The organism is Candidatus Skiveiella danica (assembly GCF_022705245.1).
In the GTDB taxonomy this organism is placed as follows: domain Bacteria; phylum Pseudomonadota; class Gammaproteobacteria; order Burkholderiales; family Burkholderiaceae_C; genus Skiveiella; species Skiveiella danica.
In genome coordinates this window covers 1-56,377 of sequence record NZ_JAKJEW010000002.1, presented here as the reverse complement: position 1 = coordinate 56,377, position 56,377 = coordinate 1, and the positions used below count along the sequence as shown (strand labels likewise).

At 64.7% G+C, this 56,377-nt stretch carries 51 protein-coding genes, 1 pseudogene and 1 riboswitch (1 of these 53 cut by a window edge); of the genes and pseudogenes, 16 read left to right on the top strand and 36 right to left on the bottom strand.

Annotated elements, in window-relative coordinates:
* Nucleotides 1–498, top strand: partial view of an MFS transporter gene (locus ACMUOY_RS01440; RefSeq protein WP_413890343.1) — the 3' end only. The gene continues 684 nt to the left of window position 1, outside the view; only the last 498 of its 1,182 coding nucleotides appear in the window; its start codon lies off the left edge, out of view; the stop codon is at nt 496–498.
* A 14-nt stretch (nt 499–512) separates the two neighbouring features.
* Nucleotides 513–635 carry a hypothetical protein gene (locus ACMUOY_RS01435; protein ID WP_413890341.1) on the top strand — a complete coding sequence of 41 codons (123 nt, stop codon included), beginning with the start codon at nt 513–515 and terminating at the stop codon, nt 633–635.
* A gap of 44 nt (nt 636–679) precedes the next feature.
* Here the strand turns inward: ACMUOY_RS01435 and ACMUOY_RS01430 are convergent, their stop codons facing one another.
* The 9 genes from ACMUOY_RS01430 to glgB all read right to left on the bottom strand — a co-directional run bounded on the left by ACMUOY_RS01430 (nt 680) and on the right by glgB (nt 17,247).
* Nucleotides 680–1,519, bottom strand: coding sequence for an alpha/beta hydrolase (locus ACMUOY_RS01430; protein ID WP_413890339.1), 840 nt, complete (start codon nt 1,517–1,519; stop codon nt 680–682).
* 31 nt (nt 1,520–1,550) lie between these two features.
* A complete protein-coding gene (locus ACMUOY_RS01425) occupies nt 1,551–3,053 on the bottom strand; it encodes a M20/M25/M40 family metallo-hydrolase (protein ID WP_413890337.1) in 1,503 nt (500 codons plus the stop codon).
* Nucleotides 3,054–3,168: 115 nt separating this feature from the next.
* Entirely contained in the window at nt 3,169–5,946 is a 2,778-nt protein-coding gene (locus ACMUOY_RS01420; protein ID WP_413890335.1) for a response regulator, read from the bottom strand.
* A gap of 43 nt (nt 5,947–5,989) precedes the next feature.
* Nucleotides 5,990–8,458 (bottom strand): glycogen/starch/alpha-glucan phosphorylase, encoded by a 2,469-nt coding sequence (locus ACMUOY_RS01415; protein ID WP_413890333.1) that lies wholly within the window; start codon nt 8,456–8,458, stop codon nt 5,990–5,992.
* 53 nt (nt 8,459–8,511) lie between these two features.
* The gene (glgA, locus tag ACMUOY_RS01410) at nt 8,512–10,005 is read right to left on the bottom strand and encodes a glycogen synthase GlgA (protein ID WP_413890331.1); all 1,494 of its coding nucleotides are present in this window, start codon (nt 10,003–10,005) and stop codon (nt 8,512–8,514) included.
* Nucleotides 10,002–11,303 (bottom strand): glucose-1-phosphate adenylyltransferase, encoded by a 1,302-nt coding sequence (gene glgC, locus ACMUOY_RS01405; protein ID WP_413890329.1) that lies wholly within the window; start codon nt 11,301–11,303, stop codon nt 10,002–10,004. Before glgC ends, glgA begins: the two co-directional genes overlap by 4 nt.
* 66 nt (nt 11,304–11,369) lie before the next feature.
* Nucleotides 11,370–12,878: a 4-alpha-glucanotransferase gene (gene malQ, locus ACMUOY_RS01400; protein ID WP_413890327.1), complete on the bottom strand. Its 1,509-nt coding sequence runs from the start codon at nt 12,876–12,878 to the stop codon at nt 11,370–11,372.
* The gene (gene glgX / locus ACMUOY_RS01395) at nt 12,875–15,067 is read right to left on the bottom strand and encodes a glycogen debranching protein GlgX (protein WP_413890325.1); all 2,193 of its coding nucleotides are present in this window, start codon (nt 15,065–15,067) and stop codon (nt 12,875–12,877) included. Before glgX ends, malQ begins: the two co-directional genes overlap by 4 nt.
* Nucleotides 15,064–17,247 carry a 1,4-alpha-glucan branching protein GlgB gene (gene glgB, locus ACMUOY_RS01390; RefSeq protein WP_413890323.1) on the bottom strand — a complete coding sequence of 728 codons (2,184 nt, stop codon included), beginning with the start codon at nt 17,245–17,247 and terminating at the stop codon, nt 15,064–15,066. The genes glgX and glgB overlap by 4 nt, the downstream gene beginning before the upstream one ends.
* Nucleotides 17,248–17,387: 140 nt before the next feature.
* Between glgB and ACMUOY_RS01385 the strand changes: the two genes are divergently transcribed.
* The 4 genes from ACMUOY_RS01385 (at nt 17,388) to ACMUOY_RS01370 (ending at nt 22,914) form a co-directional block, all read left to right on the top strand.
* On the top strand, nt 17,388–17,993 hold the full coding sequence (locus tag ACMUOY_RS01385; protein ID WP_413890321.1) for a hypothetical protein: 606 nt from the start codon (nt 17,388–17,390) through the stop codon (nt 17,991–17,993).
* Nucleotides 17,994–18,402: 409 nt separating this feature from the next.
* Nucleotides 18,403–20,133: an ammonia-forming cytochrome c nitrite reductase subunit c552 gene (locus tag ACMUOY_RS01380; RefSeq protein WP_413890319.1), complete on the top strand. Its 1,731-nt coding sequence runs from the start codon at nt 18,403–18,405 to the stop codon at nt 20,131–20,133.
* A 73-nt stretch (nt 20,134–20,206) separates the two neighbouring features.
* Nucleotides 20,207–22,141, top strand: a complete 1,935-nt coding sequence (locus tag ACMUOY_RS01375) for a heme lyase CcmF/NrfE family subunit (RefSeq protein ID WP_413890317.1) — start codon at nt 20,207–20,209, stop codon at nt 22,139–22,141.
* 14 nt (nt 22,142–22,155) lie between these two features.
* Nucleotides 22,156–22,914: a tetratricopeptide repeat protein gene (locus ACMUOY_RS01370; RefSeq protein ID WP_413890315.1), complete on the top strand. Its 759-nt coding sequence runs from the start codon at nt 22,156–22,158 to the stop codon at nt 22,912–22,914.
* Between the two features lie 24 nt (nt 22,915–22,938).
* On the opposite strand, the gene ACMUOY_RS01365 is transcribed toward ACMUOY_RS01370, so the two are convergent.
* The 4 genes from ACMUOY_RS01365 to ACMUOY_RS01350 all read right to left on the bottom strand — a co-directional run bounded on the left by ACMUOY_RS01365 (nt 22,939) and on the right by ACMUOY_RS01350 (nt 24,999).
* Entirely contained in the window at nt 22,939–23,604 is a 666-nt protein-coding gene (locus ACMUOY_RS01365; protein WP_413890313.1) for a c-type cytochrome, read from the bottom strand.
* Between the two features lie 9 nt (nt 23,605–23,613).
* On the bottom strand, nt 23,614–24,234 hold the full coding sequence (locus ACMUOY_RS01360; protein WP_413890311.1) for a c-type cytochrome: 621 nt from the start codon (nt 24,232–24,234) through the stop codon (nt 23,614–23,616).
* A 65-nt stretch (nt 24,235–24,299) separates the two neighbouring features.
* Nucleotides 24,300–24,827: a DsbE family thiol:disulfide interchange protein gene (locus tag ACMUOY_RS01355; protein ID WP_413890309.1), complete on the bottom strand. Its 528-nt coding sequence runs from the start codon at nt 24,825–24,827 to the stop codon at nt 24,300–24,302.
* 40 nt (nt 24,828–24,867) lie between these two features.
* Nucleotides 24,868–24,999: a hypothetical protein gene (locus tag ACMUOY_RS01350; protein WP_413890307.1), complete on the bottom strand. Its 132-nt coding sequence runs from the start codon at nt 24,997–24,999 to the stop codon at nt 24,868–24,870.
* A 22-nt stretch (nt 25,000–25,021) separates the two neighbouring features.
* Here ACMUOY_RS01350 and ACMUOY_RS01345 point away from each other — a divergent pair, with 22 nt between their 5' ends.
* A complete protein-coding gene (locus ACMUOY_RS01345) occupies nt 25,022–25,456 on the top strand; it encodes a hypothetical protein (protein ID WP_413890305.1) in 435 nt (144 codons plus the stop codon).
* Between the two features lie 39 nt (nt 25,457–25,495).
* On the opposite strand, the gene otnI is transcribed toward ACMUOY_RS01345, so the two are convergent.
* The 7 genes from otnI to chrA form a co-directional block, all read right to left on the bottom strand.
* Entirely contained in the window at nt 25,496–26,341 is an 846-nt protein-coding gene (gene otnI, locus ACMUOY_RS01340) for a hydroxypyruvate isomerase family protein (RefSeq protein WP_413890303.1), read from the bottom strand.
* A gap of 103 nt (nt 26,342–26,444) precedes the next feature.
* Nucleotides 26,445–27,119, bottom strand: a complete 675-nt coding sequence (locus ACMUOY_RS01335; protein WP_413890301.1) for an aldolase — start codon at nt 27,117–27,119, stop codon at nt 26,445–26,447.
* Nucleotides 27,116–28,378 carry a four-carbon acid sugar kinase family protein gene (otnK, locus tag ACMUOY_RS01330; RefSeq protein WP_413890299.1) on the bottom strand — a complete coding sequence of 421 codons (1,263 nt, stop codon included), beginning with the start codon at nt 28,376–28,378 and terminating at the stop codon, nt 27,116–27,118. The genes ACMUOY_RS01335 and otnK overlap by 4 nt, the downstream gene beginning before the upstream one ends.
* The gene (gene ltnD, locus ACMUOY_RS01325; protein WP_413890297.1) at nt 28,375–29,283 is read right to left on the bottom strand and encodes an L-threonate dehydrogenase; all 909 of its coding nucleotides are present in this window, start codon (nt 29,281–29,283) and stop codon (nt 28,375–28,377) included. Before ltnD ends, otnK begins: the two co-directional genes overlap by 4 nt.
* 12 nt (nt 29,284–29,295) lie before the next feature.
* Nucleotides 29,296–30,267: a tripartite tricarboxylate transporter substrate binding protein gene (locus tag ACMUOY_RS01320; RefSeq protein WP_413890295.1), complete on the bottom strand. Its 972-nt coding sequence runs from the start codon at nt 30,265–30,267 to the stop codon at nt 29,296–29,298.
* Nucleotides 30,268–30,417: 150 nt separating this feature from the next.
* Complete coding sequence (locus tag ACMUOY_RS01315) at nt 30,418–31,194, bottom strand: FadR/GntR family transcriptional regulator (RefSeq protein ID WP_413890293.1); 777 nt, start codon at nt 31,192–31,194, stop codon at nt 30,418–30,420.
* A 29-nt stretch (nt 31,195–31,223) separates the two neighbouring features.
* A complete protein-coding gene (gene chrA, locus ACMUOY_RS01310; protein ID WP_413890291.1) occupies nt 31,224–32,600 on the bottom strand; it encodes a chromate efflux transporter in 1,377 nt (458 codons plus the stop codon).
* A gap of 242 nt (nt 32,601–32,842) precedes the next feature.
* Here chrA and ACMUOY_RS01305 point away from each other — a divergent pair, with 242 nt between their 5' ends.
* Nucleotides 32,843–33,535 (top strand): transglutaminase-like domain-containing protein, encoded by a 693-nt coding sequence (locus ACMUOY_RS01305; RefSeq protein ID WP_413890289.1) that lies wholly within the window; start codon nt 32,843–32,845, stop codon nt 33,533–33,535.
* Between the two features lie 11 nt (nt 33,536–33,546).
* On the opposite strand, the gene metW is transcribed toward ACMUOY_RS01305, so the two are convergent.
* The 3 genes from metW to ACMUOY_RS01290 form a co-directional block, all read right to left on the bottom strand.
* Nucleotides 33,547–34,131 carry a methionine biosynthesis protein MetW gene (gene metW, locus ACMUOY_RS01300; RefSeq protein WP_413890287.1) on the bottom strand — a complete coding sequence of 195 codons (585 nt, stop codon included), beginning with the start codon at nt 34,129–34,131 and terminating at the stop codon, nt 33,547–33,549.
* A complete protein-coding gene (gene metX, locus ACMUOY_RS01295) occupies nt 34,128–35,270 on the bottom strand; it encodes a homoserine O-succinyltransferase MetX (protein ID WP_413890285.1) in 1,143 nt (380 codons plus the stop codon). Before metX ends, metW begins: the two co-directional genes overlap by 4 nt.
* A 185-nt stretch (nt 35,271–35,455) precedes the next feature.
* Complete coding sequence (locus ACMUOY_RS01290; RefSeq protein WP_413890283.1) at nt 35,456–36,022, bottom strand: TMEM165/GDT1 family protein; 567 nt, start codon at nt 36,020–36,022, stop codon at nt 35,456–35,458.
* Nucleotides 36,023–36,237, bottom strand: a riboswitch (yybP-ykoY riboswitch).
* 121 nt (nt 36,238–36,358) lie between these two features.
* Here ACMUOY_RS01290 and ACMUOY_RS01285 point away from each other — a divergent pair.
* The 3 genes from ACMUOY_RS01285 (at nt 36,359) to ACMUOY_RS01275 (ending at nt 38,999) form a co-directional block, all read left to right on the top strand.
* Nucleotides 36,359–37,561, top strand: coding sequence for an ammonium transporter (locus tag ACMUOY_RS01285; RefSeq protein WP_413890281.1), 1,203 nt, complete (start codon nt 36,359–36,361; stop codon nt 37,559–37,561).
* Between the two features lie 255 nt (nt 37,562–37,816).
* Nucleotides 37,817–38,215: an RNA recognition motif domain-containing protein gene (locus ACMUOY_RS01280; protein ID WP_413890279.1), complete on the top strand. Its 399-nt coding sequence runs from the start codon at nt 37,817–37,819 to the stop codon at nt 38,213–38,215.
* Nucleotides 38,216–38,498: 283 nt separating this feature from the next.
* The gene (locus ACMUOY_RS01275; protein ID WP_413890277.1) at nt 38,499–38,999 is read left to right on the top strand and encodes an RNA recognition motif domain-containing protein; all 501 of its coding nucleotides are present in this window, start codon (nt 38,499–38,501) and stop codon (nt 38,997–38,999) included.
* Between the two features lie 79 nt (nt 39,000–39,078).
* Here ACMUOY_RS01275 and ACMUOY_RS01270 read toward each other — a convergent pair whose 3' ends face one another.
* Genes ACMUOY_RS01270 through ACMUOY_RS01255 form a run of 4 tightly spaced genes read right to left on the bottom strand, consistent with a single transcriptional unit; the run spans nt 39,079 to nt 42,031 of the window.
* Entirely contained in the window at nt 39,079–39,870 is a 792-nt protein-coding gene (locus ACMUOY_RS01270) for an SDR family oxidoreductase (protein WP_413890275.1), read from the bottom strand.
* Nucleotides 39,871–40,476: an LPS export ABC transporter periplasmic protein LptC gene (gene lptC, locus ACMUOY_RS01265; RefSeq protein WP_413890273.1), complete on the bottom strand. Its 606-nt coding sequence runs from the start codon at nt 40,474–40,476 to the stop codon at nt 39,871–39,873.
* An 11-nt stretch (nt 40,477–40,487) separates the two neighbouring features.
* Nucleotides 40,488–41,051 carry a KdsC family phosphatase gene (locus tag ACMUOY_RS01260; protein ID WP_413890271.1) on the bottom strand — a complete coding sequence of 188 codons (564 nt, stop codon included), beginning with the start codon at nt 41,049–41,051 and terminating at the stop codon, nt 40,488–40,490.
* Nucleotides 41,052–41,053: 2 nt separating this feature from the next.
* Nucleotides 41,054–42,031 (bottom strand): KpsF/GutQ family sugar-phosphate isomerase, encoded by a 978-nt coding sequence (locus tag ACMUOY_RS01255; protein ID WP_413890269.1) that lies wholly within the window; start codon nt 42,029–42,031, stop codon nt 41,054–41,056.
* 88 nt (nt 42,032–42,119) lie between these two features.
* Between ACMUOY_RS01255 and ACMUOY_RS01250 the strand changes: the two genes are divergently transcribed.
* Nucleotides 42,120–44,105 carry a cation:proton antiporter gene (locus ACMUOY_RS01250; protein WP_413890267.1) on the top strand — a complete coding sequence of 662 codons (1,986 nt, stop codon included), beginning with the start codon at nt 42,120–42,122 and terminating at the stop codon, nt 44,103–44,105.
* Nucleotides 44,106–44,232: 127 nt separating this feature from the next.
* Nucleotides 44,233–44,523 (top strand): annotated as a pseudogene (locus tag ACMUOY_RS01245) (phosphoribosyltransferase family protein); the annotation flags it as partial.
* A gap of 37 nt (nt 44,524–44,560) precedes the next feature.
* Here the strand turns inward: ACMUOY_RS01245 and ACMUOY_RS01240 are convergent.
* The 7 genes from ACMUOY_RS01240 to sucC all read right to left on the bottom strand — a co-directional run bounded on the left by ACMUOY_RS01240 (nt 44,561) and on the right by sucC (nt 52,428).
* Nucleotides 44,561–45,352 carry a 3',5'-cyclic-nucleotide phosphodiesterase gene (locus tag ACMUOY_RS01240; RefSeq protein WP_413890645.1) on the bottom strand — a complete coding sequence of 264 codons (792 nt, stop codon included), beginning with the start codon at nt 45,350–45,352 and terminating at the stop codon, nt 44,561–44,563.
* A gap of 13 nt (nt 45,353–45,365) precedes the next feature.
* A complete protein-coding gene (locus ACMUOY_RS01235; RefSeq protein ID WP_413890265.1) occupies nt 45,366–47,654 on the bottom strand; it encodes a CHASE2 domain-containing protein in 2,289 nt (762 codons plus the stop codon).
* Between the two features lie 23 nt (nt 47,655–47,677).
* On the bottom strand, nt 47,678–48,325 hold the full coding sequence (locus ACMUOY_RS01230) for an FHA domain-containing protein (protein ID WP_413890263.1): 648 nt from the start codon (nt 48,323–48,325) through the stop codon (nt 47,678–47,680).
* 48 nt (nt 48,326–48,373) lie between these two features.
* On the bottom strand, nt 48,374–49,159 hold the full coding sequence (locus tag ACMUOY_RS01225; protein ID WP_413890261.1) for a Stp1/IreP family PP2C-type Ser/Thr phosphatase: 786 nt from the start codon (nt 49,157–49,159) through the stop codon (nt 48,374–48,376).
* A gap of 401 nt (nt 49,160–49,560) precedes the next feature.
* Nucleotides 49,561–50,238: a TerC family protein gene (locus ACMUOY_RS01220; protein WP_413890259.1), complete on the bottom strand. Its 678-nt coding sequence runs from the start codon at nt 50,236–50,238 to the stop codon at nt 49,561–49,563.
* 120 nt (nt 50,239–50,358) lie between these two features.
* A complete protein-coding gene (gene sucD, locus ACMUOY_RS01215) occupies nt 50,359–51,252 on the bottom strand; it encodes a succinate--CoA ligase subunit alpha (protein ID WP_413890257.1) in 894 nt (297 codons plus the stop codon).
* A 15-nt stretch (nt 51,253–51,267) separates the two neighbouring features.
* Entirely contained in the window at nt 51,268–52,428 is a 1,161-nt protein-coding gene (gene sucC / locus ACMUOY_RS01210; protein WP_413890255.1) for a succinate--CoA ligase subunit beta, read from the bottom strand.
* Between the two features lie 192 nt (nt 52,429–52,620).
* Here sucC and argC point away from each other — a divergent pair, with 192 nt between their 5' ends.
* The gene (gene argC / locus ACMUOY_RS01205; RefSeq protein WP_413890253.1) at nt 52,621–53,544 is read left to right on the top strand and encodes an N-acetyl-gamma-glutamyl-phosphate reductase; all 924 of its coding nucleotides are present in this window, start codon (nt 52,621–52,623) and stop codon (nt 53,542–53,544) included.
* Between the two features lie 150 nt (nt 53,545–53,694).
* Here the strand turns inward: argC and recX are convergent, their stop codons facing one another.
* A complete protein-coding gene (gene recX / locus ACMUOY_RS01200; protein WP_413890251.1) occupies nt 53,695–54,150 on the bottom strand; it encodes a regulatory protein RecX in 456 nt (151 codons plus the stop codon).
* A gap of 90 nt (nt 54,151–54,240) precedes the next feature.
* Nucleotides 54,241–55,302: a recombinase RecA gene (gene recA / locus ACMUOY_RS01195; protein ID WP_413890249.1), complete on the bottom strand. Its 1,062-nt coding sequence runs from the start codon at nt 55,300–55,302 to the stop codon at nt 54,241–54,243.
* 141 nt (nt 55,303–55,443) lie between these two features.
* On the opposite strand from recA, the gene ACMUOY_RS01190 reads away from it, so the two are divergent.
* A complete protein-coding gene (locus ACMUOY_RS01190) occupies nt 55,444–55,917 on the top strand; it encodes a MarR family winged helix-turn-helix transcriptional regulator (protein WP_413890247.1) in 474 nt (157 codons plus the stop codon).
* Nucleotides 55,918–56,017: 100 nt separating this feature from the next.
* On the top strand, nt 56,018–56,377 hold a 360-nt coding region (locus tag ACMUOY_RS01185; RefSeq protein ID WP_413890245.1), incomplete at its 3' end, for a response regulator.

Genomic DNA, 56,377 nt, shown 5'->3' with positions numbered 1-56,377 from the left:
ACGCCGCTGGCGATGCAGGTCTGCGGCTTCCCTTTTGCCGACGCCGCGCTGGTGCTGGAGTGGCACGTGATCGGCATGTTCGCACCCGGCTTCTTTACGGGCCACCTGATCCGCCGGTTCGGCACGCTGCCCGTCATGGGCGTCGGCGTGGCGCTGAACCTGGCCTGCATCGGGGTGGCGCTGTCGGGTGTGGAACTGCACCAGTTCATTGCTGCGCTGTTCTTGTTGGGGGTGGGCTGGAACTTCCTGTTCACCGGCAGCACCACGCTGTCGCTGCGCGCCTACAGACCTGAGGAAAAAGACCGCGCGCAGGCCGCTATCAATTTCTGCGTGTTCGGCACCATGGCCTTCACCTCGTTTGCCTCGGGCGCGCTGGTCACAACGCAGGGCTGGGCGCTGCTCAATCTCGGCTCGCTGCTGCCCGTGGCCCTCACCGGCGTCGCGTTGGTATGGCTTGCGCTCATGCAGCGGGCCACCCAGAATGGGCAGACTTCTTAACCAAGGGAACTCTCATGGGCTTGCTGGATTCGGTGTTGGGCTCGGTCTTGAATGCACAACAGGGCGAAGCGCCCGAGGGGGGCTTCGGCAATGCCGGTGACCTGTTCGGCATGCTGGGCGGGATGCTTCAAAAATAGTAGCTAAATATGACCAGTTGACGCTGGGGTGATGCCGATTTACATCAAAAACGGGCGTCGAGCCAGCCTTTGAGCCGCTCGAACACGGCTTCGCGGTCGACCTCATTGAAGATCTCGTGATAGAGGCCCTCGAAGCAGTGCGCGCTCACCACGCCAGGCGGCGCGGCGGCAGCAAACGCGCGGCTGCCTTCGGGGTTCACCAGATGGTCGGCGCCCGCGTAGAGCAGCAGCGTGGGCACCCGCCACTGCGGGGCGCTGGCCAGCACGGCCGGACCCGCGTCGGCGATGAAGCGCGCGAGGCGGGCGCTGATGCGGTCATGCACCATCGGGTCGTCGCGGTAGGCCTGCACCACACCCGCATCGTGGGACAGGTACTGGGCGTTGAGTCCGTTGCCGACGCGCAGGTCGGGCGCCAGTCGCGGCAGCACACTGACCAGCAGCTTCTGGAAGGCGTTCATCCCCGCGTCGAGCGCCGGTGACGACAGCACCAGCCCATCGACCTGGCGCAGGTTCAACGACACCAGCCGGGCCGCGACCAGTCCGCCCAGGCTGTGGCCCATCAGGACCAGGGGCAGGCGCGGGTCCATGCGCCGGCGCGAGGTGTCCAGCAGCTCGGCCAGGTTGTCCAGCAGGAAGGTGTCGCTTGGCAGCGCACCGGGCTTGCCGTCGGATTCACCGTGGCCGTGCTGGTCGTAGCTGCGCACCGCAAAGCCCCAGCTGTTGAGGCGTTCGGCGACGTGGTCGTAGCGCCCGGCATGTTCACCCAGGCCGTGCACGATGACCACCAGGCCGCGCGAGGGTGCGCCCGACGGCAGCGGCCAGTCCACTACGGCCAGGTTGCTGCCGTCGTGGGCCGTGAAGGAGCGCAGGGTGGAGTCCGGCATGGGCGGGCGTGCGTGCGAAACAGAGGCTGTCTCAGGGCATCCGCGCCAGGACCTGGGCCACGGCAGTGGTGAGCTTGCGCGCGTAGGGCACGTGCAGGAACTCATTGGGACCGTGCGCGTTGCTGCGCGGGCCGAGCACGCCGCAGACCATCATCTGCGCCTTGGGGAAACCCTCGCTGAGCATGTTCATCAACGGAATCGTGCCGCCCTGTCCGATGTAGCCACAGGGTGCCCCGAAATGGGCCTGACTGGCCTCGTTCAGGGCGGTCTCGAACCACGGCGTGGCCGCCGGCGCATTCCAGCCGGTGGCGCCGCCACCGCTGTCGAACGTGACTTTCGCCTGGTAGGGCGCGTTGTCTTCCAGCAGCGCCTTCAGCTCCTGCACGGCCGCCGCAGCGTCCACCAGCGGGGGCAGGCGCAGGCTCAGCTTGAAGGCTGTCCAGGGGCGCAGTACGTTGCCGGCATCCTGGATGGACGGGAATCCTTCCGCGCCGGTGACCGAGAGCGTGGGCAGCCAGGTGCGGTTGAGCAGAGCCTGCAGCGGGTCGGTGGTGGTGGGCAGCGCAAACGTCGTGGAGCCGCCGCAGTCGTAATGGGCCCAGGGGAAGCGCTTGTAGACCTCCTCGCCGAGGATGGCCGCCGTGGCCTGCGCCTGGGCCAGCCGATTGGCAGGCACTTCGCAGTGAAAACTGGCGGGCAGCAGGCGGCCGGTGGCGCTGTCTTCCAGCCGGTCCAGCACCTGGCGCATGATGCGAAAGCTCGAGGGAACCAGGCCCGAGGCGTCGCCCGAATGGATGCCCTCGGTGAGGATTTCCACCTTGAGGGTGCCGCTGGCCATGCCGCGCAGGCTGGTGGTCAGCCAGAGCTGGTCGTAGTTGCCGGCGCCCGAGTCCAGGCAGACCACGAGGCCGACGTCGCCCAGGCGGTTGTTGCCTGGTGCGCGAAGTGCGTCGATGTAGGGCAGCAGGTCGTACGAACCCGACTCTTCGCAGGTCTCGATCAGCCCGACGATGCGCGGGTGGGGAACATCCTGCGCCTTGAGGGCTTGTACGGCGGCAATGGCGGCGTAGACCGCGTAGCCGTCATCGGCGCCGCCGCGGCCATAGAGCCGGCCGTCTTCATATTTGGGCGTCCAGGGGCCGAGATCGTTGCGCCAGCCATTGAACTCGGGCTGTTTGTCCAGATGGCCGTACATCAGGGCGGTCTGGTCGGATCCCGGCTTGGTGCCGGCGATCTCGAAGAACAGCACTGGTGTGCGCGGTGAGCCGTCCGGTTTCTGCAGGCGCACGATTTCCAGCTGCAGCCCTGGCACCTTTTGGGCCAGCACCCAGTCGGCCGCTTGGCGCACCACGGTCTCGATGTGGCCATGGGCCACCCAGTCCGGGTCGAAGGAGGGTGATTTCGCCGGGATGGCGATGTAGTCGGTCAGCCGGCGGACGATGTCCCCGTCCCATTGGGCACTGATCCCGGCCAGGGCGCGGCCGGTGTCAAGAAGGGCAGAAGCGGGGATTTCGCGGTGGATGGGTGCATTCATGGTCGTTGGGGCCGCCGGGCGAAAGTGTTGCGATACTCAAGGCAGCACTTTACGCCCTCGGCGCTGCACGCGCCAGCGTCCGGTCATCCTGCTGCCTGGTGGCGCCCCGGCTGCCTCAGTCCGATCCGGCGCGCCGTAGCGTGAGGGCCGCGTGGGCACGCTCCAGGGCCTTTGCGATGGCCGCCGCACGGGCCGGTTTGCTGAGGTAGTCGTCCATGCCGGCGGCCAGGCAGGTGCTTTGGTCGCCCTCCATGGCGTTGGCGGTCATGGCGATGATCCAGGGGCGGCGCACCTGCGGAACCTGCGCAACGATCTGCCGGGTGGCATCCAGGCCGTCCATGACCGGCATCTGCACGTCCATCAGCACGACATCCAGGGCAAGCGCTTGCGCCGCGCCCATGACACGGTCAAGGGCCTGCCGGCCGTCGGTGGCGATCTCGATGTCGTATCCCAGGCCGCTCAGGATCAGCGAAGTCACGCGCAGGTTGACGGCATTGTCCTCGGCCAGCAGGATGCGCAGCGGCAGGCTTTGGGCCATTGGCGGCTGTGCTGGTGCCCGGATTGCGGGTGCGTGGGCGGGGGGGCCAGGTGGCCGCATCGTCGCTTCCAGGGCGTCCTGCAGCTGCCGGTAGCGCAGGGGCTTGCGGAGTGCCCGGTCCAGCTCCAGACGGCGGATCCGGGGGTCGTCGATGGACTCGGTGGTCAGGGCCAGCAAGGGAAGGCGGTGGGTCGGATATTGCTGGCGCATGGCTGCCAGAAGGGCGCAGCCGCTGCGGCCGTCGTCATCACGCCACTGCAGGTCGATGACTGCCGCATCCACGGGCTCGCGCGCCTGCAGGCGGGCCATGGCCTCGCCCCATGAAGCGGTGGCCAGTACCTGCATGCCCCAGCGCCGGGTCTGGCGCTCAAGGAAGTGCCGGGCATTGCCTTCGTCGGCCACCAGCAGCAATCGGCGCGCAGCCAGCGCGGCGGCGGTGCCGGACGCATCGTCGGCGCTGGCCGGCTCCGCAGCCCGGCACGGCAACTCGAAATGGAAACTGGAGCCGGCGCCGGGACTCGACTCGACCCAGATTCGCCCGTTCATCAGGGTCAGCAGGCGCCGGCAGATGGCCAGGCCCAGGCCGGTGCCGCCGAACTGGCGCGTCGTCGAGGCATCCACCTGGCTGAACGACTTGAACAGCCGGTCCAGCCGGTCGACGGCAATGCCGATGCCGGTGTCGCGGACCGAACCGAGCAACAGGGGCACGCCATCGCCACCCTGGCGCCAGCCAAGATGGACGCAGACTTCGCCGCGGGCGGTGAACTTCACCGCGTTGCTGATCAGGTTGACGAAAATCTGACGCAACCGGGTGGCGTCGCCGAGAATGGTGCGCGGGACCGCGTCATCGATCCAGTACAGGAGGTCCAGACCCTTGTCGCGTGCGGCACCGCAATTGACGTCCAGCGCGCCTTCGAGGCATTCCACCAGGTCCATCGGCAGGCACTCGAGTTCGAGGTGACCCGACTCGATCCTTGAAAAATCCAGGATGCCATTGATCAGCGCCAGCAAGGTCTCGCCGCTGGTGCGGATGATCTCGGCAAACTCCTGCTGCTGCGCCGTCAGCGGCGTCTGCAGCAGCAGGTCGCTCATGCCGATCACCGCGTTCATGGGGGTTCGGATCTCATGGCTCATGTTGGCCAGGAAATCAGCCTTGGCCCGGTTGCCGGCGTCGGCCGCATCGCGAGCGGCGATCAGTTCGGCCTCAACCCGCTTGCGCGCCGTGATGTCGCGCGCAATGCCGAGCAGGCCGGTACAGTGTCCCGCCTCGTCGCGCATGGCCACTTTGACGAGTTCGAAATACTGGACGGTGCCCGTCTCCCGGTCGACCAGTCGGTCCTCGTAGACCATGGGTGCAAGGGAGGCCATGGCCTGCAGATCCGCCTCGCGGTAATCGTTTCCGTAGCGGTCGCCGAACAGATGCTGCGCGGTCCTGCCGACGATCTGTTGCTGGGTGAGGCCGTGCTGGCGCTGGTGGGCGGGATTGCTCAGCAGGTACACGCCATCAACGTCCTTGAGCCAGATGCGGTCGGGAATGTTGTCGACCAGGGCGCCCAGCATGGCCTTCTGGCGCGCCAGGGCCTCCTGTGTCTGCACGTAGTCGGTGACATCGGTGTAAGTGCGCACCGAGCCGCCATCAGGCAGGGCGCGACTGAGGATCTCCAGGGTCCGGCCCTGGCGCGTTCGCCGGATGTAGCTGCTGGTGGGCGCATGGTGGGCGGTGACGGGATCGCGGGCCTGAATGATCCGCGCCAGAAACTCGCGGTCTTGGGCGGAATGCAGCAACTCGAGCTTGTCGCCAAAATCGCCGCGCGCCTGTTGCCACAAGACCAGTTCATGGGCCGTGGGCTGTCGCGCCATCAGCTCGGGCGGCAGGTCCAGCAGGCGAAGGGCCTGTTCGTTGTGAAAGATGCAGCGGCCTTCGGCATCGAAGCGCATGATGCCCTGGCCGATGTTCTTCAGCGTGATCGCCAGCGAATCCGCCGCCCGACGGCTCTCGGTGATGTCTTCGACCGTGCCTTCGTAGAACATCGGTTCGCCGTCGGCGCCGGGGACCAGGCGGGCGTGTTCACGGACCCAGATGCGCTCGCGGGTCTTGTAGCGGAAGACCTCGGAGACGAAATCCTGCACCTCACCGTTGGCTTCCAGCAGCGCACGGAACTGCTCACGGCGGCCCGGCTGCACATACCACCGCCCGCCGATATCGTCGACGGCGGCCAGCATCTCCGCCTCGGATTCGAAGCCGTTGATGCGCACCAGCGCCGGATTGGCGCGCACCTGGCGCCCCTGCAGGCTGCTGCGGTAGGCGCCGAGCGGCAACCAGTCAAAAAGCGTGGCGAAATCGTTGTGCGGCATGCAGGCGCCCATCGTAGTGCAGGTGCGGCAGCCCGCGCAATGATCAGGTGGCGGGCTGGTTCCCGAACAGGGGTTGCACCCCCCAGATCTCGTCGGCGTATTCGCGGATGGTGCGGTCCGACGAGAACGAGCCCATCGCCGCGATGTTGAGGATCGTCTGGCGCGCCCATTCGGACGGACGGCGGTAAAGGTCGTCCACGCGACGCTGCGTCCGGATGTAGTCGTCGTAGTCAGCCAGCAGCTGGTAGTAGTCCGATTCCAGAAGGGCCGCCGTGACGTCCTGGTAGCGCTGGGGCTCCTCGGGCGAAAACGCGCCGTCGGCGATGCGGTCGATGGCGGTCTTCAACTCGTAGTTGTTGTCGTAGTAGCGGCGTGGCTGGTAGCCGTGGGCCCGCAGTTCGGCCACCTGGTCGGTGCGATTGCCGAAGATGAAGATGTTGTCCAGACCGACGTGCTCGGCAATCTCGATGTTGGCGCCGTCCCAGGTTCCGATGGTCAGTGCGCCATTGAGGGCGAACTTCATGTTGCCGGTGCCCGAGGCCTCGGTGCCGGCGGTGGAGATCTGCTCCGACAGATCCGCGGCCGGGATGATGAGCTCGGCCAGCGTGACGCGGTAGTTCGGCAGGAACACGACCTTGAGCCTGTTGCCGACGACCGGGTCCGTATTGACCACGCCGGCGACGTCGTTGATCAGGCGGATCACCTGCTTGGCCATGCGGTAGGCCGAGGCTGCCTTGCCCGCGAAGATCACCGTGCGTGGCACCCAGTTGGCCTGCGGGTTCGCCAGGATCTGGTGGTAGCGTGTGACCACATGCAGCACATTGAGAAGCTGGCGCTTGTACTCGTGCATGCGCTTGACCTGCACGTCGAACAGGCTGTCCGGATCGACCCGAATCGCGAGTTCACGCAAGATGTAATCGGCCAGGCGGCGCTTGTTCTGCTGCTTGGCCAGGCGCACGGCATTGTTGAATGCGGGTTCGTTGGCCAGTTCACGCAGCCCGACCAGCTCGTCCAGGTGGCGTCGCCAGTTCGGGCCGATGCGGTCGTCGATCAACTTGGACAGGGGCCGGTTGGCCTGGGCCAGCCATCGCCGCGGGGTGATGCCATTGGTCTTGTTGCAAAAGCGCTCGGGAAACAGGCGCGCAAAATCCGAGAAGATGGTCTGGCTCATCAGCTCGCTATGCAGGGCCGATACGCCGTTGACCTTGTGGCTCGCCAGGACGCACAGGTACGCCATGCGCACGCGGCGTGGTCCGTGTTCGTCAATCAGCGAGACGCGGCGCAGCAGGTCAGGCTCGCCCGGATGGCTCTCGTGCAGGCCGGCCAGGAAACGCGCATTGAGGTCAAAGATGATGCGCAGGTGCCTCGGAAGCAGCCGGCCCAGCAGGTCCACCGGCCAGGTCTCCAGCGCCTCCTGCATCAGAGTGTGGTTGGTGTAGCTGAAGATACGGCTGCATTGCGACCAGGCGCTGTCCCAGTCCATGCGGTGCTCGTCGATCAGCAGCCGCATGAGTTCGGGCACGGCCAGTGCGGGATGCGTGTCGTTCAGGTGGATCGCCACCTTGTCGGCCAGGATGTCGAGGCTGCCGTGGTCTCTCAGGAAACGTCGCATGAGATCCTGCAGCGAGGCGCTGACGAAGAAGAACTCCTGACGCAGGCGCAATTCGCGCCCGTGATCGGTGCTGTCATCGGGGTACAGCACCCGGGAGACGTTCTCCGACTCGTTCTTTGCCTCCACCGCACCGATGTAGTCGCCCTTGTTGAAGGCTGCGAGGTTGATGGCGCTGGTGGCCCTGGCGGACCACAGGCGCAAGGTGGTGACCGAGGTCAGCTGGTAACCCGGAACCCCGTTGTCGTAGGCCGTGGCCACGACGTCATCGGTGTCCACCCACCGGACCCTGCCGGCCTCGGTCGTCAGGCGCCCGCCGAAACGCACCGTGTAGCTCAGCTCCGGGCGCATGAATTCCCAAGGATTGCCGTTGATCAGCCAGCCGTCGGGCTCCTCGACCTGGCGCCCGTCGACGATGCGCTGCGCGAACATGCCGTAGTCGTACCGGATGCCGTAGCCCATGCCCGGCAGGCCGAGCGTGGCGATCGAGTCCAGGAAGCAGGCGGCCAGACGACCCAGCCCGCCGTTGCCCAGGCCGGGGTCGGCTTCCATGTCCAGCAGCCCGTCGAAGTCGGCGCCCAGTTGCGCGCAGGCGATCTTGGTGTCGTCGTAGATGCCGATGGCCATCAGCGCATTGGTCAGCATGCGGCCGGTCAGAAACTCCATGGAGAGGTAGTAGACGCGCTTGGCGTCCTGCTCCTGGGCGGTGTTCACGGACTCGCGCCAGCTGTCCATGATGCGGTCGCGCACCGCATACAGGATGGCAAACAGCCAGTCGCGGGACGTTGCCGCGCGCACGTCCTTGCCGATGGCATACACCAGGCGGTTGGCGATCGAGCGGCGCAACGCGTCGACGGTGTTGGTGGGCTGGTCGAAATAGAAGGAGGGCTGGACGCTGGACATGGGCTTTCCTGGGGAACGGCTGGAAACGTGTTCTCGATCGGGCGGGTCAGCCTTCATGCACGACCCGTGCCGGGTAGCGGACGCAGGCGGCGGTACAGGCCCAGATAGGCCTGCGCCGCATCGCGCCAGTTGAAGCGCAGCCGCATGGCGTGGGTCTGCACTGCGGCCCAGTCCACCGGCCGGCGGTACAGGTCGAAGGCCCGGCGGATGGCTCCACGCAGGCCGTCCGGGCTGAAATCGTGAAAGACGAAGCCGCAGGCCGTCTGCGCCGCCAGTGCCTGCGCCGAGGCGTCAATGACCGTGTCCGCCAGGCCGCCCACGCCATGGACCAGGGGCAATGCACCATAACGCAGCGCGTACAGCTGCGTCAGCCCGCAAGGCTCGAATCGCGAGGGCACCAGCACCACGTCGGCGCCCGCGAAGATGCGGTGCGCCAGCGCCTCGTCGTAGCCCCGCCGCAGCACGGCCTGCCCCGGATGGCGCGCCACGGCCGCGGCGACGGCCGCCTCGATGCCGGCATCGCCGCTGCCCAGCACGACCAGCTGACCGCCGGTGGCCACCAGTTCGTCGAGCACTGCGGGAAGCAGGTGCAGGCCCTTTTGCTCACTCAGGCGGGTGACGGCGCCGAACAGCAGCGCATCGGGACGCTCGGCCAGACCCAGCAAGCGTTGCAGGTCCCGCTTGGCCAACGCCTTGCCGGCCAGCCGGTCATGGTCATACGCGGCAGGGGTGAGCGGGTCGGATGCCGGATTCCAGACCGCATAGTCGACTCCGTTGAGGATGCCGGTGAGCTGGTCGGCGCGGTAGCGCAGCACTCCATCGAGGCCGCAACCCTGCTCGGGGGTCATGATTTCGCGCGCGTAACGCGGACTCACGGTGGTGATGGCGTCGGCAAACTGCAGTCCGGCTTTCATGAACGAGACGTGGCCGTGGGACTCGACGCCGTCGAAGCGGAACAACGAGGGCGCCAAGCCCAGGGGCGCCATCGTGTCCGGTCCGAACAAGCCCTGATAGGCCAGGTTGTGCACGGTGAACACAGTGGCCGGCCGCGGGCCGGATCCGGCCAGCTGCTGCAGGTAGAGCGGAGCCAGGCCGGCGTGCCAATCGTGGGCATGGACCACGTCGGGGCGCCAGGACGGATCGCCCCCACACCCGAGCCCAGCGGCGGCCCAGGCGAGCAAGGCAAAGCGCTGGGCGTTGTCCGGCCAGTCGTTTCCCTGCGCGTCCAGATAGGGACCACCGTCGCGGTGATACAAGGCGGGTGCATCCAGCAAGTAGGCGGGTTGCCCGGTCATGGACAGCCTCCCCGGAAGCAGCGTGGGTGCCGGTTTCAGGGTCCGGACAATTTCGGGACCACCCGTTGCGGACAGTTTCAGGCGGGGGCCCTCGGCCACGAATCCGGCCGCAATCGGGGCGAATCCCGGCAACAGCAGGCGCACGTCGCAGCCCAGATCGCGCAGCGCTGCCGAAAGCGCGGCACTCACGTCGGCCAGTCCGCCGGTCTTGAGCAGCGGGTAGACCTCGGTGCAGACGTAAAGAACGTTCACCCACGGCCCCCGGCAGGTTTTCCCTCCGGTGCCAGGCGCTCCAGCATCTCGCGGGTCACCAGCACGACGCCCTGTTCGGTGCGGAAAAAGCGGCGCGCATCGTCGGCCGCATCGAATCCGATCGACATGCCTTCAGGAATGCGGCAGCCTTTGTCGATGACGACCTTGCGCAAGCGGCAGTGCCGGCCCACATCGACCTCCGGCAGCAGCACCGCCTCCTCGACATGGCAATAGGAATGCAGCCGCACCTTTGAAAACAGCACGGAGCGGCGGGCGTACGCGCCCGAGATGATGCAGCCGCCGGACACCAGCGAGTCGACCACCATGCCGCGGCGGCCTTCGTCGTCGAACACGAACTTGGCCGGGGGGAGCTGTTCCTGGTGGGTCCAGATCGGCCACTGGCGGTCGTACATGTCCAGATCGGGGGTGATACTGGTCAGGTCCAGGTTGGCGGACCAGTAGGCATCGATGGTGCCGACGTCGCGCCAGTAAGCCGGTGCCTCAGGGCTGCTCTTCACGCAAGACAATCCGAAGGGGTGCGCCACCGCCTCGCCGCGCGCCACGATCGCAGGGATCAGGTCCTTGCCGAAGTCGCGGCTGGAACTTTGTGCCACGGCGTCGGCCTTCAGCGCCTCATAGAGGTAGTCGGCATTGAAGACGTAGACGCCCATGCTGGCGAGCGCATGACTGGCCCGGCCAGGCATCGGTGCGGGGTTCGCCGGTTTCTCATCAAATCGCACGATGCGCCGCTGCGGGTCGATTGCCATCACACCGAAGGCGCTCGCCTCGGCCAGCGGCACTTCGATGCAGGCCACGGTGCACGGCGCACCCTGCGCCACGTGGTCTGCGATCAGGTTGGCGTAGTCCATCTTGTAGATATGGTCGCCGGCCAGCACCAGGATGTATTCGGGGCGTTCTGCCATCAGGATGTCGAGGTTCTGGAAGACCGCGTCGGCCGTCCCCTGGTACCACGAGGTCTCGTCGATGCGTTGCTGCGCGGGCAGCAGATCGATGTACTCGTTGAACTCGCTTCGCAGGAACGACCAGCCGCGTTGAAGGTGACGCAACAGGCTGTGCGACTTGTATTGGGTGACCACGCTGACACGGCGCACGCCGGAGTTCAGGCAGTTGGACAGCGCGAAGTCGACGATACGGAACTTGCCGCCGAAGTAGACCGCCGGCTTGGCGCGGCGGTCTGTCAGGGCGTGCAGGCGCGAGCCGCGACCGCCCGCGAGCACCAGGCCAAGGGTGCGTCGGGCGAGCTGGTGGGGTTCGTTCTGGTGTTGGTTCGGTTTCATGCAGGGCCTCCTTGATCGACGGATTGTGGGTTGCGAGTGCTTGTCATGCGGGATCGGCTGGGGACTTCAGGCGCGTCCGTGGGCGCGGACCATCGATGAAAGCCGGCGGGCCGGCTCGTCGCTGACGTCGGCCCAGGCAAAGCGCCAGGACCAGCATCCCTCGGGCTGGCCGGGCGTGTTCATCCGGTGTTGTCCGTCCAGTCCCAGCACGTCCTGGAACGGAACAACCAGCGTGTTCGCCACGGACTGTGAGAGCGACTGGATCATTGCCCAGTGGATCTCGGAGTCCGTCACCGGGCCGAGGTACTGTCGCGCAGCCTGGCGCTCGTTCTCGCTCGCGTTGGCCCACCAGCCCACCGTGGTGTTGTTGTCATGCGTCCCGGTGTAGGCCACGGTGCAGCGCCCGAAGTTGTGGGGCAGGTAGGGATTGCGGGCATTGTCACCAAAAGCGAACTGCATCACGCGCATGCCGGGGAAACCGCACGCGCGGCGCAGGCGTGTCACGTCCTCGGTGATGATGCCGAGGTCCTCGGCAATGATGGGCAGGGTCCCCAGCTCTTCCCGAATCGACTGGAAGAACGCCCGACCCGGGCCGGGGCACCAGTGCCCCCCCTGGGCCGTCGGTTCGTTGGCCGGGATCTCCCAATTGGCTTCGAAGCCGCGGAAATGGTCGAGGCGCGCCACGTCAACCAGGGTCAGCAGATGGGCCATGCGCTGCTTCCACCAGCGGTAGTTGTCGAGCGCCATGCGGTCCCAGCGGTACAACGGGTTCCCCCAGCGCTGGCCGGTGGCGCTGAAGTAGTCGGGCGGCACCCCGGCGACGACGTCAGGCAAACCCTGAGCATCAAGCAGAAACTGGTCGGCGTGGGCCCAGACGTCAGCACTCTGGTGCGCCACGAAGATCGGAACATCCCCCACAATGTGGATGCCGCGCGAGTGGGCCTCCTCGCGCAGGCGCTGCCATTGCACATGAAAGCGCCACTGTACGAAGTGCCAGAAGCCGAGTTCCCCCACCGTTTCGTCCCGCACGGATTGCAGGGCGCGCGGATCGCGGTGCGCCAGCGCGGGTGGCCAATCGGGCCAGTCCGGGCCGTGGCGGGCCTGCAGCACCATGAACAGGGCGTAGTCGTCCAGCCATTCGGCGTGGTGATGGGTGAAATCGGCCAAGGCCGCCTTCTCTGGCTCACCGGCATGCTCGGAAAAACTCTGCCAGGCCGCACGAAGCGCGCGCAGCCGGTAGGGAATCACGCGGGCGAAGTCGCAGTGGCGGGTGTCGAAACCGGCGTCTGGCAGGGGCGCCAGCCAACCGCAAGTCACCAGGTCGTCCAGGTCCACCAGCCAGGGGCTGCCGGCAAAAGCCGAAGGGCTCTGGTAGGGCGAATGACCGGCGCCGGGGGGCGTCAGGGGCAGGATCTGCCACAGCGACTGGCCCGCCAGCGCCAGCCAGTCCAGGAAATGCAGGGCAGCGATGCCCATGTCGCCGCTGCCATGGCGCCCCGGCAGGCTGGTCAGGTGCAGCAGAACGCCACTGGTGCGGCGCGCCAGCAGCGGGTGGCCTGGGGCCGCGGGCGTCATTGAGGTATCTCCAAGGTGGCTGGCTCTTGCGGGACCATGGGTTGGACCAATACCACGACGCTAGGCGGCGCAACCCGCAAGGAAGCGGACACGGTGGCAACCGGCGGACCGCCCGGCCGCGCGACCTGCCCGCTGCCCGTCTCCAGCATCACGTTCCAGGTCCCTTGTGGCAGTTGCACCACGACCTCGGCCTCGCCCGCCAGCAGGATCAGCATGAGTCGCTCGCGCGGCGGTTTGCCGCCTTCGCCCACGGTGATGACGCAGCACAGCAAGCGGCCGTCTGGCAGCTCCCAGGCGTTGGTGTCGGGGCGCAGGCCGTCGGCCGTGCGCCAGACAATGTCAGGCCATCCCTCGCCGGCATGCTTTTCGCCGCGGAACCATTGCGGGTGGCGCAGGCCAGGGTAGCGCTGCCGCAGGTGCACCAGCGCAGCCGTGAAAGCGGTCAGCGCCTCGTCGGCGGCGTTCCAGTCCAGCCATGTCACCGGGTTGTCCTGGCAATAGGCGTTGTTGTTGCCCTGCTGGCTATGCGCCAGCTCGTCGCCCGCCAGCAACTGCGGCGTGCCTTGCGCGCACAGCAGCGTGGCCAGCAGGGCGCGGCGCCATTGGGCGCGCCGGCGCGCGATGGCGGGATCGCCACAGGGGCCCTCGTGGCCGGCGTTCGCGCTCAGGTTGTGGTTGTGGCCGTCGCGGTTGTCTTCGCCATTCGCCTGGTTGTGCTTGTTCACATAAGCGGTCAGGTCGGCCAGCGTGAACCCGTCGTGCGCGGTCACCATGTTGATGCTGGCCAGCGGGCTGCGTCCGCTGGCCTGAAACAGGTCGCTGGAGCCCGCCAGGCGTCGCGCGATCTGCCCGCGAGTGCAAGGGTGCCCGAGCCACCAGGCGCGCATGGTGTCGCGGAACTGGTCGTTCCATTCCTGCCAGCGCGCGCCGAAGCGACCGGTCTGATAGCCGCCGGGTCCGATGTCCCAGGGCTCGGCAATGAGTTTGACCCGCGCCAGTACCGGATCCTGGGCCATCGCCGTGAACAAGGTTGCCCTCGGGTTGAAGTGCTGGCCCTGTGCCGGTTCGCGCCCCAGCGCGGTGGCCAGATCGAAGCGGAAGCCATCCACGCCGTAGGCCTGCACCCACCAGCGCAGGCTGTCCATGATCATCTGCACGACGTTGGGGTTTCCCATGTTGAAGGTGTTGCCGCAGCCGCTCGGATTGAGGTGGCGGCCGTGCTCGTCCAGGGCGTACCAGGCCGCGTTGTCCAGCCCTCGCCACGACAGGGTCGGTCCCAGCGCATTGCCCTCTGCCGTGTGGTTGTAGACCACATCGAGGATCACTTCGATCCCGTTGCGGTGCAAGGTGTCCACCATGGCGCGGAACTCCGCGCGGACCGCGGCGTCGTCGGCCCCCAGTTCGTGCACCGGCACCGTGGCATAGCGCGGGTCCGGCACGAAGAAGGCCAGCGTGTTGTAGCCCCAGTGGTTGGTCATGCCGCGCTCGATGAGATGGTGCTCGTCCACGTGCAGCTGCACGGGCAGCAGGCACAGCGCGGTCAACCCAAGGCGCTGGTAATGCGCCAGCATCGCCGGGCTGGCCAGGCCCGCGTAAGTGCCCCGCAGCGCAGCCGGCACGCCGGGATGCAGCGCGGTCAGCGCCTTCACATGGGCCTCATAGAGGACCGTTCGGGCCAATGGCGTGTCGGGCCCGGGCATGATGGCCGCGCCGCGGCGCAGTTCTTCTTGGACATCGACCACGCGGCAGCGCGGCATGCGCTCGGCATTGTCGTAGGCGCAAGCCTGGTCCGGCGCACTGGCGCGATGGCCGATCTCGTTCGCCAGCCGTTCCAGGGGCCCGGACAGGGAGCGCGTCCAGGGATCGATCAGCAAGCGCTGCGGATTGAAACGATGCCCGGCGTCGGGCTGCCACGGTCCGTGGGCGCGCAGGCCGTATCGTTGTCCGGCGCCAAGGCCCGGCACAAATCCGTGCCAGATGCCCTCCGTGCAGCTCGGCAGGCGGATGCGGTCGGTTTCATGGCGGCCGGTCTCATCGTAGAGACACAGCTCCACTGCGGTGGCATGGCGCGCTGCGACCGCGATATTGATGCCCGCACGGCCACCGAACAGCGCCGGAACGACACCCATGGGCCAAGGCCGGCCGGGCTCGCACACCGGGGCCGTGGGCCTGTCGCCGCCCAGGGTCATGTTGGCGCCTCCGCCGCGAGCCAGATCACGCTCAGGGGCGGCAGGTGAAGGCTCAGCGAACAGGGCTGACCATGCATCGGAATCGCCTCGGCCAGGACCCGGCCGTGGTTGCCGGCATTGGTGCCCCCGTAGTGACCCGAGTCAGTGTTCAGGCATTCACGCCAGGCACCTGCGTGCGGGACGCCGATGCGGTAGCCGTCGCGCGGCACCGGTGTGAGATTGCAGACGACGGCCACGGCGTCACGGGGGCCGTGGCCGTAGCGCACAAAGCTGAAGACGGAGTTGTCACGGTCATCGGCGCTGATCCACTGGAAACCGCCAGGGTCTGCGTCGCGCGCATGCAGGGCCGGGTGCGTGCGGTAGCCATGGTTGAGGTCGCGCACCAGGCGCTGCACGCCGGCGTGGGCCGGGTCCTGAAGCAGGCCCCAATCGAGCTCGCCATCGTGGTTCCATTCGCAAGGCGTGGCCAGCTCGCACCCCATGAACATCAGCTTCTTGCCGGGGAAGGCCCACATCAGCGCATACAGCGCGCGCAGATGAGCGCGCTTCTGCCAGGGGTCGCCCGCCATCTTGCCCAGCAGCGAACCCTTGCCGTGCACCACCTCGTCGTGGGAGAGCGGCAGCACGAAATGCTCGCTGTAGGCGTACATCATGGCGAAGGTGATGCGGTCGTGGTGCCAGCGTCGGTACATCGGATCCAGCGCGAAGTAGGCCAGCGTGTCGTTCATCCAGCCCATGTTCCACTTGTAGTCAAAGCCCAGGCCGCCGTGCCCGGTGTCCCCGGTGACGCGCGGAAACGCGGTGGACTCCTCGGCCAGCGTCAACACGCCCGGTGCTTCGCGGTGCACGATGTCGTTGGCCTGCTTCAGGAAGTCGATGGCCTCGTAGTTCTCCCGGCCGCCGTCGCGGTTGGGCACCCATTCGCCGGCCGGGCGGCTGTAGTCGCGGTACAGCATGGACGCTACCGCGTCCACCCGCAGGCCGTCCACGCCGTACTGCTCGACCCAGTACAGGGCGCTGCCGACGAGAAAGTTGCGCACCTCGTTGCGGCCGAAGTTGTAGATCAGCGTGTTCCAGTCGCGATGGAATCCCTCGCGCGGGTCGGCATGCTCGTACAGCGCTGTGCCGTCGAAGTTCGCCAGCGCGTGCGGGTCGGCCGGGAAATGGCCGGGCACCCAGTCCAGGATCACTTTCAGGCCGGCGCCGTGGGCGGCCCCGATGAAACGGCGCAGCGCCTCGGGTGACCCGTAGCGCGCGGTGGGCGCGTACATGCCGGTGGGCTGGTAGCCCCAGGAGCCATAAAACGGGTGTTCGCTGACCGGCAGCAGCTCGATGTGGGTGAAGCCCAGATCGGCGGCGTACGGCACCAGAGTGGATGCCAGATAGTCCCAGTCCGGCATCTGGCCTGCGGGTCGGCGCCAGGAGCCCGCATGCACCTCGTAGATCGCGATCGGCGCTGCATCGCTACGGGGCCTGTCGGCAGCGGTGCGCTGCGTCGGCGTGGGCTCGCTGCAGACCACAGCGGCGTTGCCGGGCGGCCCCTCGCTGCGACGCGCGTAAGGGTCTGCCTTGAGCATGTGCTGTCCGTGGGCGTCGATGACCTCGAACTTGTACAGCGCCCCGGGCGCCACGTCCGGAAGGAAGATTTCCCACACGCCGCATTCCACCCGCCAGCGCATCGGGTGTCGCCGGCCGTCCCAGCCATTGAAGTCGCCCACCACCGACACCCGCTGGGCATGCGGCGCCCAGACGGCAAAAGCCGTCCCGTCCGTCCCGTCCAGGGTGGTGGGATGCGCCCCGAGCTTCTGCCAGGGGCGCAGGTGCTGCCCTTCGGCCAGCAGCCACACATCCAGATCGCCCAGCCAGGGACCGAACCGGTACGGGTCTTCCAGTGTGTAGTGTTGTTGGCCGAACGCCACGGCCAGCCGGTACCGGGGGCGGGTGGCGCTGGCGAGGCGGCCGATGAACAGGCCTGTTCCGTCGGGGTCGGTCAACTCGACCCGCACCGCGCCGTCCGCATCGGCCAGCGCGGTCACCATGGTTGCGCCCGGCAGAAAGGCTCGGATGACCCAGTCGCCGGCGGCCCCATCCTGGTGTGGCCCGAGGTGGCTGAAGGGGTCACGGCAGCGCCCTTCCTGCAGGGCTTGCGCCAGGTTGCGTTCCGGAGAGGGAGAGGGCATGGATTCGGAAGGAGGATCGGACAGTGGCGTCAGACACATTTTGGCATTCTCGACGCGCTGCATCCGATTTGTGGCGGCACGGCGACTCCCGGGCGCCGGCCCCTACACTGCTGCCTGTTCCAACCACCCTGGGCTGCGCCATGGAAATGCTTGTGCTGGTGATGATGATTGGCCTGGGCGCCTTCTGGCTGAAATCCAGGGATCAGGCCCGGCGAGTCGCGCTGCTGGGGCGCCACTTGATGCAGTTCCAGATTGAAAAGCTGATGGAAAACCTGACCCAGGGCTACCTGCGCGCGCTGGGCGAGAGCGACCCCGAGCGACAGGCGCCCATCTGGGCCATGCTGAATGCCCAGGAGCGCGACCTGGTGGAACAGTTCAGCCGTTTTGCGACGGCGTTCGCCACGGTTGGCGAGGCGGATGCCCGCGTCAGCACACTGCCCGTGGCGCTCCCCTATGCCAGCCAGCTGTTGCCGAAAGCGACCTTCGATATGCGCCAGGCGCTGGCTGTCCACGCACGTGGCATTGCAGAGGCCGGGGAGAACAGCCGTGGCCTGACGCCCAGGGACAAGGCGTACACCCTGTCGGCCGAGCTGTTCCTGATGCAGCACACCTGCCACTGGTATTGCCGTTCCCGGGCCGTCGCCTCGGCGCGCTTGCTGGCGCGGCACCAGACGTCGTACGCACAGGTGCTGGCAGCTGTAGCGCCGTCGACGCGCCAGGCCTACGAGGCCGTGATCGCGGCTTGACTGAAGTGGCGAGCCGTCGGAGGGTCGGTTGGGGGCATTCAGGCGTCAATTGGTGATGAAAATGCCGTAATCCCGGCGTCAAAAGGTCGTAAGACGCTATGAAAACAGGACTCTTCGCGCCTGTTGCTTGCGAACCCGGTGAATCCCTGCGCCAACTGTTCAGCGCGTCGCGCGGCTCCTGCGCGGGGCGCATCCAGCACGGTCTGCATGGTTGATCCAGATCAAACCCCGTCGATTTTCCGGCGAAAGGTGAATCCCGTTGAGTTTTCCCCCTTTTGGTGCATCGCGATGCGACATAGACTCGCCGGCGTGGATTTCCCCACGATGTTCCGGGAGCATGGAAATGGGTGCAAAGAAGTGGTTGAGAGGGTTGGTTGCGCTGTGTGCGACAGCCGTTCTTGGCGTGGCGATGGCGCAAACCAAAGGGCCGGATCCGGCCTATGCCAAGCAACAGGATGCCACGCTGCAGCAGATGAAGGGCAATCTGGCGAAGTCGGCCGAGTCCAAGATCAAGTTCGTTGACGTCACCACCTGCTACAGCTGCCACAAGGACATCAAGGAATTCCACCTCAACAGCAAGCACTCCAATGTGAACTGTGCCTATTGCCACACCGGGGCGGAGAACCACCTCGCGAAGAACGGCAAGGCCGACGGCATCAACCAGTCCATCGGCACCCGCACCGACCATGCCGCCTGCGCGACCTGCCACCAGGAACAGTTCAACTCCTTCGCGACGGTCAACCATGAGTCCGGCGCCAAAATCGAGAAGGCCACCGCCCGCGGCGTGTCGCCGCTGTTCGACAAGCTGATGGCGCCGCACGGTTTCACCCGTGAGCACAACGAGCCGCGTAGCCATGTCTTCATGAATCTGGACCACCTGATCGTCGACCGCTCCTACGGTGGCCGCTTCCAGCTCAAGGACTGGACTTACATCACCGATTCCAAGGCGGTGCTGACCAACATGTGGGAACTCGTGCTGAAGGATGCCGATCCGGCCAACAGCGACCAGAAGATCTTCCTGCCCGGAACCGCCACCGCCGCGAACCCGGTGTGCATGAACTGCAAGTCCTTCGACAACATCCTGAAGTGGAAGTACATGGGCGATCCGGATCCGCGTGCCAAGTGGAGCCGTGTGTCCAAACCGGTCGAATTTGCCCGCGACGTCAACCATGCGCTGAACTGCTACATGTGCCACGACCCGCACTCGTCGGCGCCACGCGTCGTGCGTGACGCGCTGATCCAGGCGGTGGTGGATCGCGGCGAAGGCACCTATCCGTATGACAAGGCCAAGAGCGAAAAGAACCCGATGAAGAAGGTGACGTTCCGCGACGGGTTCCGTGCCATCGGCCTGCTGTCCAAGCCTGACTCGGTGCTCATGTGCGCCCAGTGCCATGTGGAATACAACTGCAACCCTGGCTTCGAGCCGGGCGCGGGCCCCAACGGCACGGACAAACCGGTGACCATGGCCGACCAGCGCACCAACCTGTTCCAGTGGTCCAACGTGTTCGACTACAACAAGAAGATGGTCGACAAGTTCGGCAACTTCAAGGACTTCCGGCATTCGGTGAGCGGCGCGGCACTGTCCAAGATCCAGCATCCGGAGACCGAAACCTTCTGGATGTCGAAACACGAGCGCGAAGGCGTGCAGTGCAAGGACTGCCACATGGGCAAGGTGGACAAGGGCGGCAAGACCTTCACCAACCACCAGCAGAAGTCGCCGCGCTTCATGCTCAAGGAAACCTGCGTGAAGTGCCACGGCGAGATGACCGAGCAGGACGCCAAGTACCAGATCGATTCGATTCAGAACTACACCCGCGGCAAGATCGCCAAGGCCGAGTTCTGGCTTGCCCAGCTGATCGATACCTTTGCACGGGCCCGCGCGGTGGGCGTTGCGCCTGAGGCGATCAAGGCGGCGCAGAAGCACCATGACGACGCGCAAACGCAATGGGAATGGTGGACCGCCGAGAACTCGGTCGGGTTCCATAATCCGGCAGCTGCCCGCAAGTCCCTGACCCAGTCCGTCGCCGAATCGCAGGCCGGGATCAAGGTGCTCACCGACGCGATGGCCGCCAAGACGGCCGTGCCTGTAGCGGCAGCGGCTCCGGCGGCGCCACCAGGGCCTGCAACGGCCACGAAGTAGTCATTGCGCCAGATTACGATCACCGGGGCGCGGAATTCCGCGCCCCTTTTTTCTTGTTCATCTTCCTGAAGACATGATTCCAGAACTGGGCCATGTGGCCCTGATCGTTGCCCTGCAACTTGCGCTGGCCCAGGGCATCCTCGGGCTGGCCGGGGCCTCCCGTGCCCATGGAGGCTGGATGGCGATGGCGCGTGGTGCCGTTGTCGGGCAGTTGCTGTTGGTTCTTGCAGGCTTCCTGGCGTTGATCTGGTCCTTTCTGGTCAATGATTTTTCCGTGATGAACGTGGCCGATCATTCCTCGCGTCAGCTGCCGATCGAGTACCGGTTTTCCGCAGCCTGGGGCTCGCACGAGGGCTCGTTCCTCCTGTGGACCACGCTGATGGCCGGCTGGACGCTGGCCGTCGTGCTGTTCAGTCGTCGCCTGCCGGCCGACCTGGTGGCGCGCGTCGTCGGCGTCATGGGGCTGCTCAGCTTCTGCTTTCTTGCCTACCTCCTGTTCACGTCCAACCCCTTCATGCGCCTTCATCCGCCGCCGGCCAACGGGCGCGACCTGAACCCGCTGCTGCAGGACCCCGGGATGATCTTTCACCCGCCGCTGCTCTACATGGGCTATGTCGGGTTCTCGGTGGCGTTCGCGTTCGCCATCGCGGCGCTGATTTCGGGCCGGCTCGACGCGGTCTGGGCGCGCTGGGTGCGGCCCTGGACGTTGGTGGCCTGGTCGTTCCTGACGTTGGGCATCATGATCGGTTCGTGGTGGGCGTACTATGAACTCGGCTGGGGTGGATGGTGGTTCTGGGATCCGTCTGAAAACGCATCCCTGATGCCGTGGCTCGCGGGCACGGCGCTGGTGCATTCGCTGGTGGTCACCGAGCGACGCGGGGCCTTGAAGGTCTGGACGGTGTTCCTCTCGCTCGGGGCGTTTTCGCTGTCCCTGGTGGGCACGTTTCTCGTGCGTTCGGGCGTGCTGTCTTCGGTGCACGCATTCGCCCAGGATCCGCTGCGGGGCCTGTTCATCCTGATCTTCCTGGCGATCGTCATCGGCGGCTCGCTGGCGCTGTTTGCACGGCGGGCGAGTGTGGTGAAGGCCGCTGGCGAAGGCGGCGCAACCCCGGGCGACTTCCAGCCGGTGTCGCGCGAAACGGCCATCCTGACCGGCAACGTGCTGCTGCTGGTGGCGCTGGCCACTGTCTTGCTGGGCACCCTGTATCCGCTGGTGCTCGACGCGTTCGATCTCGGCAAGGTTTCTGTCGGCCCGCCGTACTTCAATGCCGTCTTCGTGCCTTTGATGGTTCCGGTGCTGCTGTTGCTGGGTGTGGCGCCGCGCTTGCGCTGGCGCGAAACCCGCATGGCCGACGTCGTGCGCGCCTTGCGCTGGCCGGCGGTGGCGGCGTTGCTGGTTGCGGGTCTCCTGCCTTTCGCTTTCGGCGCCTTCAAGTGGCAGGCGTCACTGGGTCTGGGTCTGGGGGCCTGGATGATTCTGGCGACCCTTGGCGGCCTCGTGGCGCGCGCTCGCGAAGCTGGTTTCCTGTCTCTCAGCGCGATCGGCATGGGCTTTGCGCACGCGGGCCTGGCCGTCGGCGTTGTGGGCATCGGACTGGTGTCGGCGTATCAAAGCGAAAGCACCGTCTCGATGCGCCAGGGCGACCGCGCGTCCCTGGGGGGTTACGAATTCATCTTCGAGGGCGCGACCGAAGTTCCCGCCTCGAACTACTCCGCCATGCGCGGCACGCTGCAACTCCGTCGCGATGGCAAGGCGATGGCGACCTTGCTGCCTGAAAAGCGCATGTACCGCACAACCCGGACCACCATGACCGAGGCAGCGATCCGTTACGGCTTTCTCGGCGATGTCTACGTGGCGCTCGGCGAACCCCTGCCCGGTGGCGCCTGGAGCGTGCAGTTGTACATCAAGCCCTTCGTCGGCTGGCTGTGGGCCGGCGCATTGTTCATGTTCCTCGGCGGCTGGCTGGCTGCGCTGGGACTGCGTCGACAGGGGGAGATGAAAGCATGAATCTCTGGCTCGGTGTGGGCGCGCTGATTTCGGTCGCGCTGGTTTTCCTGCTCGTGCCCCTGTGGCGCACCCGTCTTGCCCCGCGCATCGCCGTGTCAAGCGTTGCGGCCGGGGAAAAGGCCGGTTCGATGCCTGACCCAGGGTTGGCGCGCGCGGGGCGGCGCTGGATGACCCTCGCATTGCTGGGCGTGATGCCGGCGCTGACCGCCGGGCTTTACCTGTATCTGGGCGCGCCGACTATTCTTCAGGAGCAGGCGCTGACGCAGGCCCATGCCGCCTACGATACCGATGCAATGGTCAAGGCGCTGGAAGGCAAGCTGAAGGCCAAACCCGACGATGCCGAGGGCTGGTATGCCCTGGGGCGCGCATATATTGCCCTGCAGCGCCTGGACGAAGCTGAGCTTGCCTTGGCCAAGGCGGCCCAGCTGGCGCCCAAGGAGGCCCGGATGCTGTCGCAGCAGGCCGAAGCCATCGCGCTCAAGGCCGGCCGTCTGGACGGCCGGCCGATGGAGCTCGTCGCGCAGGCGCTGGAGCTGGATTACGAGGATGAGAAGGCGCTGGAACTCGCGGGCCTGGCGGCCTATCAGCAGGAGAAGTGGGCCGAGTCGCTGCACTTCTGGCGGCGGTTGATGAAGAAGTTGCCCAAGAACAGCGAGTTCTACGAAGAAATCGCCCGGGCCGTGAAGATCGCCGAAGGCAAGGCGATGGAGGCGTCCGGTCTTGGCGAGCGCGCCAGGCTGGCCCTGCCCGAGAAATCGCAAACCCCCCACTGACCCGCCGCGCCTGGACGGCTCTGGCTAGCGGCCGCCGACGGGAAGGCGCGAGATGTAGTCCGAAACGGCCACGGTGTCCTCGTCGGAATATTTTCCGATGGCCAGCACCATGTCCGGGTGGGCGTTGTGCCGTTTGCCGTCGCGGATCAGGCTGCCTTCGCGCAGCAAGTAGGCGTAGTGCTGGCCGGAAATCCGGGGGAAGAACTGGTCCGCCTTGCCCTCGCCCTGCTTCCCGTGGCAGACCTGGCAATCACGTTCGTAGAGTTGACGGCCACGTGCCAGATCGGTGCCCGGCCCCTGTCCCTGGGTGGGCGGAACGGGCAGTGACTGCAGGTAAGCGGCGATGTCGGCGATGTCCTGGACCGACAACGCCTGGTGGTCGGCAAACGGCAGCATTTTCAGATTGCTGCGCCGGCCCGAGCGCACATCGGCCATCTGTTTGACCAGCACGTTGGTGTGCTGACCCGCGAGACGCGGATAGCTGCCATCGGCGCGGCCCAGGGCGCCGGCGCGGTGGCAGCCCTGGCAAATCTCGAAAGCCGCCGCCCCACGGGCAATGTCCCCCTTGAGGCTGAGGGCCGCGGTCTTCTCCGCATAGGGCGCGTTCCACGGCTCCGGCGGCGTGCCGGCCAGCGCCAGCGAACCGCCCAGCGCCGCGAGCAGGAATCCCAGCAAGTGTCGAGACAACATGTTTACCTCTCAAAGCCCCGCGATGTATTCGGCCAGCGCCCGGGCTTCATCGATGCTCAGGCGCTTGCCGACGGTGGTCATCAGGGGGTCGGTGGCGCGACGCCCGCTCTTGTAGTCGGCGAGTTGCTTGAGGACATAGGCCTGGTGCTGTCCCGCCAGACGGGGAAAGCGCGCGTTGCCCTGGCCATCGGACTGATGGCACCCGGCGCAGGCGGGCACGCCGCTGTCGGTGTTGCCATCCTCGAAAAGCGCGCGACCCTTGGCGGCCAGTTGCGGATCCCGCACGGTGCCCGGCGTGGGTTTCTGGGAACCATAGTAGGTCGCCAGCTTCGCGAAATCGCCGGAATCGAGGCTGGCGATGATGGCCGACATGGTGTCGTCGCGGCGCTTGCCTTCGGCGAAGGCCTTGAGCTGGCGCATCAGGTATTCCTGGTCCATGCCAGCCAGCTTGGGATTGGCGGGCTCGGTGCTGTTGCCGTCCACCCCGTGGCAGGCCGCGCAGACCGTCCTGGCGATCTCGCGGGCATCGGCTGCATGAAGCGATGCGGGCAGCAGAAAGGCCAGCGCCATCGAAACGCCGGTCAAGATGCGTCGGCACGGCATCGAAGAAACGGGGGGCAGGCGGTGCATGGGGGCGGGCGGGTCAAAACTGGATTTTGCTCCAGAACAGTGCGTGCGAAACCAGCCCGAATGGGTCAAGGGTTCAGGCTCCTGATCAGCGGCAGCAGGGTCTTTTCCAGCACTTCGGCGGTGACCGGCCCGTTCTGCTTGAAGCGGATCCGGCCGGTCTTGTCGATCAGATAGGTTTCGGGAACCCCATAGACGCCGTAGTCGATGCCGATGCGGCCATCGCCATCAAAGGCGGACAACTGATAGGGATTGCCAAAGCGCGCCAGCCAGAGCAGGCCATCGTCGCGCTTGTCCTTGTAGTTCAGCCCGATGATCGGCACGGCTGCGTCCGTCCTGGAATAGGCAACCAGCACCGGATGCTCTTCCCGGCAGGCCACGCACCAGGAGGCCCAGACGTTGAGCAGCCAGACCTTGCCGGCCATTTCGCTGGGCGAAAAGCGCTGGTCGGGATCGTGCAACAGCGGAGCGTTGAAGGCCGGGGCGGCCTTGTCGACGAGCGGTGAGGGCAACTCGCGCGGGTTGAGGGTCAGGCCAACGGCGAACACCGCCAGCAGGGCGACGAAGGCAGCCAGCGGAAGGAGGAACTTGTTCATGTGGTGAACGGGAACGATGCGGATGCAGAGCTTGTGCCCCTCAGGCTTTCGCGCGCTTGGGCTGCAGCGCGGCCCGATCGACAAGGGCATCGAAGCATACCCCCATGCGCAGCGCATCGTCGAAGGGCCGTTTGCCCGACGCGGCCGGACTGACGGTGCTGCGGCGGCTCATGGACAATACAGGGATGAAGACCTTGTTCAGACCCGCCCCCCTTCTCCCTGCCTTTATCGGCCTTGCCTTGCTGACGTGCGTCGGCCTGGCCTCGGCGCAGGACAGCCGGGGTGCCGGCGTGCCCTCGGTCGTGCGAAACGCGCCCGTGGCGCTGGACGTGCTGCGGGGGCGCTGGGTGCGCCCGGACGGCGGCTACGGCGTGGTGATTCGCAGCGTCGGCGCCGATGGCCAGCTGGAAGCCATGTACTTCAATCCCAAGGGGCTGCCTTTTTCCAAGGCCCAGGCCTCGCGCGACGGCCAGACGTTGCGGGTGTTCCTGGAGCTGCAGGCCGGCGGCTACAACGGGTCGACCTACGAGCTCAGCTACGACCCGGCCACCGACCGCCTCAAGGGCGTGTATTTCCAGGCCGTCGCCAAGCAGCGCTACGAGATCTATTTCGAGCGTCAGAAGCCCTGATCCCGGTCAGCGGCGCGGCGGGTCCCGTCCATCGGGCGATCAATCGCGTGCCCGAAACGCGCCAAACCAGCCCAGTCCGGCGGACGTCCCGCCCGGCTGGCCGCCGCGCTTCGGCTTGTACTCGCAGCCGATCCAGCCGTCCCAGCCGCATTGCGCGGCCACCTCGTCGATGACCTTGAACAGGTAGGGGTAGTTGAGCTCGCCGATGTCGGGCTCATGGCGCTCGGGCACGCCGGCGATCTGGAAGTGGCCGACGCGGCCCGTGGGCAGGTACTGGCGGATCTTCATGGCCACGTCGCCTTCGACGATCTGGCAGTGGTACAGGTCCATCTGCACCTTGAGGTTGGCCGCGCCGACCTCGGCGACGAGGGCATGGGCCTGATCCTGCCGGTTCAGGAAGAAGCCGGGGATGTCGCGGGTGTTGATGGGTTCGATCAGAACGTCGCGGCCGTATTTCGCCGCCTCGCCGGCGGCCCAGCGCAGGTTGGCGATGTAGGTGGGTGACACGGCATCGCGCGTCAGGCCCTGCGGCACGAGGCCGGCCATCAGGTGGATGCGCGGGCAGTCCAGCGCCTGAGCGTAGTCCAGCGCCAGCGCCACACCGGCACGAAATTCATCCTCGCGCCCCGGGATGCAGGTGATGCCTTTGTCGCCGCCGTTCCAGGCCCGGTCGATGGAGGCCGCGTCGGTGCCGCCGGGCGGCGCGTTGAACAGCACCTGCTGCAGGTTGTTGGCCTGCAGGCGTTCGACGAGTTCCTCCTTGGCAAACGCGTAGGGAAACAGGTACTCCACGGCGGTGAAACCGTCTTTCGCCGCCGCCTCGAACCGGTCGAGGAAGGGCAGATCGGGGTACATCATGGACAGGTTGGCGGCAAAACGGGGCATGGGCACTTTCGGTTGTCTCACAAAACAATAGCAGGCAATGACCAAAGCACGCTGGGCTGGTGCTGTTTTTCCTCTGAATTGAGGTTGTTCGGCCTCAGGTGGCCTACCAGCGGGCGCCAAAGGTCTGGCGCAGGTCGTTGATCTGGCTTTCGGTCAGCGGCTCGGGCGGCGTGGGGCTCAGATGCACCAGCTTCGCCGTCTCCTCCAGCTCTTCCAGCGTGGCCATGGCGGCAGCCGGGCTGTCGTGCCAGACGTTGGGCCCCAGACGGCTGAGCATGACCGCGCGGATCGGCGTGCCTTGTTGGCCATAGCGCGTGATGGTCTGCGCCACAAGGTCGGCCGCCAACGGGTCGCCGGGACGATGGTAGGGAACGAGCGGCACGTGGCCGACCTTCATCACGAAGCAGGGCGTGGCGGCGGGCAGCAGTTCGGCCCCGGCGTCGTCCACGTCGGGGCGCAGGGTCAGCGCGACGCAGTGCGAGCTGTGGGTGTGGATGACGCAGCGGGTGGAGGGGTCGAACGCGGTGGCTGCCGCATAGATCTGGCGGTGCAGCGCGAGGGTCTTGCTGGCCTGGTCGCCGCCGGTTTGCTGGGCGCTGGCGTCGAGGCGGGCCAGGCGCGCGGGGTCGAGAAAGCCCAGGCAGGCGTCGGTCGGCGTGATCAGGAAGCCATCGTCGAGCCGCACGCTGATGTTGCCGGCCGTGGCGTGCACGTAGCCGCGATCGAACAGGCTCTTCCCGACGCGGCAGATGGCTTCTCGGGCTTGCGATTCGGTCATGCGAGCACTGTAAAGGCTTTGGTGAAGAAGTCGTCGGTGCCGAAGTTGCCGGACTTGAGGGTGAGGTGCAGGCCTGCGCCTGCAGTGACGGCATGACACCACGGCACGCCAGGGTCGATCTGCGGTCCGATCTGCATCTGGGTGATGCACAGCGCCTGCACGCAGGCCCCGGAGGTTTCGCCGCCAGCCACGATGAGCTGGCGCACCCCGCGCTCGACCAGGCCGCGCGCAATCGTGGCGATGCAGCGCTCGACCATTTCGCCGGCCGCCTCCACGCCGAGCTGCGCCTGCACCGATTTCACCGCGCCGGGTTCGGCCGTCGAATAGACCAGCACCGGTCCGCTGGCCAGCAAGGGCGCGGCCCAGGCCAGCGCCGCGGCAGCAACGTCGTCGCCGGCCGCCAGCCGCAGCGGATCGACCTCGAAGGCGGGGCGACCTGCGGCGATGAAGTGCGCGACCTGCTTGTTGGTCGCCACCGAGCAGCTGCCCGACACCACCGCTTGCAGCCCGGTGGCGGGCGGCAGCCGGCTGGCCTGCGGCGAAGGCGCCAGGCCGAAATTGGCCGGAAGCCCGATCGCCACACCCGAGCCGGCGGTGATCAGCGGCATGGCCTTGAGCGCCGGCCCCAGGCGCAGCAGGTCGTCGTTCGACACCGCATCGACGATGGCCACGCCAATGCCCTGCGCGCGCAACGCGTCGATGCGCGCGCGGATGGCCGCCTCGCCCTGCGCCACGGCCTTGTGGTCGATCAGTCCGACCTTGCGGCGCGTCTGTGCCTGCATCACGCGCACCAGATTCGGATCTGTCATCGGCGTGAGCGGGTGGTTCTGCATGCCGGATTCGTTCAGCAGCACCTCGCCGACGAAAAGATGGCCCTTGAAGACGGTGCGCCCGTTGTCGGGGAAGGCCGACGTGGCAATCGTGAAGTCGGTCTTCAGTGCGTCCATCAGCGCCTCGGTCACCGGGCCGATGTTGCCCTGCGCCGTGCTGTCGAAGGTGGAGCAGTACTTGAAGTAGATCTGCTGCGCGCCCTGCGCTTGCAGCCAGGCCAGGGCGTCGAGCGACTGGGCGACGGCGTCCGACGGCGCGACCGTGCGCGATTTCAGCGCGACGACGACCGCATCCACTTCGGCATCCAGGGGGCCGTCGGGAACACCGATGGTCTGCACCACGCGCATGCCGGCGCGCACCAGGTTGTTGGCCAGGTCGGTGGCGCCGGTGAAGTCGTCCGCAATACAACCGAGGTAGATTGGTTTCATGGTTTTCTGGGCAGTTCAATGCCGGGGAAGATCTTGATCACCGCGCTGTCGTCCTCTTGCGCAAAACCCGCCGTGGACGCCTGCATGAACATCTGGTGCGCGGTGCTGGACAGTGGCAGCGGGAATTTGCTGGCGCGGGCCATGTCGAGCACGATGCCAAGGTCCTTCACGAAGATGTCCACGGCCGACAGCGGCGTGTAGTCGGCCGCCAGCACATGCGCCATGCGGTTCTCGAACATCCAGCTGTTGCCGGCGCTGTGGGTGATGACCTCGTACAGCGCCGCCGGATCCACGCCTTCGCGCAGGCCCAGCGCCATGGCCTCAGCGGCCGCCGCAATGTGCACGCCCGCCAGCAACTGGTTGATGACCTTGACCTTGCTGCCCGCGCCGGCGCTGTCGTCGAGCTTGTAGACCTTGGCGGCCATGGCGTTCAGCAACGGCTCTGCTTTGGCGTAAGCGGCGGGGCTGCCGGCGGTCATCATCGTCATCTCGCCGCTGGCCGCGCGGGCGGCGCCGCCGGAGATGGGCGCGTCGATGTAGAGCAGGCCCAGCTCGGCCAGTCGCTTTTCCATGGCCACAGACCAGTTCGGGTCCACCGTGGAGCACATCACGAAGACGCTGCCGGGCGTCATCGCGCCCGCGCAGCCGGTGCCGTCGCCGCCCGGGCCGAACAGCACCGATTCGGTCTGCGCGGCGTTGACGACCACCGACACGACCACGTCGCAGGCGGCGCCCAGCTCGGGCAGTGAGGCGCAGGCCACGCCACCGTCTCTGGCGAAGGCCTGCGCGGCCTCGGTGCGCACATCGAAGACATGCGGCGGGTGCCCGGCGCGGCGCAGCGATTGCGCCATGCCTTTGCCCATCGCCCCCAGACCGATCAGGCCGACACGCGTCACTGTGTTCATGCTGTTCTCCGTTCAGCCCAGGGTGATTTTTGCGAACTCGGCGACGCGTTTCCACTTGATCGCATCGGCCGCCATGAAGGCGCTCATCTGGGCCGCGCCCAGAAAGCCCACTTCGGCGCCCCGTGATTCCATGGTCCGGGCGATCTCGGGGTCGCGCGAGAGCCGGTCCAGCGCCTGCTCGATGCGAGCCAGCACCGCAGCCGGCGTGCCGCTCGGTGCGGCCACGCCGTACCAGGCGCTGACGTCGAAATCGGCCAGCCCGGCTTCGATCAGCGTGGGCACGCCCGGTAGCGCCTTGCTGCGCTGGCGCGTGGTCACGGCCAGGGCCTTCACGCCGCCGCCCTGGATCTGGCCCAGCACCGAGGGCAGGTTCTCGAACATCATGTCCACCTCGCCCGCCATAAGGCCGGTAACAGCCTGTGCGGCGCCGCGGTAGGGAATGTGGGTGATGAAGGTTCCGGTGGTGGTCTTGAATAGTTCGGCGCTCAGGTGCAGCGAGGTGCCGTTGCCGTTGGAGGCGTAGTTCAGCTGGCCGGGCGTCTTTTTGGCGCGGGCGATGAGCTCAACCACGGTGTTGATGCCGCTCTTCGGATTGACCAGCAGCACGTTGGGCACGCGGCCGATCAGGCCGATGGGCACGATCTGCTCGGGCCTGTAGGGCAGGGTGGCATAGAGCGCGGGGCTGATGGTCAGCGGCGGCGAGGCCATCAGCAGGGTGTAGCCGTCGGGCGTGGCGCGGGCCACTTCAGCCGCGCCGAGGTTGCCGCCCGCGCCGGGCTTGTTGTCGATCACCACCGGCTGGCCCAGCTCCTGCGCCAAGCGCGGACCGATCAGCCGGGCCATGGTGTCGACCAGCCCGCCGGGCGGGAAGGGCACCACCAGACGGATCGGCCGGGCCGGCCATGCCTGGGCCCCCGCCATCAGGGGGAGGGCCAGCAGGGCTGCGCCACTGCCCTTGAGGATCTGGCGACGTTGAAGTTTCATGTTGCTCAGCGGGGTGGGGAGGGGAGGGGCGGTGTGTGATCAGAGGGCCGTCTGATTGGTCTGGTTATCATACAAATTGTGGTGCAGTGCAGTATCGGGTTTACCCGCGGCTGTGGTGATTGAACGATCGGGCTGGCGAAGGCCCGAGACTCAGTCCTTGCTTGCCAGGCCGCGAACCAGGGGCTGTGCCAACTGGACACCGGCCTGTTGCCAGAAGGACGGGTCAGCTTGTTCAATGCGCTGGATGGCGTTGTCCATGTGCCGCGACGCTGCCAGGCGCGCCACCGCCGGATCGCCGGCTTCAATGGCTCGGGCGATCATTTCGTGCTCGTCCTGAACCTGTCTTGCGAAATCGGCACGTCGTGCTTCATTGGCGCGGGTGACCCGTGTTGCGCCACGCAGGAACTGGCCCAGGTACTCCAGGGTGCCGATCAGGAACGGGTTGCGAGCAGCCTCGGCGATGGCACGATGAAACTGGATGTCCTCGTCCACGCCGTCGCCGCCGGCCAGCACGGCCTGCTCCAACGCAGAGATGGAACGACGGATGCGCTGGACGTCAGTGGGTGTGCAACGTTGCGTGGCCAGCGCGGCGACTTCAGCCTCCAGTGCCCGCCGCACTTCCACCATCTGGATGACCGCTTGTTTCGAAACAGCAGATCTTGCGTCGAAATTGAGCGGGGAAAACCCCGCGTCCCTGACGTACATGCCGCTGCCCTGGCGCGAATCGACCAGCCCCAGCGACTTGAGCCTTGACACCGCTTCGCGGACGACGGTGCGGCTGACGGAAAACTGCTCCACCAGCGCAGCTTCGGTCGGCAGTTTTTCGCCGACCGCCAGCCGGCCGGCGCGGATTTCGGCCGCCAGCACCTCCGCGACCTGATCGGACAGGTGCGCGCCGGGGGTGATGGACTTGAAGCGGGCGACCATGGGTGAACAATTGATCGTACAACTTTAGCTTATGTCAACCCGCCCAGCCGCAGCGCCAGCCCTGCCAGAGCACTGGCGGTGATCACCGGGATCACCCCCAACTTGAAGCGCAGCAGCGCCACGGCGGCCGCAGCGGCCAGCGCCAGGGCCATCCAGTCGATATTTGAATGATTCTGGCCATTCCCCAGCGTCGGAAGGGCGATGTGCGCTATGAAAAACAAAGCGAGACTTGCGATCACGCCGACCACTGCCGCCGTGATGGCCATCAGCGGCGCGGTGAAATGCGCCTTGCCATGGGTCGATTCGACCAGCGGCCCGCCGGCCAGGATGAAGATGAACGAAGGCAGGAAGGTAAACCAGGTCACCACCGTGGCTGCCAGCGCCGCGCCCAGCAACAGGCTGTCCGGCCCCAGCACCTGTTTCGTCCAGCCACCGAGAAAGCCGACGAAAGCCACCACCATGATCAGCGGGCCCGGTGTGGTCTCGCCCAGCGCCAGGCCGTCGATCATCTGTGGCCCGGTGAGCCAGTGGAAGTGCTCCACCGCGCCCTGGTACACGTAGGGCAGGACCGCATACGCGCCCCCAAAGGTCAGCAGTGCCGCTTTGGTGAAGAACCAGCCCATTTGCGCCAGCGTGTTGGCCGGCGAGACGTCCCAGTCCTGCCAGGCCAGCAGAGCGGCCATGGGCAGCAGCCACAGCAATGCACCGGCGGCCAGCACCTGTGCCAGGCGCTTCTTGTTGAAACGGGCATGGGGCGGTGTGGGTGTGTCGTCGCCGATCAAAGCGGGATGGCTGCTGGCCAAGCCCGCGCCTTGGCCCCCGCCCGATGCAAACTGCGCTGGTGCGACCCGGGAACCGATCCAGCCGGTGAGCGCCGCGCCCAGCACCACCCAGGGAAACGGAATCTTCAGGAAGGCGATGGCGACAAAGCTCAACAGCGCGATCGCCCACAGCACCGGCGCGTGGGTCGGCGTCTTCAGCGTCTTGCTGCCGATACGCTGCACCGCCTGCAGCACGATGGCAGCCACCGCCGGCTTGATCCCGTAGAACAGTCCCGCCACCCAGGGCACGTTGCCGAACGCCACATAGCCCCAACTCAAGGCGATCAGGATGAACAGCGAGGGCAACACGAAAAGGGTGCCTGCCACGATGCCGCCCCAGGTGCGGTGCATCAGCCAGCCGATATACGTCGCGAGCTGTTGCGCCTCGGGGCCGGGCAGCAGCATGCAATAGTTCAGCGCGTGCAGAAAGCGCTTCTCGCTGATCCAGTGGCGTTGCTCCACCAGCTCGCGATGCATGATGGCGATCTGCCCGGCCGGGCCGCCGAAGCTGATGAAGCCGAGCCTGAGCCAGAAAGGCAAGGCTTCAGAAAAAGAGACCGAAGAGGCTGGGCGTGAGGTGTCCACGGAAAAGGTCCATCGGGTTGCCAGCACTTGGACGGGACACCTTCTAAGCCCGGACCCCCACCCTTCCCTACAACGTGTAGTCGCTGTCCCCGCGGGGGGCGCCTTGCTTGGGGCGGCCCGCGCTGCGGCGAACCCGGGAGGCTGAAATCCCGCTGGATCGCATGGTAGCAGCGGCAAGCCTCAGTGGGCGCAGGTGTCGCCAGGGTGGCCGCGCCTGGTGCAATTTCTGGGATCATGCCGTCATGACCTCGGATAACCTGCGCCCCACGGCCTTCATCGACAGCGACCACTCGGCCGTTCAGGCCTTTGCCGCGGAACACGCCCGCGGCACCAGCGATCGCGATCGCGCCGTGGCGCTGGTTTACGCGGTGCGCGACGGCTTTCGCTACGACCCGTATCGCATCGACCTGTCGCCCGTCGGCATGAAGGGCAGCACCGTGCTGTCCAATGGCTATGGCTGGTGCGTGCCGAAGGCCACGCTGCTGGCGGCGGCCTGCCGGGCTGCGGGCATCCCGGCGCGCCTGGGCTTTGCGGACGTGCGCAATCACCTCTCGACCGAGCGCATGCGCGTGACCATGAAGACCGACCTGTTCGTCTGGCACGGCTACACCGACATCTGGATCGACGGCGCCTGGCGCAAGGCGACGCCGGCCTTCAACCTGGAACTGTGTCAGCGCTTCGGTCTGCTGCCGCTGGAGTTCGATGGCGTGCACGACTCGATCTACCACCCGTTCGATCTGTCGGGCCACCGGCACATGGAGTACGTGCATCAGCGCGGCAGCTTTGACGACCTGCCGCTGGACCAGATCCTGGCTTCGTTCAAGGAGGTGTATGGCGGGACGCTGGGTTCCGAAACCGGGAAGGGCGGGCTGCGGGCCGGCGATTTCCTGGCCGACGTGGCGCTTGAAGTGGATGCCGGTCCGAAGCGGGCCTGAGCGTTTGTGGATCAGCCGCGCTCGAACTTGAACACCGCCGTGCCAGCGCGCAAGTTGGGCAGAAAACGCACCTCGCGGCCTTCCTGCAGGCCGAAGGCGTCGAGCACCCGCAGCGAATTTTTTCCAGCCAGATCGGCAAAATCGGCATGGGTGCCGACCCGGATGTTGGGCGTGTCGTACCACTGGTAGGGCAGGCGCCGGGTCACTGGCATGCGCCCGCGCAGCACGCTCAGGCGGTTCGGCCAGTGCGCGAAGTTGGGGAAGGCGACGATGCCCAGGCGACCCACGCGCGCGGTTTCTCGCAGCATGACCTCGGCGTTGCGCAGGTGCTGCAGGGTGTCGATCTGCAGCACCACGTCAAACGACTGGTCGCCGAACATCGTCAGGCCCTCGTCCAGGTTGAGCTGGATCACATTCACGCCGCGCCGCACGCAGGCGTGGACGTTGACATCGTCCAGCTCGATGCCATAGCCACTGCAGCCGCGCTCGCGCTGCAGAAGGTCCAGCAGCGCCCCGTCGCCGCAACCGAGGTCGAGAACTCTTGAGCCTTGGGGCACGAGCCGGGCAATGGATTGCTGGATCAGGGCGTCGCTCATGATGCAGCTTCTCCCCCGGCGACGCGATCGAAATAGGAGCGAATCACTGCCATGTAGCGCGCGTCGTCCAGCAAAAAGGCGTCGTGTCCGTGCGGCGCATCGATTTCGGCGTAGCTCACGTCGCGCCGGTTGTCGACGAGGGCCTTGACGATCTCGCGGCTGCGCTTGGGGCTGAAGCGCCAGTCGGTGGTGAAACTCACCAGCAGGAACTTGCAGGTCGCTGCAGCCAGTGCGGCGCTGAGGTCCCCGCCATGGGTGCGGGCCGGGTCGAAATAGTCCAGGGCGCGCGTGATCAGCAGGTAGGTGTTGGCGTCGAAGTACTCGCTGAACTTGTCGCCCTGGTAACGCAGATAGCTCTCGATCTGGAACTCGACGTCCTGGGTCGAATACCGGTATCCGGAGACACTGTCCGTCACGGCCTCGCGCAGTTCGCGGCCGAACTTCTCGTTCATCACATCGTCGCTCAGGTAGGTGATATGGCCCACCATGCGCGCGATGCGCAGCCCTCGTTTGGGCAACACGCCTTGTTCGTAGAAGTGGCCGCCGTGAAAGTCGGGGTCGGTCACGATGGCGCGGCGCGCCACTTCGTTGAAGGCGATGTTCTCGGCGGTGAGGTTGGGCGCGCTGGCAATCACCACGGCGTGGCGCACCCTCTGGGGATATTGCAGGGTCCAGGACAGGGCCTGCATGCCGCCCAGGCTGCCCCCCATGACGGCCGCCAGCTGGGTGATGCCGAGCGCATCGAGCAGGCGCGCTTGCGCGTTGACCCAGTCTTCGACCGTCACTACGGGAAAGTCGGCGCCGTATACGCGGCCGGTGTCGGGGTTCGTGTCCATCGGGCCGGTCGAGCCGAAACAGGAGCCCAGGTTGTTGACGCCGATGACAAAGAAGCGGTGGGTGTCCACCGGCTTGCCCGGCCCGATCATGTTGTCCCACCAGCCCTCGGACTTGTCCTGGCCGGCGTAGACGCCGGCCACATGGTGCGACGCATTCAGCGCATGGCAGATCAGCACCGCGTTGGAGCGATCGGCATTGAGGGTGCCGTAGGTCTCGTAGGCCAGGTTGTAGTCGCGGATCGACGCCCCGCTCTGCAAGTGCAGAGCGGCCTCGAACTTCATCGACTGTGGCGAGACGAACATATTCAAAACAAAAAAACCCGGTGACGCCAAAGAGGCGGAACCGGGTTGCGGATTCCCTCTTTAGCTGGTTTTCGGAACACCACGGTCCCGGCGCCCGCAAGCTGGAGCAAATCGGCGCTGGCAGTGAGTATAAATCCAAGGAGCGCGAAGCATCGCCGGAGGTCGCCGCGCCGCCATTGGCTGGCTCAGCCCCAGCCGAGCAGAGCCAATATGCCCAACACGCAGAAGACGCCGGCGGAGACCATATGCACAACCCGGATCGGCAGCATCCGGGTGATTCGCTCGCCGAACCAGACGACCGGGGCGTTGGCCAGCATCATGCCGAGCGTGGTCCCGGCCACGACCCAGATCCAGGCTTGGTATTGGGCTGCGAGCATGACGGTGGCGATTTGTGTCTTGTCGCCCATTTCGGCCAGGAAGAAAGCCAGCACCGTGGTGCCGAAGATGCCCAGTCGGGGGGCCTTGCCATCGTCATCGCCCTCGTCCAGTTGGTCGGGAATCAACATCCAGGCGGCCATGGCCAGGAAGGAGACCCCGAGAACCCAGCGCAGCACATCCGGGCCAAGCAAGGTCGTCACCCAGGTGCCGAGTGCGCCGGCCAGCGCATGGTTGGCCAAGGTGGCCACCAGGATGCCTGCAACGATGGGCCAGGGCTTGCGAAAACGCGCGGCCAGAACGAGCGAGAGCAGTTGGGTCTTGTCGCCCATTTCGGCGAGGGCGACGATACCTGTGGAGACGAGAAAAGCTTCCATGGATTTTGGGGGGCGGGCCGACTGTTGCACAAAACCTGTGACTGCACCGCATCTCCGGCCCGACCCCATGAAAGGGACGTGGAGGCTGTGCAGTCAAAGGTCTCGCCAAGTCAGAAAACCGCTTGCGCCATGCCCGCCGTCGGCGTGACAAGTCTGTTGACGCAAGCCCCTTTCATTTTTGAAGGGAGGCTACTCCCCAATGACAGGCCAGATTGTAAATGAGTCGAAGCGAAGCCGATCGCCCGTAATTGGCGCGGTTTTTGCTTTGTTTTGGTGCGGTGTCGGTGATTCGGCAAAAAAAGCACCAAAACAGTTCATTTATCCAAAGAGGAAAGTATGGAAGCACTCAAACAGGGCGCGGATACCTTGTTCATTCTGCTGGGCGCCGTCATGGTCCTGGCCATGCACGCGGGTTTTGCCTTTCTTGAGCTCGGGACGGTTCGCAAGAAGAACCAGGTCAACGCGCTCGTCAAAATTCTTGTCGATTTTTCAGTCTCGACGGTGATGTATTTCCTCGTGGGCTATGCGGTGGCGTATGGCGCCAGCTTCTTCATTGGCGCCGAGCAACTGGCGGCCAAGAATGGCTATGAACTGGTCAAGTTCTTCTTCCTGCTGACGTTCGCGGCGGCCATTCCCGCCATCATTTCGGGCGGCATTGCCGAACGCGCCAAGTTCTGGCCGCAGCTGCTGGCTACCGCGGTCATCGTCGGCTTCGTCTACCCGTTCTTCGAGGGCATCGCCTGGAACCAGCATTTCGGCGTGCAGGCCTGGATCAAGTCGGTAACGGGTGAGGAATTCCATGATTTCGCGGGCTCGATCGTTGTGCATGCCGTTGGCGGGTGGATCGCACTGCCGGCTGTGATCCTGCTGGGCGCTCGCAGCAATCGCTACCGCAAGGACGGTGCCGTTTCCGCGCATCCGCCGTCCAACATTCCTTTCCTGGCCTTGGGCGCCTGGGTTCTGACGGTGGGCTGGTTCGGCTTCAACGTCATGAGCGCCCAGACGCTGGACAAGATATCCGGCCTGGTGGCGGTGAACTCGCTCATGGCGATGGTCGGGGGCACCTTGGCCGCATTGATAGCCGGCAAGAACGACCCTGGTTTCGTCCATAACGGCCCACTGGCGGGCCTGGTGGCGGTCTGCGCCGGCTCCGATCTGATGCACCCGTTGGGCGCGCTCGTGGTCGGCGCGGTGGCGGGAACCTTGTTTGTTGTGATGTTCACTCTGACGCAGAACAAATGGAAGATTGACGATGTGCTTGGTGTCTGGCCCTTGCATGGTCTGTGCGGGGCGTGGGGCGGTGTCGCGGCCGGAATTTTTGGTGCGAAGGCCTTCGGAGGACTGGGCGGCGTCAGCTTCGGGGCACAGTTCCTCGGAACAGCCATGGGCGTGATCTGGGCCTTGCTCAGCGGCTTCGTGGTCTACGGGGCGCTCAAGGCGACCCTGGGCTTGCGTCTGAGCCAGGAAGAGGAATACGACGGTGCAGACATGACCATCCATAAGATCAGCGCCACCCCTGACCGGGAAGTCAGCTGGTAATTCAGGCGCCAGGGGTATGTCTGGGACCAAAGGAAGCGGCCCGGCGGCCGCGCCAAACGCCAACGCTGATTTGCGCCGTTCGAGCACCGTGGTGGCATATTTGTTGTTTGTGGCGCATAATGGGCCGGCATCACCAAATTGGTGGTGCGAGTTTGCGGTGTTTCGGTCAGTTTCGCGTCTTGAGAATTCTTCACTGGTTTGTTGATTGCGTTAGCGGACTCCATCGCGTTTTTTGAGTATCTTGAGGAGTCCTTCATGGGCAACAAACTGTACGTGGGCAATCTGCCCTATTCCTTCCGTGACGAAGACATGCAACAGGCTTTCAGCCAGTTCGGTAACGTCTCCAGCGCCAAAGTCATGATGGAGCGCGATACCGGTCGCTCCAAGGGGTTTGGCTTTGTCGAAATGGGCAGCGATGCCGAAGCCCAAGCGGCGATCAAAGGCATGAACGGCCAGAACATGGGCGGTCGTGATCTGGTGGTCAACGAAGCGCGCCCGATGGAGCCGCGTCCCCCCCGTAGCGGCGGTGGCGGCGGCTACGGTGGTGGTGGTGGCGGCGGCGGTGGTTACGGCGGTGGCCGTAGCGGCGGCGGTGGTGGTTATGGCGGTGGTGGCGGTGGCGGTTACGGCGGTGGTCGTAGCGGCGGCTACTAAGCACTGCGCTTGCGCGGTCTTCAACAGAAAGTCTCCGCAAACCAACAAAAAGGCCCCTCAGGGGCCTTTTTTTTCGGCCGCAGCGTCCGTTTGAAGGGCTCTGTCCGGAAAAACACTTGCATGAATCACGTGCGTCTGAGCCATAATTTATGAGCGCTGGTTCGTTCTGGCCACTTGCCGTAGCGATGAAACGGCCCCGTTTCCACTCTTCCGATGTTGTTCTGGCGTGTGGAGCACGGAAGGGCCACTTCGCTTTTTTCATGTGTTTTTAGGAGTCCCGTTCATGGGCAACAAACTCTACGTTGGCAACCTGCCATATTCTGTGCGTGACAACGATCTCGAACAGGCGTTCAGCCAGTTCGGGGCCGTCACCAGCGCCAAAGTCATGATGGAGCGTGATACCGGCCGCTCCAAAGGCTTTGGCTTTGTCGAAATGGGCAGTGATGCGGAGGCGCAGGCGGCGATCAATGGCATGAACGGCCAACCGCTGGGCGGCAGGAGTGTGGTTGTCAATGAGGCCAGGCCCATGGAGCCTCGTCCGCCACGCAGTGGCGGGGGCGGCTATGGCGGCGGCGGTGGTTACGGCGGTGGTGGCGGCGGTGGCGGCGGGTACGGTGGCGGTCGCCGTGATGGCGATGCCGGAGGCGGGCGTCGTGATGGCGGCGGCTATGGTGGTGGCAACGATGGTGGATTCCGCAGCCCCTACGGTTCAGGCCCGCGCGGTGGCGGCCGTTCCGGTGGTGGCGGGCGTTCCGGTGGCGGTGGGTACGGTGACAGCTATTGACCGCACCCCAAGAAGAAAAGAAGAAGGCCCCGTTGGGGCCTTTTCCTTTGACGAGCGAACACGGGTGCCCGCCCGGCGCTCATTCAGCAACCTGCCGATGCTTTCGCGGGCGTCCGGCAAAGAAACGATCAAACAGGCTGTTCGGCAGGAGACGCAGCACTTTTGCCACAAGACCCATTTGCCAGGGGATCACGCGGTAACTCACACCGGCCTCGATGGCGGCGAACGCCTGGGCAGCAAACGCCTCGGGTTGCATCAGGAACGGCATGGAGTACCGGTTCTTGCTTGTCAGCGGCGTGTCGATGTACCCGGGACAAATCGTGACGACTTTCACGCCCGCGCCGCGCAATTCCCCGCGCAGGCTTTCGCAATATGCAATCACCGCGGCCTTGCTGGCGCAATAGGCGCCATGTCCTGGCAGTCCACGGATCCCTGCCACGCTGCCGATTCCCACCAGCTTGCCGCTGCCCCGGTCCCTCATGCCTTGGACGAAGGGGTGAAAGGTCGCGGCCATGCCGATGTTGTTGGTCGCGAAGACTCGGCTCATCACCTCAAGATCAGTGCGCACAGCAGTGTCCACGCCTAAGCTGATGCCCGCATTGGCGACGACCACGTCGGGCAAGCCCTGTTGCTCCAGACAGGCCTGGCAGGCGGCCACGATGCTATCCACGATCGCAACGTCACCGCTATAAACTTGAAAGCGATCCGTGTCCATTCCGTGCTGGGTTGCCCATGATTTTGTCTCTGAAGTGCGACGGGCGATCAAGGCCAGGCAGTAGCCGGCCGCATAGTAGCGGGCCGCCAGTGCCTGACCGATACCACTGGAGGCGCCGGTGATGAGGGCCAGTTGGGTCGGGGTGTCTTGTTGCATTCAGGGGGCCTTGCGGGGAGTAAGCACGCTTCGGACCTGACCAGTCAGTTCAATGACAGACGCATGGTCGTCATAGGTCATGGCGTTGCCGCTGAAACGGTCTTCGCCTTGGGAGATGACGACGGGAAGGTGTGTCATCACCTTTCCGGCGTCGGATTTCACGTGCAGGTACTCACTGCGGTATTCAACCGGCTCACGGGATTTAGCCGACGTTCCAGCAGGCAACTGGCGTGACACCTGGACATTGCCGAACAACTGGACATCGTCGCCGGTCGCATCGGAAATTGCCCGACGGGCCGTCGCAACGGTCGGTAGGCCGTTCTCGCCAACTGTGCGCATGTTGACCTGTTCAATCTCGAGCGTGTCGGTGTCCGGATAGTGCCGAGCCTCCCGACCAACCACCTCGCTCTTGAGCTTGCCTTGCACGTCGAACGCCTTGATCGAGAAATTCCGCAGGAAATAGTCCGCTTCATGCTTCAGCGGCTTGCCCGCCGTCGCCTCAATCACGGCCGGTGTGCTGCGGACGAGCCAGAAGGTGGCCATCGCAAACAGGCTCATGAGCAAGATCGGCAGATAGATGCTCAGCCGATCCCAGAAGAGGCGCACTGACGGTCTCTTCATCGCGTATGCCCGGTTGCCTGCTCAAGCAGGGTGGCATAGTGTCCCCCGGCCACCAGAAGCAGGTCACAGAATTCCCGCGCGGCACCAAAACCGCCTGCAGCCCTCGTGACGTAATGCGCCAACGCTCGGGCTTGGGCATGGGCGCCAGCGGGGGCGCTGGCAAAGGCGCAGCACTGCATCACCGAAAGGTCCGGCCAGTCGTCCCCCATGGCTGCCGCAGCTTCCCAGCCGACACCCAGTTCATCGAGGATGGCCTGCGCCGCAGGCTTCTTGTCTTCGGTGCCAAAGCTGACGTGGCCGATGCCAAGCGCCTCAAGCCGCATCCGTAAGGGCCTGGAATCCCGGCCGGTGATGACGGCAGGCGTGATGCCGGCCATTTTGAGCAGTTTCAGGCCGTGCCCATCCAGCGTGCTGAAGCGCTTCAGCGATTCGCCGTGCTCGGAGAAGTACAGCCCACCATCCGTGAGGACGCCGTCCACATCGAAGAAAGCGACGCGAATGCCTTGAGCCGCCAGCAACAACTCCGGCGCAAAGTGCAGTGCGGGTGAAATGGTTCGCATGTTCAGATTACCTTGGCGCGCATGAGGTCGTTGCTGTTGACGGCGCCGCAGAGTCGCCCCTCGGCGTCGACCACCAGCACGCTTGTGATGCGATGCCTTTCCATCAGGGCGGCCGCCTCCGCCGCGAGAGCGTCCTCGCGAATGGTCAACGGTTGGGGGTGCATGACCTCGCCCGCTGTTGCCGCCCGCAGGTCGACACCTTTTTCAACCAGCCGCCGCAGGTCACCGTCCGTGAAGATGCCCAGCACTGTGCCGGCCTCGTCTACGACAGCCGAGGCCCCGAGGCCTTTCGCGCTCATCTCCCGCATCAGTCCGGTGAATGCCGTCGAAGGGCCAACGCGGGGAAGGTCTTCGCCGCGCCGCATGACGTCGCTGACATGGGTCAGCAAGCGTCGCCCGAGCGCGCCACCGGGATGGGAGCGGGCAAAATCCTCGGCTCTGAATCCCCGCGCATCAAGAAGCGCCACAGCCAACGCATCGCCCAGCGCCAGTTGTGCCGTGGTGCTTGCCGTTGGGGCCAGGTTGAGCGGGCAGGCTTCCCGATCGACAGTGCTGTCGATCGTGACGTTCGCGTGTCGCGCCAGCGTCGAGTCGATTCCGCCGGTGATCGCGATGAGGGGAACGCCCAGGCGCTTCAAAACCGGCAGGATCGCGGTCAGTTCTTCGCTCTCGCCACTGTTTGAAATCGCCAGAACCAAGTCCACCGCCTTGATCATGCCGAGATCGCCATGACTGGCTTCAGCAGGATGGACGAACAGGGCCGGTGTACCGGTCGAGGCCAATGTGGCTGCGATCTTTCGCCCAATATGGCCGCTCTTGCCCATGCCCATGACCACCACACGCCCGCGCACGTCCAGCATCATGCGCACAGCCTGTGAAAACCCCTCGTTCAGTCGTGCCTTCAGGCCCGAGAGTGCCGCAGCCTCGATATCCAGGGTCTCGTGGGCCAGCCGGATGGCCTGGGCAGGTTCAAATGTCATGGACCGATTCTATCGGCGTGCCTTTTACGCCACATGGTGCAGGCATGGCGCCGCGGTGCACCGGTCCGTCACTTGCTAGCATCGGGGCATGACCTCACTGGAACTCACGCTGTTGTACCTGCTTGCCGCGGTGTTGGGCGTGGTGGCCTGCCGCTCGCTCAAACTGCCGCCCATGCTGGGCTATCTTGCGGTGGGGGTGCTGATCGGGCCTCATGCGCTGGCATTGGCCAGGAACGCCGACGACATCCGGCATTTGGGTGAGTTTGGTGTGGTGTTCCTGATGTTCGTCATCGGCCTCGAGTTCAACCTGCCGAAATTGCGGGCGATGCGGCGGCATGTCTTCGGGCTGGGGCTTTTCCAGGTCGGGATGACCATCATCGTGGTCACTCTCGGATCCGTGTTCCTGACCGTAACCGCGCCCTCGCTGTGGACGATGGAATGGCGCACCGCCCTGGCGCTGTCCGGTGCCATGGCCATGAGCAGCACGGCGATTGTCGTGAAATTGATGTCCGAGCGACTGGAGCTCGATTCGGAGCACGGCAAGCGGGTCATGGGCGTTCTGTTGTTCCAGGATTTGGCGGTCGTCCCCTTGCTCGTTCTCATTCCGGCTCTCGGATCGACGCCGGAAAAGCTTTTTTCAGAACTGGCGCTCGCGGCGGTCAAGGCGGTCATGCTGGTTGTCGTGCTTCTGGTGGGTGGCCAGCGTGTGATGCGTTGGTGGCTCACGCTCGTTGCGCGCCGCAAAAGCGAAGAACTATTTGTATTGAACCTGCTCCTGATCACGCTGGGCCTGGCCTGGCTGACGGAACTGGCGGGTCTCAGCCTTGCGCTGGGCGCCTTTATTGCCGGGATGCTCATCTCGGAAACGGAATACAAACAGCAGGTTGAAACCGATATCCGGCCGTTTCACGATGTGTTGCTGGGCCTGTTCTTCATTGCGATTGGGATGATGCTGGATTGGCGGCTGGTTCTGGATCGCTGGCCACTGGTCATGCTTCTGCTGTTGTTGCCGGTGCTGTTCAAGCTCTGCCTGGTGGCCGCTTTGTCCAAAGCGCTGGGCGCAAGCGCCGGTGTGGCTTTGCGCACGGGCCTGTACCTCGCACAGGCGGGGGAGTTCGGTTTTGTGCTGCTGACACTCAGCTCAAAAAACGCACTGGTTCCTCCTGAGCTCTTCAATCCGATTCTGGCGGCAATGGTGTTGTCCATGCTGGCGACGCCGTTCATCGTCATGTACAGCAACCGAATCGTGATGAAGCTGGTTTCCAGTGAGTGGCTGCAGCAGTCCTTGCAGATGACGACGATTGCCCGCAAGTCCATCAATGCGAACAAGCATGTGATCATCTGTGGCTATGGACGTTGTGGGCAGAACCTGGCCCGCATCCTGGACCAGGAGGGCATTCCCTATATGGCCCTCGATCTCGACCCGGATCGTGTGCGCCAGGCGGCTGCGGCCGGTGATTCGGTTGTGTTTGGCGATGCGGCGAGGTTGCAGGCGCTGATCGCAGCCGGTCTGGCGCGGGCCAGTGCGGTGGTCGTGACCTACATTGACGTTGGAGGCGCCATGAAGGTGCTGGCGCACACCCGTGCCCATGCGCCCCAGGTTCCGGTGATCGTGCGCACGCAGGATGATCGCGACCTGGAGAAACTCCAGTCCAGCGGTGCGGCAGAAGTGGTGCCGGAAGCCATCGAAGGGTCGTTGATGCTGGCCAGTCATGCGCTGGCGCTCATCGGAGTGCCGATGCGACGGGTGATCCGCATCGTGCAGGAGCAACGCGATGCGCGCTACAACCTGTTGCGCGGGTACTTCCATGGTGCCGACGACAGTACCGCTGACGAGCATGAACAGGAGCGCCTGGCGACTTTGACACTACCAATTGGGGCCGCGTCGGTTGGCAGATCTCTGGACCAGCTGGCGTTTCATGCCAAGGGGGTCCGGGTCGTCAGCCTGCGGCGTGCGGACGGGAAAGCTGTGGCTGTCAGCGATTCGGTGATGCTAGAGGGAGGCGACACGCTGGTGCTTTCGGGCAAAGCCGAGGCCTTGGCACTGGCCGAAAGCGCCATTTTGCGCGGCTAGCGGATCCAGGCATATCGAAAAGCCGGCTTGAAACGTACAACCACGTGCCGCTCGCACACGGCAAACGGAGCGTTGGACGGGCTCCGGGGCAGAATCATGGTTTGCCCAATTCAAGGACGCAACGTGCAAGATCCAACTGGCGTTCGATACTGTCGCCGAAACCCATGAACTGGAATATGGAAGCGCTACGGTGGAATTGCACACCGACGCTGTGAGTCCCGGCAACAAGGTGGTGCTGATTGACGATTTGATCGCCACCGGCGGCACCATGATGGCGGGGCGCCGGTTGCTGGAACGGTTGGGCGCGATTGTCTCCGAGGGCGCGGCCATTGTGGATCTGCCCGAACTCGGCGGCTCCACCCGTCTGCGCGAACCCGGGCTTTCCCTGTTTACGCTGGTTGATTTCGAGGGCGGCTAGAGATCCCTCTCGCATACCTCCGACATCTTGCGGGCCATCAGATCTCGAATACCTGGCCAGCACGCAACCAGTGGATGTCGTGCGAAACATGTCGCCTCAGCGGTTCGCTCTGGTCGAATCTCTGAATTTCGGCCATGATCAATTCCGTCTCGGCCGGCTTGGTGTGGGTGATGTAGATTGGAAAACTTCGGGCGACCTTGATGTTCTCGAGTTCCGAGGCCAGGACCTGCGGTGACAGATGGAGACTGCGGCGTGCCAGTTCACTTTCGCGATTGCTGAAGGCGGTTTCGATGACCAGCATGGCGACGTCGAGCTGGTTCAACCGTTTCCAGAAGGCCGGGTTTCGCTCCGTGTCGCCCGAGAATACCCAGCAACCGCGGCCCGCTGAGACCGCGAAGCCAGCGGCCGGGACGGTGTGCACCGCAGGAAGAACCTCGATGAGCTTTTGACTGGCAGGCAAGAATTGCCCGATGGCGATTTCGTGAAAGCGGATAAATGGATTTTCCCTTGATGGGATCTCGCTGAAGTCGGGCCAGATGACGTTGTTGAAAATATGCGCCTTGAGGGCGCTGATCGTCCCAGGCAGTGCATGAATATGCAGGGGTTGCGCCCTTGTTGCACCGACGGTGTCCACCATCAACGGGAGCGCCGCGACGTGGTCCAGGTGGGAGTGTGTCAGGAAGACGTGCTCGATCTTGCGCATCTCGTCCAGGGACAGGTCGCCAACACCGGTGCCGGCGTCGATCAAGGTGTCCCCGTCAATCAGGAAGGACGTGGTCCGGCAGTCCTTGGCGATTGCGCCGGAACAACCTAGCACCCTAATTCGCATCGAAATCCCCGGTTCATTTGGTTTCAACATTGGTTGTCCCATCCCAACCCGGGTCTGACGGCAGCCGCTTGCGCGACGCAACCCGTTGAGCATACAGATGGTAAAGGACATTGTCGGGTTCGATAAAAAGCAGGTTCGCCAGAGCGAATTCGCACGCTGGCCAGTCCTGGGCGCGGTAGCTGCGCAGCAGGCCGTCCCAGGCTTCTTCGGGCGATGCGTGGATGGCGCCATCAGTTTCGACTAACGCGATGGGCGACAGGGGGCGATAGATCGTGACCGCCTGATCGCGGCCCTTGACGCGAACCCTGTCCAGTTCCTGCCAGTGAAAACCAATGGCCTGGTCGCGCGTTGCCTGGCTGGCAATGATCGGAACGCCATAGGTCTTGGTCAGTCCCTCCAGGCGGGAGCCCAGATTGACCGCGTCTCCGATGACCGTATAGCTGCGGCGAATATCCGAGCCCATGTCCCCGACGCACATGAGTCCGGTGTGCAGCCCGATCCCGATGGCGATAGGGGGTTGTCCTTCGACTTCTCGTTCCCGGTTGATCGCGATGATTTCCCTGGACATCGTCAAAGCTGCGCGGACGGCCTGTGCGGCGTGTTGTTCAGATTCCACCGGTGCGCCCCAGAAGGCCATGATGCAGTCACCCATGTACTTGTCGACTGTTCCGCGTTGCGCGCGGATGATGCGCGTGAGGCGGCTGAAGATCGTGTTCAGAAGCCTTTGCAAATGAACGGGGTCCATCTGTTCGGACAGGCGGGTAAAACCGCGCATGTCGCAGAACATGACCGTGAGCTCACGTGCGGCGGCCTGCATGGTGTAACGATCGGGATCCTTGAGCATTTCGTCCACCAGCTCTGGAGGCACATAGTTTCCGAAGAGATGGGCCAGTTCGCGCTTCGAACGGCTCTCCACGAAATAGCCGTAGCTCATGTTCAGGCCAAACAAAGAGACCGCCATCATGAGGGCGGAGGCCATGGGCAACACGAGGCCATAGGTGAGGTACAGCCAGAAATTCAGGGCAAGTACGACACCGATGACCACGCCGCTCAGGGCGACGGCGCGGGTGGCGGACAGCGCGGGCAGGCCGAAGGCCAGTGTGATGCCGGCGAAGAGCAGCAACACCAGTTCGAAGCCTTCGGCATAGTCCGGCTTGACCAGCAACTTGTCGTCGAGCAGTCCGGAGATCATGTTGGCGTGGATTTCCACGCCGGGGTAGGCTTCATTGATAGGGGTTGCCCGCAGATCCAGCAAACCGGGCGCCGTGGTCCCAAACAGCACGATCTTGCCGCTGAGTAGCCCGGGCGGCAGCCGACCCAGGAGGACGTCTGACGCCGAGTGGTAGGCGTAGGAGCCACCCTTGGGGCCACCGGATCCCCGAAAGGGCACGAGCGCGGCAACGCGGTTGTCAACCGGTATGGCCAGGCTTCGTCCGTCCTGTTTCAGGACAATGCTTTCAATGCCTGGAACGGGACCGAAAAGGGGTACGCCGGGCGGATGGCCGGGCTCAACTGCTGGGAATCCCGTGAGTTGACGGAACATGGCCAAGCCGAGAGATTCGTAGAAGCGGCCTTGGTATTCTGCAATCAAAGGCGTCGAGCGGACCACGCCATCCGGTTCGGCAATCGCATTGAAAAAGCCGGCTTGTGGAGCGGCCTTGGCCAGAGCAGGGATATTGGAGCCAAACCCATTCCAGACGGTGATGCGGGTCTGTTCCCGCGGAAGACGGCCTTGCGCTATGACCGGTTCTGGCAGAACCCCTGTATTGCGACCGTCCCGGTCACTGGTGAAGTAATAGCCCAGCACGACAGGGCGCCCTTGCAGCGACCGGGCAAACAAGTCGTCGTGATCCAGACGGGCGTCCATCCGGCGGACCTTTTCGACAAAACCCGCTTCGCTGCGCAACTCGTCTTGCGCCATCTTTCGCAGTTGCCGAAGTCCCGAGCTTTCGTCCGGTTCGGCAAAGACCACGTCAAAGCCCGCCAGAACGGCCCTCTGGCGGTCGAATACTTCATCCGCCAAAGCGGCCATCTTGTCTCGTGGCCAGGGCCAGCGACCGACCTCGGCAAGGCTTTTTTCATCGATATCGACGATCACGATGCGCTCGTCAAGCGTTCGGGGCATGGTCGCGCGCAATCGCGCGTCGTAGATCATGTCGTCCAGTCGCTGTGCCAGTCCCAGGTTGAGGATGCCGGTGGCATGCAGGATGGCAAATAGAACGGGCACCAGACCCACGGTCACCCGTAGCCCGTAGCGAGTCATCGAAACAATCCGTCTTCCAAGATGGGAGGCCGTGTCCATGGCCACCGTCTTGGGCTCAGCGATCAGGCTTGCACAAACTGCATCTGGATTCCCGCCAGTTCCAGCAGATCGCCGTTCTTCAGGGCGACCGGGTCGGTCTGGATGGGGGCGCCATTGACGGTGGGGCTTTCCGCGCCATCAACGTGCGCCACGACGAACCCATTGGGTCGCTTGGTGATGGCAGCCACCGCAATGCCGGGCTTGCCGATCGTCGTGACGACTTTGACCAGGGCCACTTCACGCCCCGCAGCAGCGCCGCTGAGCACGCGGATGGCGGCCTGTCCGGATGCGGACTCCAACGGCACCGGCATGCTGGCGCCCGGGCCGCCGCTCGCCGAAGACGCGGGCTTCACAACCATGGTCTTGTCGAACCCGGCGCCAGCTTGATCGGACTGAAAGCGAATCTTGTACTTGCCGATTTCAATGGTGTCATTGTTCTGCAATGACTGCTTCTTCACCGCCTTGCCGTTGATGTACGTGCCGTTCGTGCTGTTGAGGTCCTCCAGCACGGCTTCTCCATCGATGATCTGGATGACGGCATGTTCGCCGCTGACGGCGAGATTGTCGATCACGATATCGTTGTAAGGGCGCCGACCCAGCGTGGTGCGGTCCTTGGTCAACTGCACTTCCTTGATGACAACACCGTCGATCGATACGATCACTTTCGGCATGGCCGACTCCTGTTCCTTGACTTGTTCCAACGCAAACGGTCCAACACGCTATTTTCCCAGCAAACGGTCGAAGAGGCCGCGATTTTTGATACTTTGGCTCGCTTTGACCAGCAGAACGGAAACATTATCCCGCCCGCCCGCATCATTGGCGATATGAATCAGGTTTTCGGCCAAAGCGTCCAGCGTGTGGCTGCGTGAAAACTCGGCGGCGATGGCGGCATCACTCACCATGTCGCTCAAGCCGTCGGAGCACATCACGTAGACGTCGCCAGCCTCCACCTTGAACTCGTTGACCTCAAGCATCACCGATGCCTCGACACCCAGCGCGCGGGTGACAAGGTTGCGGTTGGGCGACACGGCGGCCTGCTCGGCGGTGATCAGTCCGGCGTCCAACTGTTCCTGCAGCAACGAATGGTCCCTTGTAATCTGCACCAGCGTGTGGTTGCGCCACCGGTAACATCTCGAGTCGCCGATATGGCCCAGGAACAGACGTGGACCCAGAAAGGCCCCGACCACCAGCGTGGTTCCCATCCCCGAGTAGTCCGGATTGCTGCAGGCCGAATTGAAGATGGAAGTGTTGGCGTTCTCGACGCATATTTCCATGGCCCGCTTGATATCTCTTGGCAGGACACGTCCTTCGGCCTGGGACAGCCAGCGCCCGAGTTCCGTGGTGATGAAGGACGTCGCCATCCCACTGGCGACCTCACCCGCGTTGTAGCCGCCCATGCCATCGGCGAGCACCGCCAGACCGGTTGCCGGATCGACGGCCACGGAGTCTTCGTTGTTCACCCGCGTGCGCCCGGTGTCGGTCAACGCTGCATATTCGTAATTCATCGTGCAATCCGGGTTTCAGGGCGCGTGGTTGCGAGTTGGGTGGCTCCATGCAAAAAAGCGGCTGGATGCGCGTATTGTCGCGCCGATTGCCTTCGACATTTTCCAACTCATGGATCTCTTCAAGTGCACGTGGCCGCCGCGTACCGGGGCAGGCTGATTCGCCGAAGCCCCACGACGGGGTTGCCAAACAGCCTGACGGCATGGATCTGACAGGTTGACGGCACAACGGAACCGTCCATGCGGGTCGGGATTTCGCCTGCAACAGTTGACGGGCGGTCGAGCAATCGCAATGCACATGGGGACTGCTTGTCAAGGCCGTCCGGTACTATTCAACAGACTGGCCCCTTGCGTCATTGACCGGGCGCCGCCCCGGTCCGTGCCGGGGCGAATTTCTCCTGGCGCTATTTGCCTGCCGAGCGGGTGCTCAGGTACTTGCCGACCGCAACCACGAGAATGGCGCCGGCCGCTGCGGCTGCATAGTGAATCCAGGGGTAGGTGGCCGCGAATCCCTTCAGGGCTACATCGCTGGCAATGGTTTCGCCTCCGACCCAGCCTATCAAGGCCGCGCCCAGCGTGATGATGATCGGAAAGCGGTCCATCAGCTTGATCATCAAGGTACTGCCGAAGATGACCAATGGAATGCTGATGGCCAGGCCGAGGATCAGCAGTGTCGTGCTGCCTTTTGCCGCTGCGGCGACGGCGATCACGTTGTCCAGGCTCATGACCAGATCGGCAATCAGGATGGTGCGCACGGCCCCCATCAGGCTGCCGTACTCCTTGCCTTCACTTTCGCCATCTTCCTCGTCGCCCAGCAATTGCACACCGATCCACAGCAGCAGCATGCCGCCAATGATCTGCAAATACGAGAGTTCCAGCAACTTGGCGGCCACCACGGTGAGCGCAATTCGCAGCACCACCGCAGCCCCGGATCCGAACAGAATCGCCTTTTTCTGCTGCGCCGGTGGCAGCGATCGGGCCGCCAGTGCAATCACCACCGCGTTGTCGCCGGAAAGGATGATGTTGATCCAGATGATCTTGATCAGGCCGATCCAGAAGTCGGTACTTTGCAGCAATTCCATCGCGGCGCTCCAGTGTCATGAATGAAAGAAGCGCCCGCAACAGCCGTTGGGAGCGCTTCTCATGGGCTCTCTCGCCCAAGTGTAGCGGGGCCATATGCCCCGCCGGGTCCGTAATAATGCTTAGAGCTGAGCCTTGAGCAGCTTGCCCAGTTCGGACGGATTGCGCGTGACGATGAAGCCGCACTCTTCCATGATGGCCAGCTTGGCATCGGCCGTGTCGGCACCACCGGAGATCAACGCACCGGCATGGCCCATGCGCTTGCCAGCGGGGGCGGTCACGCCGGCGATGAAGCCCACGATCGGCTTCTTCATGTTGGCCTTGCACCAGCGGGCCGCTTCGGCTTCGTCGGGGCCGCCGATTTCGCCGATCATGATGACGGCATCAGTGTCCGGATCGTCGTTGAAGGCCTGCATCACGTCGATATGCTTCAGGCCATTGATCGGGTCGCCCCCGATGCCCACGGCGGTCGACTGGCCCAGGCCCACTTCGGTCAGCATGGCCACGGCTTCATAGGTCAGCGTGCCCGAGCGGCTGACCACGCCGATGCGGCCCTTGCGGTGGATGTGGCCGGGCATGATGCCGATCTTGATTTCGTCTGGTGTGATGATGCCGGGGCAGTTCGGGCCGAGCAGCAGCGTCTTCTTGCCGCCGGCGGCTTCCTTGGCCTTCATCTTGTTGCGCACTTCGAGCATGTCGCGCACCGGAATGCCTTCGGTGATGCAGATGGCCAGGTCCAGGTCGGCTTCCACCGCTTCCCAGATGGCGGCAGCAGCGCCCGCAGGAGGCACGTAGATCACGGACACGGTGGCGCCGGTCTGCTGCGCGGCTTCCTTGACGGAGGCGTAGATCGGGATGTTGAAGATCGACTCACCGGCCTTCTTCGGGTTCACGCCGGCGACGAAGCAGTTCTTGCCGTTGGCGTATTCCTGGCACTTCTCGGTGTGGAACTGGCCGGTCTTGCCCGTGATGCCCTGGGTGATGACTTTGGTGTTTTTGTTGATGTAGATCGACATGTCTGTTCTCCGGGCTTACTTGACCGCAGCGACGATCTTGGTCGCGGCTTCGGCCATGGTGTCTGCAGCGATGATGGGCAGGCCGGACTCGGCCAGCAGCTTCTTGCCCAGTTCCTCGTTGGTGCCCTTCATGCGCACCACCAGCGGCACGGACAGGTTCACTGCCTTGCAGGCGCTGATAACGCCGCTGGCGATGGTGTCGCACTTCATGATGCCGCCGAAGATGTTGACCAAAATGCCCTTGACGTTCTTGTTCTTCAGCATGATCTTGAAGGCTTCAGTCACCTTCTCGGCGGTGGCGCCGCCGCCCACATCCAGGAAGTTGGCCGGCTCGCCGCCGAACAACTTGATGGTGTCCATGGTGGCCATGGCCAAGCCGGCGCCGTTGACCAGACAGCCGATGTTGCCATCCAGGCTGATGTAGGCCAGGTCGAACTTGGATGCCTCGACTTCAGCTGGGTCTTCCTCGTCCAGATCGCGCAGGGCCACGATCTCGGGGTGGCGGAACAAGGCGTTGGCATCGAAGTTGAACTTCGAGTCCAGGGCCATGATGTTGCCCTTGCTGTCGCAGTTCAGCGGGTTGATTTCCACCAGCGACGCATCGGTATCCATGTAGCAGGTGTACAGCTTCTGCAGCACGTCGGCGGCCTGCGCGGCCGAAGCACCGGTGAGGCCGACGGCTTGGGCGATCTTGAGCGCTTGTTCGGCGCCCAGACCGGTCAGAGGGTCGACCAGCTCGGTGATGATCTTCTCGGGCGTGCTGTGCGCGACTTCCTCGATGTCCATGCCACCTTCGCTGGAGGCGATCACGGCCACCTTCTGGGTCGCACGGTCGGTGACGATCGAGACGTAGTATTCCTTCTTGATGTCGGCGCCGTCTTCAATGTAGAGGCGACGCACCTTCTGCCCTTCGGGACCGGTCTGGTGCGTCTTGAGCTGCATGCCCAGGATGTCGCCGGCCAGACGCTTGACGTCGTCGATGGACTTGGCCACCTTGACGCCGCCGCCCTTGCCGCGGCCACCCGCGTGAATCTGCGCCTTGACCACCCACACCGGGCCGCCGAGTTTCTGGGCGGCTTCCACCGCCTCCTGCACCGTGAAGGCCGCAATGCCACGCGGCACCGGCACACCAAATTTGCGCAAGATTTCCTTGCCTTGGTACTCGTGAATCTTCATGAGGGCTCTCTCAGGAGTGGATGAATAGGATCCGTCGATCCCGGCAACCAACCGGGTCGCGACCGCTGGATAGGGCAACTTGGAACTGTATCATGCTGCAGTGCACCAATTACTGGCTTGCGCCCTGTTTGCATAATGCATAATTATATGAACAGGCATCTGAACTGAAACTGACGAGGAGTGGGTCGCGCCATGGCCAAGGTATTCATCGACGGCGAAGCCGGCACGACGGGCTTGCAGATTCGCGAGCGGCTGCAACAGATGCCACAGGTGCAGGTGATCAGTATTGCGCCGGAGTTGCGCAAGGACCCGCAGGCCAAGCGTGACCTGATGGCGCAAGTGGACCTGGTGATTCTGTGCCTCCACGATGAGGCGGCGATCGAATCCGTGGCCATGATTGACAGCCTGCCCGGCCGCAAACCCAAGATCATCGATGCCTCCACCGCCCACCGCACAGCGCCGGACTGGGTGTTCGGTTTTCCTGAACTGGCCGCCGGCCAGCGCGAGGCCGTGGCGGCCGCCACCCGCGTGGCCAACCCCGGCTGCTATGCCACCGGCGCCATCGCGCTGATCCGCCCGCTGGTGGATGCGGGACTGATTCCGCGCGACTTTCCGCTGGCGCTGCCGGCGGTGAGCGGGTATTCCGGCGGGGGCCGAACCATGATCGAGGCCTATGAAAAAGGCGAGGCGCCGCTGTTTGAGGCCTATGCCCTGGGCCTCAAGCACAAGCACCTGCCTGAGATCATGCGCTACACGGGCCTGACGCGCCGCCCGGTGTTCGTGCCCTCCGTGGGCAATTTTCGCCAAGGCATGCTGGTGCAGCTGCCCATGCACCTGGACCTGCTGCCGGGCAAGCCGGAGGTGGCCGACCTGCATGGCGCGCTGGCCAGGCACTACGCGGCCAGCAATACGCCTGAGCGCTGGGTCAGCGTCGAGCCGGCGCCCGAGAGCGGCAAGCTCGATGCGTTGGCGCTGAACGACACCAACAAGATGGAACTGCGGGTCTTCGGAAACGACGAGTACCACCATGCTGTGCTGATCGCCCGGCTCGACAACCTCGGCAAGGGTGCCAGCGGTGCGGCCGTGCAAAACATGAGACTGATGCTCGGCCTGTAGAACTCGCTGGCCTGCGGAGCGAAAGCGGCTGTGCAATCCGGCCTGAATTTGTTAACAAGAATGATAGCAACCTACAACCATCCGGCGCTGGGAATAGCCCAGAAAGAGTGAGATTCCCGCTCCGGTGAGGCCTTGTGCTCCTTGGGCTGCTCAGCTCTCGTCGTCATCAGCTCCAGTGACGACCCGGCGGATCGCCTCGGCGCCAAAGCCCCGGGACGCCAGGAAACGCATCTGTTTGGCCCGGCTTGCCGCATCCGATGCAGGTTCGTGGAACTTCTTGCGCCACACTGCCCGCGCTCGCTCCAGTTCCGTCCCTTGCAGCAGTGCAACCGCCTCCTGCACACTTTGTGCATCCAGCCCTTTGGCCTGCAACTCGTGGCGGATGCGCGACGCCCCCAGCCGACCTGCGCGGCGGTGTACGACCGACTCGATCACCCGCTGCTCGTCGACGAAGCCTTTGGCCTGCAGTTCATCAAGCACACGGACCAACTCGCCGGGCGTCTCCTCGAAGGCGCGGAGCTTTCGCTCGAGCTCGGTTCGTGAGTGCTCCCGTGCGGCCAGAAGCCTGAGCGCGCGCCCCTTGAGCGAAGGTGTGGACGGGTTCATGCAAGCGCCAACTGCAAAAAGAGAAGCAAACTATGACGACTGGACGATGGGATCTAGCCTGCCGGGATCGAAATCCGGGTTGAAACCGGCTCAGGCGTTACTTGCGGCCTCCGGCAGCAGCGGAATGCCCAGCGATTCACGCACCTTGTTCTCGATCTCGTGCGCAAGGGCCTCGTTTTCGCGCAGGAATTCGCGCGCGTTGTCGCGGCCCTGTCCGATCTTCTCGCCGTTGTAGGCATACCAGGCCCCTGACTTCTCGATGATGCGGGCATTCACCCCCATGTCGATGATCTCGCCGTGGCGGCTGATGCCTTCGCCGAACAGGATGTCGAACTCGGCGGTCTTGAACGGGGGGGCGACCTTGTTCTTCACGACCTTAACCTTGGTCTCGTTGCCGATGGCGTCATCGCCCTTCTTGATGGTGCCGGTACGGCGGATGTCCAGGCGCACCGAGGCGTAGAACTTCAGCGCGTTGCCGCCCGTGGTGGTCTCGGGGCTGCCGAACATCACGCCGATCTTCATGCGAATCTGGTTGATGAAAATCACCGTGCAGTTGGTTTTCTTGATATGGGCGGTGAGCTTGCGCAGCGCCTGGCTCATCAGGCGGGCCTGCAGGCCGGGCAGGGAGTCGCCCATTTCGCCCTCCAGTTCGGCCTTGGGCGTGAGCGCCGCGACCGAATCGACCACGATCAGATCCACCGCTCCCGAGCGCACCAGGCTGTCCACGATTTCCAGCGCCTGCTCGCCGGTATCGGGCTGGGAAATCAGCAGGTCCTGCAGGTTCACCCCCAGCTTCTGCGCGTACTGGATGTCCAGCGCATGTTCGGCGTCGACGAAGGCGCAGGTGCCGCCCAGTTTCTGCATCTCCGCAATCACCTGCAGTGTCAGCGTCGTCTTGCCGGACGATTCCGGGCCGTAGATCTCGACGACGCGACCGCGCGGCAGGCCACCGACGCCCAGGGCAATGTCCAGGCCGAGCGAGCCCGTGGAGACGACCTGGATGTCTTCGATCACCTCGCCTTCACCCAGGCGCATGATCGTGCCCTTGCCGAACTGTTTCTCGATCTGGGCCAGGGCCACCTGCAGGGCTTTGGCTTTTTCGGCGGCTGCGGCGGCGTTCGGGGCGGTCGGGGTCTTGACAAGTGCGTCCATGAAAATCTCCTGGTGAATCAATCGGTTGGCCTGCTTTTACATCTGTGGTTTAAGACAGGCTGGATGCTTGAACAGTACTTTAACGCAGCCGATTAAAAGAAGTAAACAACTATTTAAGTCAGTTTGCTTTACTATTTGGACATGATGATTGAAGATCTGTCAGGCGGCTGGCGCCAGACCCACCTGGGTCGTCTGCTGGGGCTGGCGATGCGTCGGTTTGACGAGCGCGTGCTGGTTCTCATGGCCTCCAACGTCAACGTGCCACTGGGGCTGTCCCACCTGGCGGCTCGCGGTCAGGTCGGTGCCGCGCACATCCACATCACCCGCCACCTGGCCGTCGAAGGTTCCCGCCTGACCGACTTGGCCCGCGCGGCCGGCATGAGCAAGCAGGCCATGGGCAATCTGGTCGATCAGTGCGAGGCCTGGGGCCTGGTCATCCGGGAGCCCGATCCGCGGGATGCCCGTGCGCGACAGGTCTGCTTCACCCCGGTAGGTCTGGCCTGGCTCGCAGCGTTTCGCGAGGCCGTGAATCAGGCCGAGCGGGAGTTTCGCTCCGCCGTCGGTGACGAGGTGGCCACGGTCGTGGCCCTCGGCCTGGAGGCCTACGCCAGCTGAAAACGCCTTCAAGCGTCGATGCGCACGCACCCGGCGCCTGCATCGGCCTAGAATTTGCCCCACGCGCGAGGCACGCGCCCCAACAACGAAGGAGACAGGCATGCGGATTCTGATTGCCGAAGATGACCAGGTGCTGGCCGACGGCCTGCTGCGAACGCTGAGAGCCTCAGGCGCCGCGGTGGACCATGTGGCCGATGGGTCCCAGGCCGACGCGGCGCTGATGACCAATACCGAGTTCGACCTGCTCATCCTCGACCTGGGCCTGCCACGCATGCACGGGCTGGAAGTGCTGAAGAAGCTGCGCAGCCGTGGCTCCAAGCTGCCGGTGCTGATCCTGACTGCGGCCGACAGTGTGGAAGAGCGGGTCAAAGGCCTGGATTACGGCGCCGACGACTATATGGCCAAGCCCTTCAGCCTGCAGGAGCTCGAAGCCCGCGTGCGTGCCCTGGTGCGTCGAGGA

Bases quoted from the DNA above. Each gene is read 5' to 3' on its own strand.
- ACMUOY_RS01350 (WP_413890307.1), bottom strand. From the start codon at position 24,999: ATGAGCCGCCGCAGCACCGTCAGTCCGGCCGCGTCGGGCAAACGGCCC.
- ACMUOY_RS01275 (WP_413890277.1), top strand. From the start codon at position 38,499: ATGGGCAACAAACTCTACGTTGGCAACCTGCCATATTCTGTGCGTGAC.
- glgC (WP_413890329.1), bottom strand. From the start codon at position 11,303: ATGAAACCGAACCAACACCAGAACGAACCCCACCAGCTCGCCCGACGC.
- otnK (WP_413890299.1), bottom strand. From the start codon at position 28,378: ATGAAACCAATCTACCTCGGTTGTATTGCGGACGACTTCACCGGCGCC.
- ACMUOY_RS01305 (WP_413890289.1), top strand. From the start codon at position 32,843: ATGACCTCGGATAACCTGCGCCCCACGGCCTTCATCGACAGCGACCAC.
- ACMUOY_RS01190 (WP_413890247.1), top strand. From the start codon at position 55,444: ATGATGATTGAAGATCTGTCAGGCGGCTGGCGCCAGACCCACCTGGGT.
- otnI (WP_413890303.1), bottom strand. From the start codon at position 26,341: ATGCCCCGTTTTGCCGCCAACCTGTCCATGATGTACCCCGATCTGCCC.
- metW (WP_413890287.1), bottom strand. From the start codon at position 34,131: ATGAGCGACGCCCTGATCCAGCAATCCATTGCCCGGCTCGTGCCCCAA.
- argC (WP_413890253.1), top strand. From the start codon at position 52,621: ATGGCCAAGGTATTCATCGACGGCGAAGCCGGCACGACGGGCTTGCAG.
- ACMUOY_RS01425 (WP_413890337.1), bottom strand. From the start codon at position 3,053: ATGAATGCACCCATCCACCGCGAAATCCCCGCTTCTGCCCTTCTTGAC.
- ACMUOY_RS01415 (WP_413890333.1), bottom strand. From the start codon at position 8,458: ATGTCCAGCGTCCAGCCCTCCTTCTATTTCGACCAGCCCACCAACACC.
- ACMUOY_RS01360 (WP_413890311.1), bottom strand. From the start codon at position 24,234: ATGCACCGCCTGCCCCCCGTTTCTTCGATGCCGTGCCGACGCATCTTG.
- malQ (WP_413890327.1), bottom strand. From the start codon at position 12,878: ATGACGCCCGCGGCCCCAGGCCACCCGCTGCTGGCGCGCCGCACCAGT.
- ACMUOY_RS01335 (WP_413890301.1), bottom strand. From the start codon at position 27,119: ATGACCGAATCGCAAGCCCGAGAAGCCATCTGCCGCGTCGGGAAGAGC.
- ACMUOY_RS01250 (WP_413890267.1), top strand. From the start codon at position 42,120: ATGACCTCACTGGAACTCACGCTGTTGTACCTGCTTGCCGCGGTGTTG.
- ACMUOY_RS01255 (WP_413890269.1), bottom strand. From the start codon at position 42,031: ATGACATTTGAACCTGCCCAGGCCATCCGGCTGGCCCACGAGACCCTG.
- ACMUOY_RS01430 (WP_413890339.1), bottom strand. From the start codon at position 1,519: ATGCCGGACTCCACCCTGCGCTCCTTCACGGCCCACGACGGCAGCAAC.
- ACMUOY_RS01365 (WP_413890313.1), bottom strand. From the start codon at position 23,604: ATGTTGTCTCGACACTTGCTGGGATTCCTGCTCGCGGCGCTGGGCGGT.
- ACMUOY_RS01260 (WP_413890271.1), bottom strand. From the start codon at position 41,051: ATGCGAACCATTTCACCCGCACTGCACTTTGCGCCGGAGTTGTTGCTG.
- ACMUOY_RS01420 (WP_413890335.1), bottom strand. From the start codon at position 5,946: ATGCCGCACAACGATTTCGCCACGCTTTTTGACTGGTTGCCGCTCGGC.
- ACMUOY_RS01280 (WP_413890279.1), top strand. From the start codon at position 37,817: ATGGGCAACAAACTGTACGTGGGCAATCTGCCCTATTCCTTCCGTGAC.
- ACMUOY_RS01315 (WP_413890293.1), bottom strand. From the start codon at position 31,194: ATGGTCGCCCGCTTCAAGTCCATCACCCCCGGCGCGCACCTGTCCGAT.
- ACMUOY_RS01290 (WP_413890283.1), bottom strand. From the start codon at position 36,022: ATGGAAGCTTTTCTCGTCTCCACAGGTATCGTCGCCCTCGCCGAAATG.
- ACMUOY_RS01240 (WP_413890645.1), bottom strand. From the start codon at position 45,352: ATGCGAATTAGGGTGCTAGGTTGTTCCGGCGCAATCGCCAAGGACTGC.
- ACMUOY_RS01385 (WP_413890321.1), top strand. From the start codon at position 17,388: ATGGAAATGCTTGTGCTGGTGATGATGATTGGCCTGGGCGCCTTCTGG.
- ACMUOY_RS01235 (WP_413890265.1), bottom strand. From the start codon at position 47,654: ATGGACACGGCCTCCCATCTTGGAAGACGGATTGTTTCGATGACTCGC.
- recX (WP_413890251.1), bottom strand. From the start codon at position 54,150: ATGAACCCGTCCACACCTTCGCTCAAGGGGCGCGCGCTCAGGCTTCTG.
- ACMUOY_RS01220 (WP_413890259.1), bottom strand. From the start codon at position 50,238: ATGGAATTGCTGCAAAGTACCGACTTCTGGATCGGCCTGATCAAGATC.
- ACMUOY_RS01270 (WP_413890275.1), bottom strand. From the start codon at position 39,870: ATGCAACAAGACACCCCGACCCAACTGGCCCTCATCACCGGCGCCTCC.
- ltnD (WP_413890297.1), bottom strand. From the start codon at position 29,283: ATGAACACAGTGACGCGTGTCGGCCTGATCGGTCTGGGGGCGATGGGC.
- recA (WP_413890249.1), bottom strand. From the start codon at position 55,302: ATGGACGCACTTGTCAAGACCCCGACCGCCCCGAACGCCGCCGCAGCC.
- ACMUOY_RS01285 (WP_413890281.1), top strand. From the start codon at position 36,359: ATGGAAGCACTCAAACAGGGCGCGGATACCTTGTTCATTCTGCTGGGC.
- glgB (WP_413890323.1), bottom strand. From the start codon at position 17,247: ATGCCCTCTCCCTCTCCGGAACGCAACCTGGCGCAAGCCCTGCAGGAA.
- sucD (WP_413890257.1), bottom strand. From the start codon at position 51,252: ATGTCGATCTACATCAACAAAAACACCAAAGTCATCACCCAGGGCATC.
- ACMUOY_RS01435 (WP_413890341.1), top strand. From the start codon at position 513: ATGGGCTTGCTGGATTCGGTGTTGGGCTCGGTCTTGAATGCACAACAG.
- sucC (WP_413890255.1), bottom strand. From the start codon at position 52,428: ATGAAGATTCACGAGTACCAAGGCAAGGAAATCTTGCGCAAATTTGGT.
- ACMUOY_RS01230 (WP_413890263.1), bottom strand. From the start codon at position 48,325: ATGCCGAAAGTGATCGTATCGATCGACGGTGTTGTCATCAAGGAAGTG.
- ACMUOY_RS01225 (WP_413890261.1), bottom strand. From the start codon at position 49,159: ATGAATTACGAATATGCAGCGTTGACCGACACCGGGCGCACGCGGGTG.
- ACMUOY_RS01375 (WP_413890317.1), top strand. From the start codon at position 20,207: ATGATTCCAGAACTGGGCCATGTGGCCCTGATCGTTGCCCTGCAACTT.
- glgX (WP_413890325.1), bottom strand. From the start codon at position 15,067: ATGACCCTGGGCGGCGACAGGCCCACGGCCCCGGTGTGCGAGCCCGGC.
- ACMUOY_RS01320 (WP_413890295.1), bottom strand. From the start codon at position 30,267: ATGAAACTTCAACGTCGCCAGATCCTCAAGGGCAGTGGCGCAGCCCTG.
- ACMUOY_RS01380 (WP_413890319.1), top strand. From the start codon at position 18,403: ATGGCGCAAACCAAAGGGCCGGATCCGGCCTATGCCAAGCAACAGGAT.
- ACMUOY_RS01355 (WP_413890309.1), bottom strand. From the start codon at position 24,827: ATGAACAAGTTCCTCCTTCCGCTGGCTGCCTTCGTCGCCCTGCTGGCG.
- metX (WP_413890285.1), bottom strand. From the start codon at position 35,270: ATGTTCGTCTCGCCACAGTCGATGAAGTTCGAGGCCGCTCTGCACTTG.